This window comes from Mesorhizobium sp. M0437 (assembly GCF_040321335.1).
GTDB lineage: Bacteria > Pseudomonadota > Alphaproteobacteria > Rhizobiales > Rhizobiaceae > Mesorhizobium.
This window is the reverse complement of record NZ_JAMYRK010000005.1, coordinates 1-56203: the sequence shown is the minus strand read 5'-3', so window position 1 is coordinate 56203 and position 56203 is coordinate 1. Positions and strand designations below refer to the sequence as shown.

General features: G+C 63.7%; 55 protein-coding genes and 1 riboswitch (1 of these 56 cut by a window edge). Of the genes, 24 read left to right on the top strand and 31 right to left on the bottom strand.

Annotated features, from left to right (window positions below; all coding sequences use genetic code 11):
* The 3 genes from NKI72_RS04935 to serA all read left to right on the top strand — a co-directional run.
* Positions 1–89: the 3' end of an outer membrane protein gene (locus NKI72_RS04935; RefSeq protein ID WP_352613401.1), read on the top strand. 661 nt of this gene lie to the left of the window's left edge; 89 of the gene's 750 nt are visible here — the last part of the coding sequence; its start codon lies beyond the left edge, outside the window; its stop codon occupies positions 87–89.
* 182 nt (positions 90–271) lie between these two features.
* A complete protein-coding gene (locus NKI72_RS04930; RefSeq protein WP_352814910.1) occupies positions 272–1447 on the top strand; it encodes a phosphoserine transaminase in 1176 nt (391 codons plus the stop codon).
* 183 nt (positions 1448–1630) lie between these two features.
* Positions 1631–3229: a phosphoglycerate dehydrogenase gene (serA, locus tag NKI72_RS04925; RefSeq protein WP_352814911.1), complete on the top strand. Its 1599-nt coding sequence runs from the start codon at positions 1631–1633 to the stop codon at positions 3227–3229.
* Positions 3230–3288: 59 nt separating this feature from the next.
* Here the strand turns inward: serA and NKI72_RS04920 are convergent, their stop codons facing one another.
* Positions 3289–4191 (bottom strand): DMT family transporter, encoded by a 903-nt coding sequence (locus NKI72_RS04920; RefSeq protein ID WP_352454884.1) that lies wholly within the window; start codon positions 4189–4191, stop codon positions 3289–3291.
* Positions 4192–4512: 321 nt separating this feature from the next.
* Here NKI72_RS04920 and NKI72_RS04915 point away from each other — a divergent pair, with 321 nt between their 5' ends.
* The gene (locus tag NKI72_RS04915; protein WP_352831340.1) at positions 4513–5811 is read left to right on the top strand and encodes an adenylosuccinate synthase; all 1299 of its coding nucleotides are present in this window, start codon (positions 4513–4515) and stop codon (positions 5809–5811) included.
* Positions 5812–5884: 73 nt separating this feature from the next.
* Positions 5885–7570 (top strand): hypothetical protein, encoded by a 1686-nt coding sequence (locus NKI72_RS04910; protein WP_352849962.1) that lies wholly within the window; start codon positions 5885–5887, stop codon positions 7568–7570.
* Positions 7571–7603: 33 nt separating this feature from the next.
* Here NKI72_RS04910 and NKI72_RS04905 read toward each other — a convergent pair whose 3' ends face one another.
* The 4 genes from NKI72_RS04905 to NKI72_RS04890 form a co-directional block, all read right to left on the bottom strand.
* The gene (locus NKI72_RS04905; RefSeq protein WP_352450813.1) at positions 7604–7903 is read right to left on the bottom strand and encodes a CcdB family protein; all 300 of its coding nucleotides are present in this window, start codon (positions 7901–7903) and stop codon (positions 7604–7606) included.
* Positions 7903–8145 (bottom strand): type II toxin-antitoxin system CcdA family antitoxin, encoded by a 243-nt coding sequence (locus tag NKI72_RS04900; protein WP_254816484.1) that lies wholly within the window; start codon positions 8143–8145, stop codon positions 7903–7905. The genes NKI72_RS04905 and NKI72_RS04900 overlap by 1 nt, the downstream gene beginning before the upstream one ends.
* A gap of 76 nt (positions 8146–8221) precedes the next feature.
* Positions 8222–10042 (bottom strand): ABC-F family ATP-binding cassette domain-containing protein, encoded by a 1821-nt coding sequence (locus NKI72_RS04895; RefSeq protein WP_352831344.1) that lies wholly within the window; start codon positions 10040–10042, stop codon positions 8222–8224.
* 15 nt (positions 10043–10057) lie between these two features.
* On the bottom strand, positions 10058–10702 hold the full coding sequence (locus NKI72_RS04890; RefSeq protein WP_352831346.1) for a thiamine diphosphokinase: 645 nt from the start codon (positions 10700–10702) through the stop codon (positions 10058–10060).
* A 127-nt stretch (positions 10703–10829) separates the two neighbouring features.
* Positions 10830–10944, top strand: a riboswitch (TPP riboswitch).
* Positions 10945–10987: 43 nt separating this feature from the next.
* Between NKI72_RS04890 and thiB the strand changes: the two genes are divergently transcribed.
* The 4 genes from thiB (at position 10988) to NKI72_RS04870 (ending at position 16621) form a co-directional block, all read left to right on the top strand.
* Entirely contained in the window at positions 10988–12001 is a 1014-nt protein-coding gene (thiB, locus tag NKI72_RS04885) for a thiamine ABC transporter substrate binding subunit (RefSeq protein WP_352817678.1), read from the top strand.
* Positions 12002–12489: 488 nt separating this feature from the next.
* Positions 12490–14109, top strand: a complete 1620-nt coding sequence (gene thiP / locus NKI72_RS04880; protein WP_352831348.1) for a thiamine/thiamine pyrophosphate ABC transporter permease — start codon at positions 12490–12492, stop codon at positions 14107–14109.
* Positions 14106–14897 carry a thiamine ABC transporter ATP-binding protein gene (gene thiQ, locus NKI72_RS04875; RefSeq protein ID WP_352831350.1) on the top strand — a complete coding sequence of 264 codons (792 nt, stop codon included), beginning with the start codon at positions 14106–14108 and terminating at the stop codon, positions 14895–14897. The genes thiP and thiQ overlap by 4 nt, the downstream gene beginning before the upstream one ends.
* Positions 14898–15151: 254 nt before the next feature.
* Positions 15152–16621 carry a M48 family metalloprotease gene (locus tag NKI72_RS04870; RefSeq protein WP_352831352.1) on the top strand — a complete coding sequence of 490 codons (1470 nt, stop codon included), beginning with the start codon at positions 15152–15154 and terminating at the stop codon, positions 16619–16621.
* 13 nt (positions 16622–16634) lie between these two features.
* Here the strand turns inward: NKI72_RS04870 and NKI72_RS04865 are convergent, their stop codons facing one another.
* Positions 16635–17492: an RNA polymerase factor sigma-32 gene (locus NKI72_RS04865; RefSeq protein WP_254816490.1), complete on the bottom strand. Its 858-nt coding sequence runs from the start codon at positions 17490–17492 to the stop codon at positions 16635–16637.
* Positions 17493–17815: 323 nt separating this feature from the next.
* Between NKI72_RS04865 and NKI72_RS04860 the strand changes: the two genes are divergently transcribed.
* The 3 genes from NKI72_RS04860 to NKI72_RS04850 all read left to right on the top strand — a co-directional run bounded on the left by NKI72_RS04860 (position 17816) and on the right by NKI72_RS04850 (position 20159).
* The gene (locus NKI72_RS04860; protein ID WP_352454874.1) at positions 17816–18589 is read left to right on the top strand and encodes an amino acid ABC transporter substrate-binding protein; all 774 of its coding nucleotides are present in this window, start codon (positions 17816–17818) and stop codon (positions 18587–18589) included.
* Positions 18590–18711: 122 nt separating this feature from the next.
* On the top strand, positions 18712–19392 hold the full coding sequence (locus NKI72_RS04855; RefSeq protein ID WP_352471183.1) for an ABC transporter permease subunit: 681 nt from the start codon (positions 18712–18714) through the stop codon (positions 19390–19392).
* Positions 19389–20159 (top strand): amino acid ABC transporter ATP-binding protein, encoded by a 771-nt coding sequence (locus tag NKI72_RS04850; RefSeq protein WP_352452513.1) that lies wholly within the window; start codon positions 19389–19391, stop codon positions 20157–20159. The genes NKI72_RS04855 and NKI72_RS04850 overlap by 4 nt, the downstream gene beginning before the upstream one ends.
* A 77-nt stretch (positions 20160–20236) precedes the next feature.
* Here NKI72_RS04850 and NKI72_RS04845 read toward each other — a convergent pair whose 3' ends face one another.
* The 6 genes from NKI72_RS04845 to NKI72_RS04820 all read right to left on the bottom strand — a co-directional run bounded on the left by NKI72_RS04845 (position 20237) and on the right by NKI72_RS04820 (position 28226).
* Complete coding sequence (locus tag NKI72_RS04845) at positions 20237–20818, bottom strand: CarD family transcriptional regulator (RefSeq protein ID WP_006327799.1); 582 nt, start codon at positions 20816–20818, stop codon at positions 20237–20239.
* 368 nt (positions 20819–21186) lie between these two features.
* Positions 21187–21525 (bottom strand): ferredoxin FdxA, encoded by a 339-nt coding sequence (fdxA, locus tag NKI72_RS04840; RefSeq protein ID WP_352452512.1) that lies wholly within the window; start codon positions 21523–21525, stop codon positions 21187–21189.
* A 148-nt stretch (positions 21526–21673) separates the two neighbouring features.
* The gene (locus NKI72_RS04835; RefSeq protein ID WP_023680553.1) at positions 21674–22060 is read right to left on the bottom strand and encodes an RNA-binding S4 domain-containing protein; all 387 of its coding nucleotides are present in this window, start codon (positions 22058–22060) and stop codon (positions 21674–21676) included.
* A gap of 12 nt (positions 22061–22072) precedes the next feature.
* Complete coding sequence (locus tag NKI72_RS04830) at positions 22073–25480, bottom strand: helicase-related protein (RefSeq protein WP_352849961.1); 3408 nt, start codon at positions 25478–25480, stop codon at positions 22073–22075.
* A gap of 731 nt (positions 25481–26211) precedes the next feature.
* The gene (gene phbB, locus NKI72_RS04825; protein WP_352767641.1) at positions 26212–26937 is read right to left on the bottom strand and encodes an acetoacetyl-CoA reductase; all 726 of its coding nucleotides are present in this window, start codon (positions 26935–26937) and stop codon (positions 26212–26214) included.
* Positions 26938–27041: 104 nt separating this feature from the next.
* On the bottom strand, positions 27042–28226 hold the full coding sequence (locus tag NKI72_RS04820) for an acetyl-CoA C-acetyltransferase (protein ID WP_352452508.1): 1185 nt from the start codon (positions 28224–28226) through the stop codon (positions 27042–27044).
* A gap of 278 nt (positions 28227–28504) precedes the next feature.
* Between NKI72_RS04820 and phaR the strand changes: the two genes are divergently transcribed.
* Complete coding sequence (gene phaR / locus NKI72_RS04815) at positions 28505–29113, top strand: polyhydroxyalkanoate synthesis repressor PhaR (RefSeq protein WP_023678449.1); 609 nt, start codon at positions 28505–28507, stop codon at positions 29111–29113.
* 73 nt (positions 29114–29186) lie between these two features.
* Here phaR and NKI72_RS04810 read toward each other — a convergent pair whose 3' ends face one another.
* Positions 29187–30335, bottom strand: coding sequence for a citrate/2-methylcitrate synthase (locus tag NKI72_RS04810; protein ID WP_352849960.1), 1149 nt, complete (start codon positions 30333–30335; stop codon positions 29187–29189).
* Between the two features lie 92 nt (positions 30336–30427).
* Here NKI72_RS04810 and NKI72_RS04805 point away from each other — a divergent pair, with 92 nt between their 5' ends.
* The 7 genes from NKI72_RS04805 (at position 30428) to NKI72_RS04775 (ending at position 38586) form a co-directional block, all read left to right on the top strand.
* The gene (locus NKI72_RS04805) at positions 30428–31516 is read left to right on the top strand and encodes a citrate synthase/methylcitrate synthase (RefSeq protein ID WP_352831357.1); all 1089 of its coding nucleotides are present in this window, start codon (positions 30428–30430) and stop codon (positions 31514–31516) included.
* Between the two features lie 200 nt (positions 31517–31716).
* Positions 31717–32496, top strand: a complete 780-nt coding sequence (locus tag NKI72_RS04800; RefSeq protein WP_352831359.1) for a 3-hydroxybutyrate dehydrogenase — start codon at positions 31717–31719, stop codon at positions 32494–32496.
* Between the two features lie 29 nt (positions 32497–32525).
* Positions 32526–33635, top strand: coding sequence for a patatin-like phospholipase family protein (locus NKI72_RS04795; RefSeq protein WP_352817817.1), 1110 nt, complete (start codon positions 32526–32528; stop codon positions 33633–33635).
* 37 nt (positions 33636–33672) lie between these two features.
* Positions 33673–33816, top strand: a complete 144-nt coding sequence (locus NKI72_RS04790; protein ID WP_352452504.1) for a hypothetical protein — start codon at positions 33673–33675, stop codon at positions 33814–33816.
* Between the two features lie 122 nt (positions 33817–33938).
* The gene (locus NKI72_RS04785; protein WP_352817707.1) at positions 33939–35150 is read left to right on the top strand and encodes an efflux RND transporter periplasmic adaptor subunit; all 1212 of its coding nucleotides are present in this window, start codon (positions 33939–33941) and stop codon (positions 35148–35150) included.
* Between the two features lie 2 nt (positions 35151–35152).
* Positions 35153–38329, top strand: coding sequence for an efflux RND transporter permease subunit (locus tag NKI72_RS04780; protein WP_352831361.1), 3177 nt, complete (start codon positions 35153–35155; stop codon positions 38327–38329).
* 98 nt (positions 38330–38427) lie between these two features.
* The gene (locus tag NKI72_RS04775; protein ID WP_352849959.1) at positions 38428–38586 is read left to right on the top strand and encodes a DUF3309 family protein; all 159 of its coding nucleotides are present in this window, start codon (positions 38428–38430) and stop codon (positions 38584–38586) included.
* A gap of 66 nt (positions 38587–38652) precedes the next feature.
* On the opposite strand, the gene NKI72_RS04770 is transcribed toward NKI72_RS04775, so the two are convergent.
* The 5 genes from NKI72_RS04770 to NKI72_RS04750 form a co-directional block, all read right to left on the bottom strand.
* A complete protein-coding gene (locus tag NKI72_RS04770) occupies positions 38653–39564 on the bottom strand; it encodes an SDR family oxidoreductase (protein WP_352817712.1) in 912 nt (303 codons plus the stop codon).
* 54 nt (positions 39565–39618) lie between these two features.
* Positions 39619–40800 (bottom strand): MFS transporter, encoded by a 1182-nt coding sequence (locus NKI72_RS04765; RefSeq protein ID WP_352831363.1) that lies wholly within the window; start codon positions 40798–40800, stop codon positions 39619–39621.
* Positions 40801–40946: 146 nt separating this feature from the next.
* Positions 40947–41408: a cupin domain-containing protein gene (locus NKI72_RS04760; RefSeq protein ID WP_352831365.1), complete on the bottom strand. Its 462-nt coding sequence runs from the start codon at positions 41406–41408 to the stop codon at positions 40947–40949.
* A gap of 10 nt (positions 41409–41418) precedes the next feature.
* Positions 41419–41727 carry a DUF1244 domain-containing protein gene (locus NKI72_RS04755; RefSeq protein ID WP_292663476.1) on the bottom strand — a complete coding sequence of 103 codons (309 nt, stop codon included), beginning with the start codon at positions 41725–41727 and terminating at the stop codon, positions 41419–41421.
* 26 nt (positions 41728–41753) lie between these two features.
* The gene (locus NKI72_RS04750; protein ID WP_352831367.1) at positions 41754–42551 is read right to left on the bottom strand and encodes an N-formylglutamate amidohydrolase; all 798 of its coding nucleotides are present in this window, start codon (positions 42549–42551) and stop codon (positions 41754–41756) included.
* Between the two features lie 286 nt (positions 42552–42837).
* Here NKI72_RS04750 and NKI72_RS04745 point away from each other — a divergent pair, with 286 nt between their 5' ends.
* The 3 genes from NKI72_RS04745 to NKI72_RS04735 all read left to right on the top strand — a co-directional run bounded on the left by NKI72_RS04745 (position 42838) and on the right by NKI72_RS04735 (position 46007).
* Positions 42838–43284, top strand: coding sequence for a DUF1036 domain-containing protein (locus NKI72_RS04745; RefSeq protein ID WP_352489443.1), 447 nt, complete (start codon positions 42838–42840; stop codon positions 43282–43284).
* Positions 43281–44711, top strand: coding sequence for a pyruvate kinase (pyk, locus tag NKI72_RS04740; RefSeq protein WP_352849958.1), 1431 nt, complete (start codon positions 43281–43283; stop codon positions 44709–44711). Before NKI72_RS04745 ends, pyk begins: the two co-directional genes overlap by 4 nt.
* A gap of 213 nt (positions 44712–44924) precedes the next feature.
* Positions 44925–46007 (top strand): NAD(P)H-dependent flavin oxidoreductase, encoded by a 1083-nt coding sequence (locus NKI72_RS04735; RefSeq protein WP_352471169.1) that lies wholly within the window; start codon positions 44925–44927, stop codon positions 46005–46007.
* A gap of 71 nt (positions 46008–46078) precedes the next feature.
* On the opposite strand, the gene NKI72_RS04730 is transcribed toward NKI72_RS04735, so the two are convergent.
* Together NKI72_RS04730 and ykgO are read right to left on the bottom strand one after the other, a co-directional pair.
* A complete protein-coding gene (locus NKI72_RS04730; protein ID WP_352849957.1) occupies positions 46079–46678 on the bottom strand; it encodes a tetratricopeptide repeat protein in 600 nt (199 codons plus the stop codon).
* A gap of 94 nt (positions 46679–46772) precedes the next feature.
* Positions 46773–46898, bottom strand: coding sequence for a type B 50S ribosomal protein L36 (ykgO, locus tag NKI72_RS04725; protein ID WP_006327841.1), 126 nt, complete (start codon positions 46896–46898; stop codon positions 46773–46775).
* Positions 46899–47123: 225 nt separating this feature from the next.
* Here ykgO and NKI72_RS04720 point away from each other — a divergent pair, with 225 nt between their 5' ends.
* Positions 47124–47546 carry a lysozyme inhibitor LprI family protein gene (locus tag NKI72_RS04720; protein ID WP_352817722.1) on the top strand — a complete coding sequence of 141 codons (423 nt, stop codon included), beginning with the start codon at positions 47124–47126 and terminating at the stop codon, positions 47544–47546.
* Between the two features lie 92 nt (positions 47547–47638).
* On the opposite strand, the gene NKI72_RS04715 is transcribed toward NKI72_RS04720, so the two are convergent.
* The 11 genes from NKI72_RS04715 to NKI72_RS04665 all read right to left on the bottom strand — a co-directional run bounded on the left by NKI72_RS04715 (position 47639) and on the right by NKI72_RS04665 (position 56063).
* Positions 47639–48715, bottom strand: a complete 1077-nt coding sequence (locus NKI72_RS04715) for a 5-(carboxyamino)imidazole ribonucleotide synthase (protein ID WP_352831369.1) — start codon at positions 48713–48715, stop codon at positions 47639–47641.
* Positions 48712–49209: a 5-(carboxyamino)imidazole ribonucleotide mutase gene (purE, locus tag NKI72_RS04710; protein WP_023678468.1), complete on the bottom strand. Its 498-nt coding sequence runs from the start codon at positions 49207–49209 to the stop codon at positions 48712–48714. The genes NKI72_RS04715 and purE overlap by 4 nt, the downstream gene beginning before the upstream one ends.
* Positions 49210–49333: 124 nt before the next feature.
* The gene (locus tag NKI72_RS04705; protein WP_352831371.1) at positions 49334–50167 is read right to left on the bottom strand and encodes an anti-sigma factor family protein; all 834 of its coding nucleotides are present in this window, start codon (positions 50165–50167) and stop codon (positions 49334–49336) included.
* Positions 50164–50724 carry a sigma-70 family RNA polymerase sigma factor gene (locus tag NKI72_RS04700; protein ID WP_352817726.1) on the bottom strand — a complete coding sequence of 187 codons (561 nt, stop codon included), beginning with the start codon at positions 50722–50724 and terminating at the stop codon, positions 50164–50166. Before NKI72_RS04700 ends, NKI72_RS04705 begins: the two co-directional genes overlap by 4 nt.
* Positions 50725–50749: 25 nt before the next feature.
* Entirely contained in the window at positions 50750–51097 is a 348-nt protein-coding gene (locus tag NKI72_RS04695; RefSeq protein ID WP_352540268.1) for a cupredoxin domain-containing protein, read from the bottom strand.
* 11 nt (positions 51098–51108) lie between these two features.
* Positions 51109–52053, bottom strand: a complete 945-nt coding sequence (locus NKI72_RS04690; protein ID WP_352452518.1) for a metallophosphoesterase family protein — start codon at positions 52051–52053, stop codon at positions 51109–51111.
* A 168-nt stretch (positions 52054–52221) separates the two neighbouring features.
* The gene (locus NKI72_RS04685; RefSeq protein WP_352831373.1) at positions 52222–53427 is read right to left on the bottom strand and encodes an aminotransferase class V-fold PLP-dependent enzyme; all 1206 of its coding nucleotides are present in this window, start codon (positions 53425–53427) and stop codon (positions 52222–52224) included.
* A gap of 23 nt (positions 53428–53450) precedes the next feature.
* Complete coding sequence (locus NKI72_RS04680; protein ID WP_352817731.1) at positions 53451–53912, bottom strand: RidA family protein; 462 nt, start codon at positions 53910–53912, stop codon at positions 53451–53453.
* A 34-nt stretch (positions 53913–53946) separates the two neighbouring features.
* Complete coding sequence (locus tag NKI72_RS04675; protein ID WP_352831375.1) at positions 53947–54741, bottom strand: amino acid ABC transporter ATP-binding protein; 795 nt, start codon at positions 54739–54741, stop codon at positions 53947–53949.
* Positions 54742–54745: 4 nt separating this feature from the next.
* A complete protein-coding gene (locus NKI72_RS04670; RefSeq protein ID WP_352831376.1) occupies positions 54746–55396 on the bottom strand; it encodes an amino acid ABC transporter permease in 651 nt (216 codons plus the stop codon).
* 1 nt (position 55397) lies between these two features.
* The gene (locus NKI72_RS04665; RefSeq protein ID WP_023678477.1) at positions 55398–56063 is read right to left on the bottom strand and encodes an amino acid ABC transporter permease; all 666 of its coding nucleotides are present in this window, start codon (positions 56061–56063) and stop codon (positions 55398–55400) included.
* Positions 56064–56203 lie beyond the last annotated feature (140 nt).

Genomic DNA, 56203 nt, shown 5'->3' with positions numbered 1-56203 from the left:
TGACTGCCGAGAGTCTGACTTCTTTTCCGATCCGCAAAGGGATCAACAATCATCAAGTCAAAGTCGGACTACGCTACGATCTCTGGTAGGCTCGATCGAAGCCGAGGCGTTGACAATGGCGGGTCGCAGGCCCGCCGTTTGCGTTTCGCCCCCGGCAATATCCTGACAGCGACAAAAACTTTCCCCTTGACGCCGAAAGTCTGAACGCATATCGCCATCCGTGGGCCACCCCTCCCCAACGAGGGGCCACTATCTGGAAGGATAGACCACGATGACCACGCATGCGAAGCCCGGATTCCGTCCGGCAAATCCCAATTTTTCCTCAGGTCCCTGTGCAAAACGCCCCGGCTGGTCGGTCGAGGCGCTCAAAAATGCCGCGCTCGGGCGCTCGCACCGCGCCAAGATCGGCAAGACCAAGCTCGAACAAGCGATCGAGCTGACCCGGGAAATCCTCCAGGTTCCGGCGGATTACCGCATCGGCATCGTGCCGGCCTCGGATACCGGCGCGGTCGAAATGGCGCTGTGGTCGCTGCTCGGCGAACGCGGCGTCGACATGGTCGCCTGGGAGAGCTTCGGCTCCGGCTGGGTCACCGATGTGGTCAAGCAGCTGAGGCTCGCCGATGTTCGCAGGTTAGAGGCGGACTACGGCGCACTGCCGGACCTGACCAGAATCGACTTCGACCGCGACGTGGTCTTCACCTGGAACGGCACGACGTCGGGTGTGCGCGTGCCGAACGGCGATTTCATCCCGGCCACCCGCAAGGGCCTGACCATCTGCGACGCGACTTCGGCGGCCTTTGCGCAACAGCTCGATTTCAGGAAGCTCGACGTCGTCACCTTCTCCTGGCAGAAGGTGCTGGGCGGTGAGGGCGCGCACGGAATGCTGATCCTCAGCCCGCGCGCCGTCGAACGCCTGGAAAGCTACAAGCCGGCCTGGCCGTTGCCGAAAATCTTCCGCCTCACCTCGGGCGGCAAGCTGATCGAAGGCATCTTCAAGGGCGAGACTATCAACACGCCGTCGATGCTGTGCGTCGAGGACTATCTCGACGCGCTGCGTTGGGCGAAGTCGATCGGCGGCCTCGACGCGCTGGTCACCAGAGCGGATGCCAATGCCGCTGTTCTCGATCGCTTTGTCAGAAAATCTTCCTGGCTCGGCCATCTTGCCGTAGACCCGGCGACGCGTTCGAACACGTCGGTCTGCCTTTCCTTCACCGACCGGCAAGTCGCTGCACTCGACGCCGATGGACAGGCTGCGTTCGCCAAGGCAATTGTCTCGGCGCTCGACAAGGAAGGCGTCGCCTACGACATTGGTGCCTACCGCGATGCACCGCCCGGCCTGCGCATCTGGTGCGGCGCGACAGTCGAGACCTCCGATCTCGAAGCGTTGCTGCCCTGGCTCGACTGGGCCTTTGCGGCGCAAAAGGCGTCGCTCAAAGCGGCGGCCTGACTCCCTCCCCCTCGAGGGGAGGGTGGCCCGAAGGGCCGGGTGGGGTCGCCTCCACCCGTTCAACGATCCGCCATCCAGAAAGAAAAAGATTTGGCCGCATCCGGCCGCAACGACCCCACCCCGGCGCTTCGCGCCGACCCTCCCCTCAAGGGGGAGGGACGCCAATCGCAAAGGACCAAGCCAATGCCCCGCGTTCTCGTCTCAGACAAACTTTCCACCACCGCCGTGCAGATCTTCAGGGATCGCGGCATCGAGGTCGACTATTTGCCGGATCTCGGCAAGGACAAGGAAAAACTGCTCGAAGTGATCGGCCAGTATGATGGGCTGGCCATCCGCTCGGCGACAAAGGTCACGGAGAAGCTGATCAATGCTGCGACCAGGCTGAAGGTCGTGGGCCGCGCCGGCATCGGCGTCGACAATGTCGACATACCGGCGGCGAGCCGCAAGGGCATCATCGTGATGAACACGCCCTTCGGCAATTCGATCACCACCGCCGAGCATGCCGTCGCCATGATCTTCGCGCTGGCCCGCCAGATACCGGAGGCCAACGCCTCGACGCATGCCGGCAAATGGGAAAAGAACCGCTTCATGGGTGTCGAGATCACCGGCAAGACGCTGGGCATCATCGGCTGCGGCAATATCGGTTCGATCGTCGCTACGCGCGGCGTCGGCCTGAAGATGCATGTCATCGCCTTCGATCCATTCCTGTCGGACAGCCGCGCCGAGGAGCTCGGCGTCGAAAAGGTCGAGCTCGACGAGCTGTTCGCCCGCGCCGACTTCATCACGCTGCATACGCCGCTGACGGACAAGACGCGCAACATCATCGACGCCGCGGCGATCGCCAAGATGAAGACCGGCGTGCGTATCATCAACTGCGCCCGTGGCGGGCTGATCGTCGAGGCCGACCTGATCGCGGCGCTGAAGAGCGGCAAGGTGGCCGGCGCCGGCATCGACGTGTTCGAGGTCGAACCGGCGGAGAGCAACGCACTGTTCGGCATGGAGAACGTGGTGGCAACGCCGCATCTGGGGGCCTCGACGATGGAGGCGCAGGAGAATGTCGCGCTGCAGGTCGCCGAGCAGATGTCGGACTATCTGATCAAGGGCGCCGTTTCCAATGCCATCAACATGCCATCGATCACCGCCGAGGAAGCGCCGCGGCTGAAACCTTTCGTCAAGCTCGCTGAAGTGCTCGGCGCCTTTGTTGGCCAGGTCACCGAGGATCCGATCAAGGAGGTCGAGATCCTGTTCGACGGCTCGACCGCGACGATGAACACGCGGGCGCTGATCAGCGCCACTCTTGCCGGGCTGATCCGGCCGCAGGTCGCCGACGTCAACATGGTGTCGGCGCCGATCATGGTGAAGGAGCGCGGCATCATCGTCGCCGAGGTCAAGCGCGACAAGTCGGGCGTGTTCGACGGCTATATCAAGCTGACGGTCAAGACCGAGCACAGGACGCGCTCGATCGCCGGCACGTGTTTTTCGGACGGCAAGCCGCGCTTCATCCAGATCAAGGGCATCAATCTCGACGCCGAGGTTGGCCAGCACATGCTCTACACGACCAATGCCGACGCGCCCGGCATCATCGGTCTGCTCGGCACGGTGTGCGGCGAGAACGGCGTCAACATCGCCAATTTCCAGCTCGGCCGCAACCGGCCGGGCGGTGATGCCATCGCATTGCTCTATCTCGATGCGCCATTCCCGGAAAACGTGTTGGCGCAGGTGCGCTCGCACAAGTCGATCGACTCTGCCAAGCGGCTGCATTTCGATGTTGGGATAGCCTGAAATTCGGTCGCCCCGTGTGCAGCAGCACGCGGGGCGGTGGAACGTCGCGGCAAGCGACTTCATTCAGCAGCGGATGCCGCCATCTTCCGTCCGCTGTATTCGGCGAGGCTGATGCCACCGAGCACCAGCGCGAGAGCCAGCGCCTGATAGAGCTGGAATGTCTCGCCGACAATCAGCACCGATAGCAGCGTGCCGAAGATCGGCACCAGATTGATGAACAGGCCGGCGCGGTTGGCGCCGATCAGCTCATTGCCCCTGATATAGAAGATCTGCGAGATGACCGAAGCACCGATGGCGGTATAGAACGCGACCGCCCAGCCGCGGGCATCGGGGACGATGACTTTGCCGGCGGCAATCTCCCACAGGAAGAAAGGCAGCGATGTGACGAGTGCGGCAACCGACAGCGCCAGCATCAGGCTCTGCCAGCGGATGACCGGCTTCAGCCGCAACCCCACCGAATAGAAGGAGTAGCAAAGCACGGCGACCAGCATGATCGCGTCGCCAAAGTTGAGATCCAGCTTGAGAAGCTGGCGCAGGTCGCCATGGCTCGCCGTCACCGCGACGCCAATGATGGTCAGCACGACGCCAGCGATCTGCACCCGGTTCACCCGCAGGCGAAACAGCACGAAATTGGCGATGATGATCACGATGGGTATCGCCGCCTGCTCGATCGAGACGTTGATCGCCGTGGTGTAGTTGAGCGCCGTGTAGAAGATCGCATTGAAAAAGGCGAAGCCGCAAGCGCCGAGCCCGCCAAGCAGCAACCAATGCCTGCGCACCACCGGCCAGTCTTGGCGTAGCGTTCCCCAGCCGATCGGCAGCAGAATCAGAACCGCCAGCAGCCAACGCAGGAAGACCAGCGTCATCGGCGAGATATGACCGACCGCCAGCTTTCCCGCCACAGAGTTGCCGCCCCACAGCAAGGTGGTGAACAGCAGGAACAGATAGGCGGCTCGATGCATCGTGAACTCCCGGCCAGGCAGAGGGAATTTGACGGTCGGTGTGGGCCTATTGCGACCGCCAGCCCAAGTAAATGATGTCAAAGGCGAAAATTGTTGTGCCTCGGAGCGTTTTGGGCGGCAAAGAGTGGTCGCGCTCGCCGGGTCTTGACGCTATAGAACGACGTGCGTGCAATTGGACGCTACAAAGTACGCGTCGGAAGGCTTTAATCCTCGCGTCGTGCTTTCCGAAAATCGATTCCGATTTTGGGGGCCGATGCGATAGAGGCCTGTCGTTTCGAACTGTTTCAAGCTGCTCGTGCGGCGTCTCAAGGGAAAAGAAATATGGCCAATGTGGTGGTCGTCGGCTCGCAATGGGGCGATGAGGGCAAAGGCAAGATCGTAGACTGGCTGTCGGAGCGCGCCGATGTTGTCGTGCGCTTCCAGGGCGGCCACAATGCCGGCCATACGCTGGTCGTCGACGGCAAGGTCTACAAGCTGTCGCTGCTGCCGTCCGGCGTGGTGCGGCAAGGCAAGCTGTCCATCATCGGCAATGGCGTCGTCTTCGATCCGCACGCTTTCGTCGCGGAGGTTGCGAAATTGAAGGCGCAGGGCGTCGAGGTGACGCCAGACCGCCTGAAAATAGCCGAAAACACCGCGCTTATCCTGTCCTTGCACCGGGAGCTGGATGGATTTCGCGAGGACGCCGCTTCCAATTCCGGAACGAAGATCGGCACGACCCGTCGCGGCATCGGTCCCGCCTATGAAGACAAGGTGGGCCGGCGCGCGGTCAGGGTGATGGATTTGGCGGATTTGGAAACGCTGCCCTTGAAGGTCGACAGGCTGCTGACGCACCACAATGCGCTGCGGCGCGGGCTCGGCCATGCCGAGGTCACGCACGAGGCGATCATGAGCGAGCTGATCTCGGTGGCCGACGAGATCCTGCCCTATATGGACCGCGTCTGGAAAATCCTCGACGACAAGCGCCGCGCCGGCGAGCGCATCCTGTTCGAGGGCGCGCAAGGGACGTTGCTCGACATCGACCACGGCACCTATCCGTTCGTCACCTCGTCCAATACGGTTGCCGGCCAGGCCGCCGCCGGGTCGGGTGTCGGGCCGGGCGCCATCGGTTATGTACTCGGCATCACCAAGGCCTATACGACGCGCGTCGGCGAAGGCCCGTTTCCAACCGAACAGAAGAACGAGATCGGCGAGTTCCTGGGCACGCGCGGCCATGAATTCGGCGTCGTCACCGGCCGCAAGCGCCGCTGCGGCTGGTTCGATGCCGTGCTGGTCCGCCAGGCCGTCGCCGTCAACGGCATCAAGGGCATTGCGCTGACCAAGCTCGATGTGCTCGATGGGCTGGACGAGATCAAGGTCTGTACCGGCTACCGACTCGACGGCGAGGCGATCGATTACCTGCCGGCCAGCCAGGGTGCGCAGGCCCGCGTCGAACCGGTCTACGAGACGCTGGAGGGGTGGAAAGGCACCACTGCCGGCGCGCGCAGCTGGAACGACCTGCCGGCCAAGGCGGTGAAGTACGTCCGCTACATCGAGGAGCTGATCGGCGCGCCGGTCGCACTCCTTTCCACCAGCCCTGAGCGGGACGACACGATACTTGTGACCGATCCGTTTCAAGACTAGTTTCTCAGCCTTTCCGGGCATTGCGGCTGATTTGCGGGGGCCGGCCCAGAAACAAATGCAGGTCGACTGACGTATGGTAGATTTTGTTCCTATTCTGAAAAAGGCGCTCGATAAACTCGGTGAGCCGTCGGCGGAAGTGCGCGCCAGGGTCTATGACAGGGCCCGTTCGTCAATCGCGAAACAACTCGCAGAGAAGGCCACGATGACGCCTTCCGATGTCGACCGGCAGATGCGTGCACTGGAAGACGCCATCGCCAAAGTCGAGCGGGACTATGCCAAGCCTGCGCCGCCACCCGACCCGCTGGCGGAACTGGAGGACATCTTCTCCTCCATCGACCGCAACAAGAACCAGTCCAGCCATATCCGACAGCCGGCAAAGACGGAGCCGGCATGGCAGCCGGCCAAGACCGAGCCGGCAAAGACGGAGCCAGCAAAGACTGGGCCGGCCTGGCAGCCCACGCCCGCTAAGGCGGCGCCGAACTGGCAAAAGCCGCAGCCCGTCGCTCTTTCTCAGGAGCGCGCTGGTCCGCCGCCGTCCGATATGGAACTTCCGACGGCTGACGGCCAAGACGGCGTTTTTCCGGGCGACGACTTTTCCAACGACGGCGGCCCCGCGGAGGACAGGTTCCAGCGGCTCTATCCTGCGGAGCGCAGGCGCAGCTATGGCGGTGTGATCGCCGCCGCCATTGCCTTGCTCGTCATTGCCGGTGGTGGCTATGGCATCTGGCTGAACAAGGATGCGTTCGGCAGCATGCTCGGCCTCGACTCGACCACAGCCGTCGCCACCGAACCGCTGGTAAAACCAGCCCCGGCCAAGCCGGTGGCCGATGCGGCCGTACCGGCCGCCGCGCCTCCGCCGGATGCCGGCGAGGGCGCGAAGTTCACGCAGCGCCTGACGCCCGAGGGGCACGAAGTCGATCCCGGCCCCGCGGCCGGGCAGGCGGGCATCGGCGAAGGCGAATCCGTCGCCGCACTGACCACGCCGCCATCGGCCGCACAAGCGCCGACCACCCCGGCACCGGCCGCGCCGGCTCCGGCCGCACCCGCCGACACGCAAGCCACGGCCAATGCTCCAGCAGTCGATGGGTCCGCTGCACCAACTCCCGCAACGCCGCCCGCCAACGGGGCAGCAGCGCCTGCAGCGGCCGCCCCGCCGCCAGCACCGGCAGCGGCACCAACGGCAGTTCCGCCGCAAGCCACGTTGGCCGTCGGCCAGAAGGCGATCTTCTACGAGGAGCGCACCAGCACCGCTCAAGGCTCGGCCGAGCCCGGCAACATCGTCTGGTCGCTGGTGCAGGAATCGCCCGGCGGCGACCTGCCGCCCGAGCCGGCGATCCGCGCCGAGGCGACCATTCCAGGCAAGGATATCCAGTTGCGCATGACGATCCGTCGCAACACCGACCAGACGCTGCCGGCCAGCCATATTATCGAGATGATCTTCCTGACGCCTGACGGCTTCGAGGGCGGCGGCGTCGACAACATCCTGCGTGTCGCCATGAAGGGCTCCGAGCAGGATGCCGGAAGCCCGCTGATCGGCATCCCGGCCAAGATCGCCGACGGTTTCTTCCTGGTTGCGCTCAACGATACCAAGGCGGATGAAGACGCCAATCTGACCTTGCTCAGAGGTCAGGACTGGATCGACGTGCCGGTCGTCTACAAGACCGGGCGGCGGGCGCTGCTCACCATGGAAAAGGGCATTCCAGGCGAGAAGGTGTTCGACGAGGCGCTTAAGGCCTGGCAGACTAAGACGGCGGGGTGAAGACGGTCCGCCACCCCGAAGCTCCCCAGCAGTTCAGAAGCCCTGGAACAGCATATCGAGCGCGGCCACGATCTCGTCGTGATGCCTCGTCAGATTCAGTCGGCTCTCGCCCAGTTCCGTCGCCGCAACCGTGGCGATCAAATGGGTGGCCATGACCAATTTCCGACCATTGATCTCGAAAATCGGATGGAGCTTTCGCATTGGTGATGGCGCCATCGCAGCCGGCAGAAGCGGGACGACCACCCGGGTCTTGAAATGGTCTAGCAGATCGGCCTGGACGTCGAGGAGATAGCCGCCTTCGATGCTACCCGCGAAGACGTCGTAGCGCGCCATCAGAATTGCCGATGTTCTGCCAGCGGAATACCGTGTTTTTCGACATATTCGTTCCAGGCATCTATCGTCGCGCGGTTCTCAAGCTTCCACAGCCGCGTCTTTTCGGCGGCCACGGCCTCGGCGATGCCGGCTTCAGCGGCGCGCGAGACATTCACATCGAGCCCCTTGGCTTCCTTCATGAGCTTTGAGTCGATCGACAGATTTGCCGGCTGGCGAACCGCATTCACAGCTATCTTGCGCATGATCACCTCCGCAGTATGCGCATAATATATGCGCATTCCTCTCTAGTCGCAATGACAAGATGCTTGAACTCGTGAATTACCCCTCCATCTCCTCGCGCAGCATTTCCAGTTCCAGCCATTCCTCCTCGAGCGCTGCCAGTGTGACGCGCTCCTTGTCGAGCGCGGCAATCGTCTTCTGGAACGAGGCCGGATCGCGCTCGTAATAGGCCGGATCGGCGATGTTGTTCTCCAGCCGCGAGATCGAGGCCGACACCGCCTCGATCTTCTTGGGCAGCGATTCCAGCGCGAATTTCTGCTTGAACGACAGTTTCTTGGCCGGGCCCTTCGGTGCGGCCGCTTCGTTCCTGCTTGCCGCCGTCGCGTCGCCCGTCTCGGCCTTTGGTCGCGCCTTGCGGTCGTCCAGTCTGGTGCCGCCGCGCTGCGCCAGCATGTCGGAATAGCCGCCGGCATATTCGATCCAGCGGCCGTCACCATCCGGCGCGATGATGCTGGTCACGGTGCGGTCGAGGAAATCGCGATCGTGGCTGACCAGGATCACCGTGCCGGCAAAGCCGGCGACCAATTCCTGCAGCAGCTCCAGCGTCTCCATGTCGAGGTCGTTGGTCGGCTCGTCGAGCACAAGCAGGTTTGCCGGCCGCGCCAAAACGCGGGCGAGGATCAGCCGCGCCCGCTCGCCGCCCGAAAGCTCGCGCACCGGCGTGCGCGCCTGTTCCGGCTTGAACAGGAAGTCTTTCATGTAAGAGACGACGTGGCGCTGCTCGCCATTGATGACGAGGTTCTCGCCGCGCCCGTCGGTGAGATACTGCGCCAATGTCTCCTGCGGGTCGACGGCTTCGCGCTTCTGGTCGAGCGTGGCGATCTCCAGATTTGTGCCGAGCCGCACCGTGCCCGCGTCCGGCTTCAATTCGCCGGTCAGCATCTTCAACAGCGTCGTCTTGCCGGCGCCGTTCGGCCCGACCAGACCGACGCGATCGCCGCGCTGGATTCGGGTCGAGAATCCCTTGACCACGGTCAGATCGCCAAAGGTCTTCTCGATGTTCTTGGCTTCGATCACCAGCTTGCCGGATTCGGCGGCGTCGCTGGCTGTCATCGTCGCCGCACCCTCGGCGCCGCGATGACCACGAAAGCGCTGGCGCATGGTCTGCAACTCACCGAGCCGGCGCATGTTGCGCTTGCGCCGCGCTGTCACGCCATAGCGCAGCCAGTGCTCCTCGCGCACGATCTGGCGACCGAGCTTGTGCTGCTCGCGCTCTTCCTCCTCCAGCACCGTGTCGCGCCATTCCTCGAAATAGCCAAAGCCCTTGTCGAGACGGCGGGTCTGGCCGCGGTCGAGCCAGATTGTGGCGCGTGACACGCGCTCGAGAAAACGGCGGTCATGCGAGATGACGACCAGTGCCGAGGAGGTGCGGGCAAGCTCCTCCTCCAGCCATTCGATGACCGAAAGGTCAAGATGATTGGTCGGCTCATCGAGGAGGAGAATGTCGGGCTCCGGCGCCATGACGCGGGCGAGGGCGGCGCGCCGCGCCTCGCCGCCGGAAAGGTCGTTCGGCCGTTCCTCGCCGGTCAGGCCGAGATGCTCCATCAGATAGGTGGCGCGGTAGGGATCGTCGGCGGGCCCGAGCCCCGCCTCGACATAGGCGCGGACGGTCGCAAAACCGTCCATGTCGGGCATTTGCGGCAAGTAGCGCACGGTTGCCGAGGGCTGGCGGAAGACTTCGCCATCCTGCGGTTCGATCAGCCCGGCGGCGATCTTGAGGAGCGTCGACTTACCAGAGCCGTTGCGGCCGACCAGGGCGATCTTGTCGCCAGCCGAGGCCGTCAGGGCGGCACCGTCGAGCAACGGCGTGCCGCCAAAGGTCAGCTTTATCCCGTCGAGATTGAGAAGCGGCGGCGCCATATCAGCTTTCTGGGCTCAGCTTTCCGGAAGAGGGTAGGGATGCGCGAGCAGCAGCGCCCGGCCGCTGGCCAGCGCGATTTCCAGCCGGCCCCTGACCTCGTTGGAAATGGTCAGCGACGAGCCGAACGCAACCTCGACATGGTCGAGCGGCCATTTGGCGCCGGTGACTGTCAGGCCGGCGAGATCGGAGAAGCCGAGCACCGAAAACAGCGTGCCGTCGGCATAGTCGAAGCCAGTCTTTCCAGGCAGCAAAGGAATGCCTTCCTGTGCGCCGCTGGTCAAAAGCACTTCCGTTCCGCCTTCCGCCAGCCGGACGCTCAGCGCCAGATGCAGGAAGATGTGGTCGGTACGTTTGCCGCCGAAGGCGCCTGCGAGCACAAGGCTTGTCGCACCGCGTTCGAGCGCGGCGGCGATAGCGAGTTCACCGTCGGTCTTGTCTTTTTCGGCAGGAAATACCTGCCGTGGCACGGCGGCCAGATCCTCCGGCAACTCGGCAGGCACGGAATCGAAATCGCCGACCCAGAGTTCCGGCCTCAGGCCCAGCATGCGGGCATGACCGATGCCGGCGTCGGCGGCGATGACGCGCGAGCCTTCGACCTGGCGGTCGAGCAGCGGTGTGCGGATGAGATCGCCGCCAAGCAGGATGGTGAATGTGCTCATATCTCGTGGCCCTTACCAGCCCTGCCCCGGAAACGGAAGATGAAACGGCAGACGAAACGGAAGGCTGGGCTTTGGATGCCCGGCAAACTTCCGCTTGCGCAGCACTTCGGCCGGGCCTATGTGTCGCAACGCTCTAACGGGGTGCCGGACGCGATTTTCGCGGACCGGCTGAGAGGCAAGACTGCCAACCCGCTGAACCTGATCCGGTTTGTACCGGCGGAGGGATTAGACGTTTCGGACAGCCCGACGCCTCAATTCCTTTCAACGCGAACGAAGGAGGCGCCGATGCGCAGTTTTTTCCACTCTCTTGTCTCAATTGTCCTGCTTGCGGCATCCGCGGTCGCCCTGCCGGGGCAGGCATCGGCACAGGATAGACTGACGGTCTATACCTATGAAAGCTTCACCGCCGATTGGGGTCCGGGACCGGCGGTGAAGAAGGCCTTCGAGGTCGAATGCAGCTGCGTCGTCGAATTCGTCTCGGTCGCCGACGGCGTGGCGCTGCTCAACCGTGTGAAGCTGGAAGGCGCCGCGACCAAGGCCGATATCGTACTTGGCCTCGATACCAACTTAACCGCCGACGCCAAGGCAACCGGCCTGTTTTCGCCGCACGGCGCCGTCTCGGGCGTCAATGTACCGGGCGGCTGGAGCGACGATATTTTCGTGCCGTTCGACTATGGCTATTTCGCCGTCGTCTACGACACCGAAAAACTGAAGAGCCCGCCGAAGAGCCTCAGGGAATTGGTCGAGGGCGATGCCGGAGAGAAGATCGTCATCCAGGATCCGCGCACCTCGACGCCGGGCCTTGGCCTGCTGCTGTGGGTCAAGTCGGTCTATGGCGACAAGGCGCCGGAAGCCTGGGCCAAACTCAAGGCGAAGGTGCTGACGGTAACGCCGGGCTGGAGCGAGGCCTACGGCCTGTTCACCAAGGGCGAGGCGCCGATGGTGCTGTCCTACACGACCTCGCCGGCCTACCACATGGTCGCCGAAAACACCGAGCGCTACCAGGCGGCGTCCTTCGAGGAGGGCGAATATCTGCAGATCGAGGTTGCGGGGATCACCACCAAGGGCGCGAAGAACCCGCTGGCGGAAAAGTTCATTGCCTTCATGACCGGACCGAAATTCCAGGATGTCATTCCCGAAACCAACTGGATGTTCCCGGCCGGCAAAACCGACAAGCCGCTCAACCCGGCGTTCGACAAGCTGGTCAAGCCGACCAAGACCTTGCTGTTCAGCCCGGAAGACGTCGCGGCCAACCGCAAGGCCTGGGTCGATGAGTGGCTTGCGGCGATGAGCAGGTAGGGCTCAAGCCTCGTCGGATGTTTGCGCCAAGCCACCCCCCTCCGGCCTGCCGGCCATCTCCCCCTCAAGGGCACGGCTATCGCAGATGGAACGCCGAGGCTTTCGCTCTACGACGTACCCCCACCCCTAACCCCTCCCCACAAGGGGGAGGGAGACTTCCGTTGGCACTGACCTCGGCAAATTGTCTGCCTTTCGGCGCCAAAAGGGGAAGTAAGGGCATGCGGCAGCGTTCCCTCCCCCTTGTGGGGAGGGTTAGGGTGGGGGTCCAACTTCGTAAGAATCCAAATGCGATAGCCCTGCCCTCAAGGGGGAGATCGGCAGCTTTGTCGCCTCTCCTCGTCCTGCCACTTGTGAGATTGGCGAAGGCGGCTGAGTGCGCAATCTCCCCCCTTGAGGGGGAGATGGCCGGCAGGCCAGAGAGGGGTGGGCTCGGCCTTTGCCAGGTATTTCCTTCGATCTACGCCTGTCGTAGTGTCGGGTAGCGCGACATGCCTACGCGTCATCCGGCCGATCCCCGCGTCACTGCCGGCATCGTCGCGCTCGCCGCCATCGCGCTGCTGATCGGCGGTGCATTCGCCGGGCTCGTCGTCGAAGCCACACGCGACCTGTCCGGCGCCGCCTCCGCTTTCGATTCCTATCTCTTGCGCGTCGTCCGTTTCACGCTCTGGCAGGGTCTGCTGTCGACCCTGCTCTCCGTTGCACCGGCGCTGTTCGTCGCGCGCGCCCTGTCGCGGCATCCGCGTTTTTTCGGGCGAGGCTTCATCCTCCAGCTTTTCGCCGTGCCACTGGCGCTGCCGGCCATTGTTGCCGCACTCGGTGTCTTGGCGCTCTATGGCCGCGCCGGCTATTTTGCCGGCACGCTGGGCGCGCTAGGCGGCCAGAGCTGGCCCGGCATCTATGGCCTGTCGGGCATACTCGTTGCGCATGTCTTCTTCAACCTGCCGCTGGCGACGCGGCTGTTCCTGGAGGCGTTGCAGACCGTGCCGGCTAACCAATGGCGGCTGGCGAGCCAGCTTGGCATGGGTGCTGCGCCGGCCTTCCGGCTGATCGAATGGCCGCCGCTGCGTGCGGCCTTGCCGGGCGTTGCCGGGCTCGTTTTCATGCTGTGCATCACCTCCTTCACCATCGTGCTTACGCTCGGCGGCGGGCCGCGCGCGACGACGCTCGAGGTTGCCATCTACCAGGCGCTGCGTTTCGACTTCGACCCGGCGCGGGCTGTGACGCTGACCCTGCTGCAGATTGCCCTGACCTTCGTCGTCGTGCTGGCACTGACGCGGCTTGGCGCCAATATGACCGGCGACGCCAATCTGCCGGTGGCGCCGCGCCGGTATTTTTCAGCCGGTGCGGCCGAGACCGTGCTGAACGCGCTGGCGATCGGGCTCGCACTGCTGTTTGTCGCCGGGCCGATGGCGGCCACGCTGGCAGCCGGGCTTGGCGCCGATCTCGGCCGCCTGGCCGGCGAGAGCGCGGTGCGGCAAGCGACGGCGACCAGTGCCGTGCTCTCCCTCCTGTCGGCGCTGCTCTCTGTGGCGTTGTCGCTGTCGCTGGTGATGGCGCGCCGGGCGCTGGCGCTCACCCGGCGGAGCGGCAGGAGGACGCTGCTCGAACACCTGGCCGACACCGGTGCGGGGTTCGTCCTGGTGGTGCCGCCCATCGTCATCGGTGCCGGCTGGTTCTTGCTCCTGCGCACCGTCGGCGATGTCTTTGCGATCGCCCCTGTCATCGTCGTTGCGGTCAATGCGGTGATGGCGATGCCGTTCGCCATCCGCGCCATCCGCCCTGCCTATGACGCGGCGAGCGAACGCCACGAACGGCTCTGCGCACAGCTTGGCATCTCGGGCTGGAACCGGTTGCGGCTGGTCGATTGGCCGTCGCTGCGGCGGCCGCTCGCCACCGGCTTCGCGTTCGCCATGGCGCTGTCGCTCGGCGATCTCGGCGTCATTGCGCTGTTCGGCAGCGATTCCGTGCAGACCTTGCCCTATCTGTTGCTGGCGCGCATGGGCAGTTACCGCACCGAGGATGCCGCCGGCCTGGCGCTGCTGCTCGGCCTTGTCTGCCTGGCGCTGGTGTTGGCCGCGGACTGGCTGGGAAGGAGGGAGAAATCATGATGCCGATAAGCCCGGAACGGTCCATTTCGGTGGAAAAAGGCGCGGCCGTGCGGCTCGATAATGTCTCGTTCAGCTATGGTGAAACGCCGCTTATATTCGATGTCGATTTCCCGGTGTCGGAAATCACCGCCATCATGGGGCCGAGCGGTTCGGGAAAGTCGACGCTGCTCAATCTGGTGGCCGGTTTCGAGACGCCGCGGTCGGGCCGCGTGCTGATCGGCGGCGCCGACGTCAGCACTGCGCCGCCATCAGCGCGGCCGGTATCGATGGTGTTCCAGGAAAACAACCTGTTTGCCCATCTGTCGGTCGAGCAGAATGTCGGGCTCGGCCGCTCGCCTTCGCTCAGGCTGAGCGAGGCTGACCGCGCCGCAATCGCCGCAGCGCTGAGGCGCGTCGGTCTTGCCGGCAAGGAAAGCCGGCTGCCGCGCGAACTCTCCGGCGGCGAGCGGCAGCGCGTCGCGCTCGCCCGGGTCCTGGTGCGCGACCGGCCGGTGCTGTTGCTCGACGAGCCGTTCGCTTCGCTCGGACCGGCACTGCGCGATGACATGCTCGATCTGGTAGCCGACGTTCATTCGGAGCAGCGCATGACGGTACTATTCGTCACGCACCAGCCGGACGATGCGCGCCGTATCGGCCAAAACATGGTTTTCCTGGATGGTGGCACGGTTGCCGCGACCGGCACCGCCGCCGATTTTTTCGTCGGGGCTGGACCGGAGGCATTCCGACGCTATATCGGCTCGGGTCCGTTTGCGGCTGGATCACGAGATGTTGCCCGGAAGCGGACATAATTTATGGTCAAACCGGCGGAAGGCGAAGCGGCGCTTGCTTGCCATGGTCGAGGTAGTGTGGCTAGGTCCGCCAGGAGCTGGTCCGGCCTAGAGCGTGATTTGCCGTTGCTGTCTCGTATCCGTCGGACGCACGAAGGACGCCATAGCACTTGACTTTGCGCGTGATGCTTTTCGGAAATCGCGCCCGATTTTCGCGGTCACGTGCCAGGACTTGAAAGGAAGCCGATCTGCCGACCGGCATCGACAATCGGAGGGTGAAACCGCTGGCGCGCTTTCTGGCGCTGGCCGGTCTTGCCGTGGCGCTGGCAAGCTGCCAGATGTTCACGCCTCCCGACGTGCAGGAATCGGGCTTCCAGCCCTCCGACAAGCCGATCACGGTCGACAATGTCGCCGCCAACAGCAAGCTCGCCCAACTGGCGAAGGCGCAGCACCCGCGCATCCTCGCCACCTATGGCGGCGAGTATTCCGACCCCAAGCTCGAGCGCATGGTGGCCAAGGTCGTCGGCAGACTGACCGTGGTGTCGGCCAACCCAACCCAGACCTACCGCATCACCATCCTCAACTCGCCCAACGTCAATGCCTTCGCGCTGCCGGGCGGCTATCTCTACATCACCCGCGGCCTGCTTGCGTTGGCCAACGATTCCGCCGAGCTTGCCGCCGTCATCGCGCATGAGATGGGCCACGTTACCGCCAACCACGGCCTGCAGCGCCAGCAGCTGGAAGCCGAAGAGGGGTTGGCGACCAAGGTCGTTTCGGACGTGCTCGGCGACAACCCGACGGCCAAGGCGGCGCTGATCCGCGGCAAGCTGAGGCTGGCCCAGTTCTCGCGCAATCAGGAGCTGGAGGCGGACGCCATCGGCATCAAGTCGATCGGCGAAGCCGGTTTCGATCCCTACGCCGCCGGCCGCTTCCTGCAGTCGATGTCGGCCTATACCGATTTCCGCTCGATCAGCGGCGCCACCGACGCCAGCCTCGACTTCCTGGCGACGCACCCCAACACGCCGCAGCGAATCGATCTCGCGCAGCGCCACGCCCGCCAGTTCGGCGCGCCCGGTGTCGGGTCGCGCGACCGCGATTCATTTCTTGCCGGCGTAGACGGGCTGCTTTACGGCGACACGCCGGAGGAAGGCTACGTGCGCGGCGAAACCTTCCTGCACCCTGGCCTCGGCGTGTCGTTCTCGGTGCCCAACGGTTTCGTCATCGACAATTCGGCGGCGGCGGTGACGGCGACCGGCCCGGGCGACATGGCGATCCGCTTCGACGGCGTTTCGATCGACAAGAACCGCTCGCTGACCGACTACATCCGCAGCGGTTGGGTTGCCGGCCTCGACGACAGCAGCGTGCGCCAGGAGACGATCAACGGCAACGAAGCGGCAACCGCGCATGCCGGCGCCGATGGCTGGCAATTCGACATTGCGGTGATCCGCGCCGGCGGCCAGGTCTACCGCTTGCTGACTGCTGCACCGTCGGCCAGCACCTCGCTGAGCACGGTGGCGCGCTCGGTCAGCGGCTCGTTCCGCATCCTGAGTGCTGCCGAGAAGGCGGCGTTGAAGCCGCTGCGTATCCGCATCGTCACGGTGCAGCCCGGCCAGACAATGGGCTCCCTGGCCGCGCAGATGGTCGGCGTCGACCGCAAGCTGGATTTGTTCAGGGTGCTCAACGCGCTGTCGCCGGGTGCCGCGGTTTCGGCCGGCGACAAGGTCAAGATCGTCACCGACAAATAGCAGGCGACGCGATTCAGGCTGCGAGAAATTCCGGATTCTGCTTTACCAGCGCCGCCTTGAGCTTTTCCATGGCGCGCGCCTCGATCTGCCGGACACGTTCCTTGGAGATGCCGAGCGTCTCGCCGAGCGCTTCGAGCGTCGCGCCCTCGTCGCTCAGCCGGCGTTCCTCGATAATCCTGAGCTCGCGCGCATTGAGAGCGCCGAGTGCCGTCTTCAGCCACACCGAGCGGCGTTCGACGTCGATCGTATCGCCGACGACCTCATCGGGCAGCGGGTCATCCGAAACCAGGAACTCCATCCGCTCGGTTGCGCCCGCATCGTCGGCTAGCGGTGTGTTGAGCGAGCTGTCCGGCGCCGAAAGGCGGGAATCCATCATCGCCACATCGGCCTCCGATACCCCGAGAGCCGCCGACACTTCGCGGTAGAGCGTGGCATTCGACGTCTGCTCGGCGCCGTTTGCCAGGCGGGCGCGCAGACGCCGCAGGTTGAAGAACAGCGCCTTTTGCGCCGAGCTGGTGCCGCCGCGCACGATCGACCAGTTGCGCAGGATATAGTCCTGCATCGAGGCGCGAATCCACCAAGTCGCGTAGGTCGAGAACCGCACCTCGCGCTCGGGCTCGAAACGGGCCGCGGCCTCCAGCAGCCCGACATGGCCTTCCTGGATCAGGTCGCCCAGCGGAAGGCCGTAGTGGCGAAACCGCGACGCCATGGAAATGACCAGCCGCATATGCGCGACGGTGATGCGGTGCAGCGCGTGCTGGTCATTGTTTTCCTTCCAGCGCAGCGCCAGGAGATGCTCTTCGTCACGTTCCAGATAAGGGGCTTTCATCGCCGCGCGAACCATGGTCCGTCCTGCACTGTCTTCCATCATGCCGCGCTCCTGCTCCAGGCGTTGCGGTGCGATCGAATCGTGAGTTGGCGCCGATGGTTGAAATGGCGGCGCCGCGCCCTACAACAGCGAAGAACGTGCCATGCGGGGGAATGTTCCCCCGGACTGTCATGTCGATTGCGCTGTTCCAGGCGATTCGCCGCCGGCCTTGACTCAGCCGGATGGCGCCGGGAGATGCTGGTTGAGAATTGGATTTCAAGGGCGGGAGATTTTTGAAATTCAGTTTCTTATTCTGGCATCGCGCATCTGTCATTTTCCGGCACTCGCAATGACGCCGGATACGGCCAAGGACGGATCACAGAAAAATGAAATGGCTCAAATCGCTCATCATCGCCGGAACGCTGCAGGTTCTGGCCATCGCCGCCGGTCACGCCGGCGCCAATCTCGACCAGATCAAGCAGTCCGGCGTCTTCAAGGTCGGCACAGAAGGAACCTATGCGCCCTTCACCTATCATGATGCTTCCGGCGCGCTGGTCGGCTTCGACGTCGAGATCGCGCGGGCCATCGCCGAGCGCCTCGGCGTCAAAGCCCAGTTCCTCGAAGGCAAATGGGACGGGCTGATCGCCGGTCTCGATGCCAACCGCTACGATGCCGTCATCAACGAGGTCGGCATCACCGAGGCGCGCAAGGCCAAATATGACTTTTCGGATCCCTACATCGCCTCCAAGGCGGTGCTGATCGTGCGCGGCGACAACACCGATATCAAGAGCTTCGCCGATCTCAAGGGCAAGAAGGCGGCGCAATCGCTGACTTCGAACTTCGGCAAGCTGGCTGAAACCAACGGCGCCGAACTCGTCGGCACCGACGGCTTCGACCAGTCGATCCAGTTGCTTCTTACGGGCCGCGCCGACGCCACCATCAACGACAGCCTGTCCTTCCTCGACTTCAAGAAGCACAAGCCCGACGCCAATGTGAAGATTGCCGCCCAGGAAGAAAACGCCGACTATTCCGGCGTCATCGTGCGCAAGGGCGATCCGGAACTGGTGGCCGCCATCAATAAGGCGCTGGCCGACATCAAGGCCGACGGCACCTACAAGAAAATCGCCGACACCTATTTCGGCCAGGACGTTTCGAAGTAAAACGGCTTTCTCGTGTGGGCCGAACGCCGGCCCGCGTCGTTCATATCGCGGCGAGCTGTCTTTTGACGGCCCGCCGCTTTCGCGTGATATGAGCGACGGCAATCTGGCAAGGAGGAGCCTTCGTGCCGCACTGGCTGCAATTGATGCTGGAATCCCTGCCTACGCTGCTATGGGCTGCACTGATCTTCACCGTGCCGCTGACGCTGCTGTCGTTTGCATTCGGTCTTGTCCTAGGCTTGGTTGTGGCGCTTGTCCGGCTGTTCGGTCCCAAACCGCTGGTCGCCGTGGTCCGCTTCTACGTCTGGATATTCCGCGGCACGCCGCTTCTCGTGCAACTGTTCCTTATCTTCTACGGCCTGCCATCGGTCGGCATCCTGCTCGACGCCTTTCCGGCAGCACTGATCGGCTTCACCTTGAACATCGGTGCTTATTCGTCGGAAATCATCCGCGCCGTCATCGGTTCGGTGCCGAAGGGTCAGTGGGAAGCGGCCTATTCGATCGGCATGACCTGGGCCCAGGCAATGCGGCGCACCATTCTTCCACAGGCGGGGCGCGTCGCCGTGCCGCCGCTGTCCAACACCTTCATCTCGCTGGTCAAGGACACTTCGCTCGCCGCCGCCATCACCGTGCCGGAGATGTTCCAGGCAGCGCAGCGCATCGTCGCCACCACCTATGAGCCGCTGATCCTCTATGTCGAGGCAGCGGCCCTCTATCTGATCATGAGCTCCGTGCTGTCGGCCTTGCAGGCGCGGCTGGAAACGCGGCTCAACCGTTATGGCGGCTTCCTGGAGGCGCGCGCATGATCGGCCTCACCAACATCGAAAAGCGTTTCGGCGACAATTTGGTGCTGAAGGGCGTCACCGTCACGATCGAGGAAGGCAGCGTTACGGCGCTTGTCGGGCCGTCGGGCGGAGGGAAGAGCACGCTTTTGCGCTGCATCAACCTGCTCGAGCTGCCGACTTCAGGCACGGTACGGATCGGCGACGATGCACTCGAATTCCATCCCGGCGGCAGGGTCTCGACCAGGGATATCCAGCGGCTGCGGCTGCAGACCGGCATGGTGTTCCAGAATTTCCAGCTGTTTCCGCATCGTACTGCGATCGAGAACATCATGGAGGGGCTGGTGACGGTGCTGAAATGGCCCAAGGAGAGGGCGCGCGAACGGGCGCTGGCCCTGCTCGAAAAAGTCGGCATGGCGCACAAGGCCGATGCCTGGCCGGCGACCCTGTCGGGCGGCCAGCAGCAGCGCGTGGCGATTGCCCGGGCGCTGGCGCCTTCGCCGAAGGTCCTGCTCTGCGATGAGCCGACCTCGGCACTCGATCCGGAACTGGCGCAGGAGGTGGTTGACGTGCTCGGCAAGCTCGCCAGCGAGGGCACGACCATGGTGATGGCGACGCATGACCTGCGGCTCGCCTCCAAGATCGCGCGGGAAGTGGTGTTCCTCGATGCCGGCAACATCGTCGAACAAGGCCCGGCCGCGGTGCTGTTCAGCAACCCGGAACGCCAGCGGACCAAGCGGTTCATCGCCACGCTGAAGCACGAGGCGGAAAGGGAGGGCGGCGAAGGTTAGATATGCGCGTCGCCGGTCAGCTAAGACAAAAAACCCGGCGCGAGGCCGGGTTTTCCATGTTTCCTGGGCGAAAAGGCTCAGGCAGCTTCTTCCTGCTCGGCTTCCTCGTTGTCGGCCTTGGCGCCGCGCTTCGGGCCCTTGTTGAGGTTCACCTCGATGAGGCGGACCGCTTCGGTCTCCGACATGCGGTTGACGGCCGCGATCTCGCGGGCCATGCGGTCGAGGGCCGCCTCGTAGAGCTGGCGCTCGGAATAGGACTGCTCCGGCTGGTTATCGGCGCGGTAAAGGTCGCGCACCACTTCCGAGATCGAGATCAGATCGCCGGAGTTGATCTTGGCATCATATTCCTGGGCACGGCGTGACCACATGGTGCGCTTGACGCGGGCGCGGCCCTGCACGACCTTCAGCGCGCGCTCGACATAATCCTCTTCCGACAGCTTGCGCATGCCGATCGAGGTCGCCTTGGCGACCGGCACCTTGAGGCGCATCTTGTCCTTCTGGAAGTCGATGACGAACAGCTCCAGCTTGTGGCCCGCGACTTCCTGCTCGTCGATCGAGACGATCTGGCCGACACCATGCGCCGGATAAACGATGTACTCGCCGGTCTTGAAACCGTGGCGCGCTGCGGTGGACTTCTTCTGCGGGGTGATCGTTGCCATTACGCCCTGAACTCCTTGTTGTGGTACCGGCATCGTGCCGGCCCGAACTCGTGCGACCGGGGTGACCGGTCCTCAGCCACACAACGATGAACTCACCGGAAAGGCCAGGACCGGCAAATCGCAACATTGCGACCGCCTGCCCCAGATCGCTCTGGTCCGGATTGAGAAATTCACCTTTCAGTGATTTGGGGCGTTTGCGCCATAAATCGACGTTGTGTCACCGGCATGTTTGGTTGATATAACACAAAAAGTCGGAAGAATCAAGGTTTTGCTGCACGCGCGAAGGCCACGCGCCGTCGCCGCCTGTCAAGGCGGTTAATGTATCACGGCTGTTACGCGGCGTCAGGCCGCCGCAGCCGGCAGGCTCGTCAGTCGCCTTCGCCGGGCTCGGGGGAGAAATATTTCTCGAACTTGCCAGTTTCGCCATCGAAATTCTTAGCGTCGGCCGGCGGCTCCTTCTTGGCGGTGATGTTGGGCCATTTGTCGGCATATTCGGTGTTGATCTGCAGCCATTTGTCGAGGCCCGACTCGGTGTCGGGCTTGATCGCGTCGGCCGGGCATTCCGGTTCGCAGACACCGCAATCGATGCACTCGTCCGGGTGGATGACGAGCATGTTCTCACCTTCGTAGAAGCAGTCGACCGGACAGACCTCGATGCAGTCCATGTATTTGCATTTTATGCAATTGTCGGTCACGACGTAGGTCATTGGTCGGCTCCGGGACGTCCCATTTTGTTGGGCTTTTTTGGTGAGGTAACGCCTTTGTCCGCCGGTGGCAAGGGCGGCCCCTGCCAGCGGTGCCGCGGTTTCCGGAATGGAATTCCGGAAGGCCGGCAAAGCGGGCGTTCGACCTTGCTCAATCGTCGCCGAGCAGGTGGTCGGTCTGGCGGCGTTCCTTCTTCGTCGGGCGACCGCTGCCGGCCTCGCGCAACGGCGGCACCGCATCCGGAAGCGCCTCGCCCTTGGGCGCGGGGGGCGGCGACATGTCCTCGTAGAGCAGGCGGGCCTCTTCGGCCGGGCCACGCCGTACGCCGGTGCCAAGGACTTTCCAGACGAAGATCCGCCGCTCCAGCGTGATGGTCAAAACGTCGCCCGGCCGGACCGTATCGGAGGCCTGCGCTGCTTTGTCGCGATTGATGCGGACGCGTCCGGCGACGACCAGCTTGGCTGCCAGCGTGCGCGATTTTACCGCGCGCGAGAAGAACAGCCACTTGTCGATGCGCTGGCGGGCATCAGTGACCATTGGACGAGCAGCTTACTTCTTCAGCTGGTCGCGCAACGCGGCGAGCTTGGCGAAGGGCGAGTCCGGATCGAAGCGGACCGGGCGTTCCTCACGCGGCTTTGGCTGGAACGCCGGCTTTGCGCCTTGGGCGCCGCCTTTGCCGTCCTGCCGGCCAGCCTTCCAGTCGGGCCGGTTTTCGCGCCGGTCCGGGCGTTCACCTTGCGGCTTGCCGGCGCGCTGATCTGCCGCGTCGCCTTGCGGCCTGGGCTTGAACTTGCTGCGATCGAAGCGTGGCTTGCCGGCGCCGTCGCGCTGGTCGTGGCGCCCCTGACGGGCGGGCCGGTCGCCCGGCGTCGCTTGCCCGCCGGCATCTGTCGGCGCATCGCTGCGGCTGTCCGGCGCAGCTTGACCACTGCGCGCGCGATTGTCCCGATGATTGTCCCGGGGGCGGTTGTCATGCTGGCGATGACGCGGGCGCTGGTCGAAACGACCCTGCCGCCACAACAGGATGGGTTTTGGCTCCTCGGCTTCTGGAGCAGCTTCGCCGGCGATGGCTCCTGCCGTCGCTGCAGGTTCGGCCGGCGATGCTTCCGTAGTGTCGGAAACCGGCGGCTCTGCCGGTGCCGCAGCCTCAGTTTCCGCCCCAAGTTCCGCCCTTGGCTCGGCCGCTGGTTCCGCAGGCGCTTCAGCAGTCGCCTCCGCGGCGGGCCGGGTCTCTTGCGTGACTTCTGCCGCAGCTTCAGGGGCTGGAGCTTCCGCGACAGGCTCTGCCGTCGCTTCGGTCACAGCTTCGGCCGCCGCCTCCGCAACAGGAGCCGCATCCGACACAGGTTCCGAAGCCTCCGCCGGCGGCTCTGCCGCGGCAGATGCTTCCGCCATCCTCGCCTGCTCGACGCGCGCAGTCTCTTCCGCCGCCTGCTTTGCAGCGGCAGCTTCACGCGCGGCATTGTCCTGTGCTTCGATCCGCGCCTTGACCTCGGCCGCCGGTTTGGCATCGGCGCGATAGCCGAGTCCCTTCAGGATTTCTTCCATGTCGTCGGCGGTGGCGCCGAGAATCGACATCATCGGCGGCGTCACCATGAAGGACTGGCCGTCATAGGCGCCGTCGGGGCGAGGGCCGAGGCCCGGCTTCCAGTTGGTCGCCGGCCGGATCAGGTCGGCCAGCCGTTCGAGAATATCGACGCGTACAGCACGCCGGCCAAGATTGCGGTAGCCGGCAAGCTTGTAGAAGGTCTTGTCGAAGGTCGGATCGATGACCACCGAGGTGCGGCCGGAGGCCAGTGCGTGAACGACATCGCCGAAGCCGGGCTTGTCCTTGCCGTCGTTTCTCAGCGCCCACAGCAGCGTTATCAGCCCGGCCGGCGCCGGTTTGATCAGCGCCGGCACGAAGACATGGTAGGCGCCGAAGCGCACTCCGAGACGGCGAAGCGCCGCGCGGCCTTCCTGGTCGAGCGACTTCATCTCGTCGGCGATGTCGCGACGGTTGATGAGGCCGAAATGCTCGACAAGCTGGAAAGCGATGCCGCGGCCGATGCCGGTGATCTGCTCGGCATTCTTGAGATCGACCAGCGGCTTCAGCAGGGATTCGATCTGGAAGTTGACGAAGCGCTCGGCGCGCGCCGCAACCTTGTCGCGGGCCGGGCCGGTGAGTTGCTCGTCGGCCAGCAGAACCAGACGCGGCTTCAAAGCGTCTTCGCCGGCGACCAGCGTGCCGATCGGCGCGCCGATCCAGCGCAGCGTGCCATCCGAACCCAGCGCGATGTCGCCATTGGCCGAGGCGCCGAAGCGCTCGGCCCGCGCCTCGAACTCGGCGGCAAGCGCCTTCTGCGCCGCCGCCCGCACCGCTTTGGCGTCTTCGCCGCCGGCGCTCTGGTCGGCGGTGAAGCGGAAACCTTGCAACTCGCCGACGTGATGGCCTTCGACGAGGACGGTTCCGGTTGGGCTGATTTCGGCTTCAGGCATCGTGTTTTCTCTAAGGCGCCGCATGAGGACGGAAGTCCTGCGGTCTACAAAACGTTTCGTCAACCGCTCATGCAGCGCATCCGACAATCTGTCTTCGATTTCGCGCGTCTTTTCCTGCCAGTGTGCCCGATCGGCCAGCCAGCCGGGCCGGTTGGAAACGAAGGTCCATGTGCGGATCTGGGCAATCCTGTGCGACAGCGTGTCGATGTCGCCTTCGGTTGTGTCGGCACGGCGCACCTGCTCGGCCATGTAGTTCTCGTCGACATGGCCATGCCTGGCAAGGTCCATGTAAATGGAGGCAATCAAGTCGGCGTGCTGGGCCGGCGCGATCTTCCTGTAGTCGGGCAGCGCGCAGGCTTCCCACAGCAGCGCCACGCGCTTGGCATCGGTGGTGAGTGCCCGGACGTCCTCGTCGCGCGACAGATGCTCGAGCGCCTGCGCGTCCACGGCCGGCAGCGCGCGCGTCAGGCCTTCGACCGGAGCGTTGGTCTCAATCGAGCGCTTCAGCGCATCAAGGTTGGCGAAATCGAAATGCGCGGTGCGCCACTGCAGTACTTTCACCGGGTCGAAATCATGCGCCTCGATTTTGTTGACCAGTTCATCATCCAGCGGATCGACCTGGCCGGTGACGCCGAAGGTGCCGTCGCGCAGATGCCGGCCGGCGCGGCCGGCAATCTGGCCGAGCTCGGCCGCCGTCAGGTTGCGGTACTGGTAGCCGTCGAATTTGCGGTTCTGGGCGAAGGCGACGTGGTCGAGGTCGAGGTTGAGGCCCATGCCGATGGCGTCGGTGGCGACGAGGTAGTCGACGTCGCCCGACTGGAACAGCGCCACCTGGGCGTTGCGGGTGCGCGGGCTGAGTGCGCCGAGCACGACGGCGGCACCGCCCTGCTGGCGGCGGATCAGCTCGGCGATGGCATAGACCTCGTCGGCCGAGAAGGCGACGATCGCCGTGCGCCGCGGCAGGCGGGTCAGCTTCTTCGAACCGACATAGGCAAGATGCGAGAGGCGTGGTCGCGTCACCACCGACACGCCCCGCAGCAGGCGCTGCAGAATGCCGTGCATGGTGGCCGCGCCCAGCAGCAGAGTCTCCTGGCGGCCGCGCAGATGCAGGATGCGATCGGTGAAGATGTGGCCGCGTTCGAGATCGCCGGCGAGCTGGACCTCGTCGATGGCAACGAAGGCGGCGTCGGTCTCGCGCGGCATCGCTTCCACGGTGCAGACCGAGTATTTCGCGCCCGCCGGCTGGATCTTTTCCTCGCCGGTGATGAGCGCCACCTTATGGGCGCCGACCTTCTCGCAGACGCGCGTATAGACCTCGCGGGCAAGCAGCCTGAGCGGCAGGCCGATGACGCCGCTTTCATGCGCCACCATGCGTTCGATGGCGAGGTGGGTCTTGCCGGTGTTGGTCGGGCCGAGCACGGCCGTCACGTCTCGACCCGACAGGATCAGCGGTTCAGTGTGTTTCGGATGGATGTTCATCGGCCTGGAAATAAGGCTCTCTGCCTCGCATTGTCGGGAGCGCGCCCATATTGGCCGCGTATGACAGGCGACACATAGGGATTTCGGGCGCGAAGCGAAAGCGGAATATGCCGAGGGCAGGCCGATAGGTTGGTTCGAAGCCAGAAAATCTGTTCCCGATTAACAGTTGGAACGAGTCTGGAACGAATCAGCGACGAATCACTGACTCGCGCTGATTCAGGGTTTGTTCACGGCTACATCTGGGTTTTCTGTCGGCGTACCTCACCACATGCTGAATCACGGAAACTGGCCCGATTTATGCAGGCGGCATCCAAGCGAGCACTGCGGTTAACCTTTGCCGGCGAATGGTCGTGGCCGGCCAATCTGCTTCGCACAACGTTATGAAATTATTGATCTTTCCTAACGCGCTTTAATCATTTCGAGGGTGTTTTCAGCTCTCGCCGTTAACGTTCCGCTCAAAGCCGGAACGAATCGGCGACGAATCAGAGATAGCCGAAGTTTCTTGGTTTGTTCACCGCAACATGTTGTGTTGTGGACAGCTTTTCCACCGAGAATCCACAGGCTGCCGGGCGGCTTTTGCACAAGCTGCGAGTTTGCCGTTAACCTTTGCGTGCCGGATTGGGGCAGCGTGCTGCATCGAGATCTTGCAACGGGAAGACCGCTATAGAAACGGGCCGTTTTGCAGGCCCGTTCGTCCAAGCGCGGATCTGTCTCAACGTAAAGACAAACGATCAGGCGACGTACTGGCCGCCATTGGCTGATATGGTCGAGCCGGTGATGAAACCGGCATCGTCGGAAGCGAGGAAGACGACGCAGCGCGCGATCTCCTCCGGCTCGCCGAGACGACCGACCGGGATGTGCGGGATGACGCGCTCGTTGAGGACCTTCTCGTCCATTGCCTTGACCATCTCGGTGGCGATGTAGCCGGGGCAAATGACGTTGACGGTGATGCCGGCGCGCGCGCCTTCCTGGGCCAGTGCCTTGGTGAAGCCGATATCGCCGGCCTTCGAGGCCGAATAATTGACCTGGCCGACCTGGCCTTTCTGGCCGTTGATCGAGGAGATGGTGATGATGCGACCGAACTTGCGGTCGCGCATGCCGCCCCACAATGGATGCGTCATGTTGAAGACGCCGGAAAGGTTGGTGTCGAGGACCTCTTTCCATTGCTCGCGGGTCATCTTGTGGAACATCGCGTCGCGAGTGATGCCGGCATTGTTGACCAGCACCGAGACGGGACCGAGATCGGCTTCGATCTGTTTGATGCCGGCGGCGCAGGCCTCGTAGTCGGCGACCGACCATTTATAGACCGGGATGCCGGTCGCGGCCTTGAACTTTGCCGCCGCTTCTTCATTGCCGGCGTAGTTTGCGGCGACCGAATAGCCGGCGCTTTTCAAGGCGACCGATATCGCCGCGCCGATGCCGCGCGACCCGCCTGTGACGATTGCAACCTTTGTCATATGTCCTCCCGGGAAATGCAGATGACTGAGCGTTGAAGCGGTGGGGTTTGCCCCCTATTCCCTACTCGCTTTGCGCCAGCATCCTATTCGTATCGCTTATCTCATCACAATGCTTCCACGCACATGGCAACACCCATGCCGCCGCCGATGCACAGCGTGGCAAGGCCTTTCTTGGCACTTCTGCGGCGCATCTCGTAGACCAGCGTGTTGAAGATGCGGGCGCCCGAGGCGCCGACCGGATGGCCGATGGCGATGGCGCCGCCATTGACGTTGACGATGGCCGGATCCCAGCCCATGTCCTTGTTGACGGCGCAGGCCTGCGCGGCAAAGGCCTCGTTGGCTTCGACCAGATCGAGGTCGCCAACCGACCAGCCGGCCTTGGCCAGCGCCTTGCGCGAGGAGGGGATCGGTCCCGTCCCCATGATCTGCGGGTCGACACCGGCGGTCGCCCAGGAAACGATACGCACCAGCGGTGTGATGCCGCGCCTTGCGGCTTCCGCTTCGGTCATCAGCACCACGGCGGCGGCGCCGTCGTTGATGCCGGAAGCATTGGCAGCCGTCACCGTGCCTTCCTTGTCGAAGGCGGGCTTGAGCTTGGTCATGGCATCGATTGTCGCGCCGTGGCGGATGTATTCATCCTGGTCGACTACGGTGTCGCCCTTCCTGCCCTTGACTGTAAAGGCAACGATCTCGTCCTTGAATTTCCCGGCTTTCTGCGCGGCCTCGGCCTTGTTCTGGGAAGCCAGTGCGAACTGGTCCTGGTCGTCGCGGGTGATCTGAAACTGGCGGGCGACGTTCTCAGCGGTGTTGCCCATATGATAGCCGTAGAAGGCATCGGTCAGGCCGTCCTTGATCATGGTGTCGATCAGCTTGAAGTCGCCCATCTTGACGCCACCGCGCAGATGTTGCGCATGCGGAGCCATCGACATCGATTCCTGGCCGCCGGCAACGATGATTTTTGCATCGCCCTGGGCGATCTGCTGCATGCCGAGCGCGATAGCGCGCAAGCCCGAGCCGCAGAGCTGGTTCAGGCCCCAGGAGGTCGCCTCCTGCGGTACGCCGGCAGCCATTGCCGCCTGCCGCGCCGGGTTCTGCCCTTGAGCCGCGGTCAGAATCTGGCCGAGAATGACCTCGTCCACCTCCTTGCCGTCGACGCCGGCACGGACCAGCGCTTCCCTGACGGCGACGGCACCCAATTCATGGGCTGGGGTGTTGGCGAAGGCGCCGTTGAAGGAGCCGACGGGCGTGCGCGCTGCACTGGCGACAACGATGGCGTTGGAAGCGGACATGTTCTTCTCCAGGCTTTCGGGGAATGATTTCGGGTGCCGTCGGGGACTTTTCTTGCCCTTTCCACAACCCGAGTCAAACCCGAAATGGGCATGGCGTCCCACTCCCGCAAGTATGCCGCCCGTCGCTGCAACGGCGGCCCGTCCGTGCTGCGCAGCATAAAATGTTCCCGCACTGCACAAACTGCTTGGATTCATGACGCTTTTGCGCATATCCTTTAAAAAGGCGCAATCGTTACCGGCGGCTTACTTAAGCTGCCCGGTGTCCGGGGAGGATGCAGATGGCCGCAAAAGACGAACCTATTGTTATCAAGAAATATGCCAATCGCCGTCTCTACAATACGGGCACCAGCACCTATGTGACGCTCGAGGATCTCGCTGAAATGGTCAAAAGAGGCGAGGACTTTACTGTCCAGGACGCCAAGACCGGTGACGACATCACGCATCCGGTACTGACCCAGATCATCTTCGAGCTGGAGAACAAGGACGGGCAGAACATGCTGCCGATCCCGTTCCTGCGTCAGCTCATCGCCTATTACGGCGACCAGATGCAGATGATCGTGCCGAGCTTTCTCGAACAGTCGATGCTGGCCTTCTCGAAGGAGCAGGAGCGCTTTCGCGAGCAGATGAAAGATGCGCTCGGCAAGTCGCCGATGGACATGATGAAGATCGCTACGCCGATCAAGGTGCTGGAGGAGCAGACGCGGCGCAACATGGAAATGTTCCAGAACGCCATGCGGCTGTTCACGCCGTTCCCGCCCGCGGGCTCGGCGCCGGCAGCAGCGCCGGCCGAACCGGCCAGGAAGGAAACGCCGGAAAAACCCGACGACCTTCAGGAGCTGAAGGAGCAGATCGCCGCGATGCAGCGCAAGCTCGACACGATGTCCTGACTGCCGGCTGGCGAAGTGCAGCGTCGGACCTTCCTTCAGGTGCTGCTGAGACTTCGCAAGCAGCGCGGCTAGACTAGAGCTGCTCCGGCAGCGGTCCCTGGTAGCGGGCGCGTGGCCGGATCAGGCCGTTGCTCGTCACCTGCTCCACGGCATGCGCGGCCCAGCCGACGCTGCGGCCGAGCGCGAACAGGCGGAACGGCGTATCGGACGGCAAACGGAGACCGCGCGTCAGCGCGGCCAAAGCGAAATCGACGTTCGGGCGCATGCCCGTTGCCGCAAAGGCCGCATCGCAAAGCCGTAACAGCCCATCATCGACATCTATCGCGGCCAGCAACGGTTCCGCACGCGGATCGCCGTCGGGATAAAGCGGATGGCCAAATCCGGGCAGCGGCCTGTCGTGACCGAGCCAGCGTCCGACAGCCGCGTCCGGCCCCAATCTCTGCGCATCTTCCGCCAGCATCATGACCGCCTCCGCGGCGCCGCCATGACGCGGCCCGGAGAGCGTGGCGAGGCCGGCAAGCAGGCAGGCCGAAACAGGTGCGCCGGTGGACGCGGCGACCCGTGCGGCGAAGGTCGATGCGTTCAATTCGTGATCGGCCAACAGTACCAGTGAGCGGCGGATCAAGTCTGCGCCGGCCGCATCGAGCGACCATCCCCGCGCCAGCCTTTCGTGCACGGCACCAGTTCCGGGAATCGCGCCGAGCGCCTGGGCCAAAGCGGCGATGGCGCCGGCCGCATCGTGGTTGAGCGAAGCCGATCTTCGGCCGAGCGAAGGCCGGCCGTTGGCCGCCAACGCGGCCAATTCCGCGAAGGCAGCCGGCCGGCCAGTTGCGCCGTTGCCATGGCGGCTCGCCGAGACGAACGACACCGGTGCGTCAGATGCCCAAAGCAGGTTTGCCGTCTGCTCCAGCGTGGCAGCCTCGCAGAGAGCAACCGCATCCTGGCCGCGATAGACAAGGCGGCCATGCAAAACGGTCGAGATCGTGGTGGCGATCGCCGGCTCACCCCAGGCAATTGCACTTTCGGCGATTGCCTGCGGATTTCGGCCACGAGCCCGGCGACTCGCCAGCGCCGCGATGTCGTCGGCGCGATACTGGCTGCGGCGTGGATCCGCCCGGTCCGGCCGCACGCCGATGCGCCCGCGGCTGACATAGGCATAGAGGGTCTGGGCTCGCACCTTGAGACGCTTCAGGGCTTCGTCCCGCGTCAGCCACTCCGTCATGTCAGCCTTGTCATGTTGATTCCATTGATCAAGATTGATGGTCCAGTCACCAACCCTTATCTACCACCCGGAAAGGGTCAAGGAGAAAACCGATGGCGAATGGGCTCGATGATGTTGTGGCGGCGGAAACGGTGCTCTCCGATGTCGACGGTCTTGGTGGCCGCCTGACCATCCGGGGCCATTCGTTGCCCGAACTGGCAGGTCGCTGGAAATACGCCGAGGTGGTTCATCTGCTGTTCGACGGCTTTTTCGACGATCTTCCCGACGGCAGGGAGCTGGCGAACGCGATCGGTCGGGCGCGCAGCGAAGTGTTCGAGCAGATCAAACCCTTGCTGCCGTTTCTCACATCCGTCGATATCTACAGCGCGATGCGCGCCGGTATTGCCCTGCTGCCGGATGGTGACAAATTGTCGGACGCGCTGCGGCTGGTTGCGGCACCTGCCGTGCTGACGCCGGCCTTGCTGCGCTTGCAGCGCGGCGAACGCCCGATTGCGCCCGATAGCAAGGCCGATCATGCCGCCGACATGCTGCGGATGCTGACCGGCATTGCGGCCTCGCCTAAATTGGCGAAGGCGCTCGATGCCTATTTCGTGACGGTTTGCGACCATGGCCTCAACGCATCGACCTTCGCCGCGCGCGTGGTCTCTTCAACGCAGGCCGGGCTTACTTCGGCGGTGCTGGCCGGGCTCGGAGCGCTCAAGGGGCCGCTGCATGGCGGCGCGCCAGGTCCGGTGATCGAGATGCTGGATGCGATCGAGGCGCATGGCGACGCCGCCGGCTGGCTGCGTAGCCAGATCGCGCGTGGCCGCCGCATCATGGGCTTCGGGCATCGCATCTATCGCGTGCGCGATCCGCGTGCCGACGTGCTGAAAGCGGTGGTGCGCCAGCTCGGCGCCAGGGGCGAAAGCGGCCACCGGCTGGCCTTTGCCGAAAGCGTGGAGCAGGCGGCGCTCGAAGTGCTCCGCATCGCCAAGCCGTCGCGCTCGCTCCAGACCAATGTCGAGTTCTTCACAGCGCTCCTGCTGGAAGCGGCGGGCTTTCCGAAAGAGGCGTTCACCAACGTCTTTGCTGCCGGGCGCGTCGCCGGCTGGATTGCCCATGCGCGCGAGCAGCAGACGAGCGGACGGCTGATCCGGCCGCAGTCGCGCTATATCGGGCCGGTGCCGGACCTCGTCGCCTGAGGATTTTTCCCTCGCATACTTGCGAAAACCGGTCGCAACAGCCGGTGCCGAACACCTCTCTCGTCGGGACGAGAGAGGTCTACATGACAAAAATTTCATGTCATTGCTCCACACATCCGCTGTTCTTGGGTGACAGAGAGCCTATATGTTGCAGTGCAGCATGGTTCACGGGAGCCCGCCTCGAAAGGAATAAAGCCGCCTTGACCGCCAGAAAAACCGCCATCGTCACCGGTTCCACCTCGGGCATCGGCCTGGCCATTGCCCACGCGCTCGCGGCCGAAGGCTGCAACGTCGTCGTCAATTCCTTTTCCGACACCGCCGACGATCACGCCATCGCCGACGCGATCGCGAAGCACCACGTGGTGAAGACCGTCTACGTCAAGGCCGACATGTCGAAGCCGGCCGAGTGCCGGGCTTTGGTGGCGAAGGCAGCCGAGGCATTCGGCTCGGTCGACATCCTGGTCAACAACGCCGGCATCCAGCATGTCGCGCCGGTCGAAAGCTTCCCGATCGAGAAATGGGATGCGATCATCGCCATCAACCTGTCATCGGCCTTCCACACCATCGCAGCCGCCATCCCGTTGATGAAACAGGCCGGTGGCGGCCGGATCGTCAACGTCGCCTCGGCCCACGGCCTTGTCGCTTCGCCGTTCAAGTCGGCCTATGTCTCGGCCAAGCATGGCATTATGGGCTTGACCAAGACTGTCGCCCTGGAGCTGGCGCGCGACAAGATCACCTGTAATGCCATTTGTCCGGGCTATGTGCTGACGCCGCTGGTCGAGGCGCAGATCCCCGACCAGATGAAGGCCAACAAGATGGACCGCGAGACGGTGGTCCGTGAGGTCATGCTCGACAGGCAGCCTACCAAGGAGTTCGTCACCGTCGAGCAGGTTGCGGCGGCCGCGGTGTTCCTATGCTCGGATGCGGCGGCGCAGATCAACGGCACGCACATCTCTGTCGACGGCGGCTGGACCGCTTAGTGAGGCTTCCAGCGGTCAAGGGCCACGCCATGCCGAAAAACGGCAAGGCGGAAGAGCCAAAGAAGATCAATGTCGCGCTGCAAGGCGGCGGCTCGCACGGGGCGTTTTCCTGGGGCGTGCTCGATCGGCTGCTCGAGGACGGGCGCCTCGACATAACGGCGGTTTCGGGCACCAGCGCCGGCGCCATGAATGCCGTGGCGCTGGCCGACGGCTTTGTCCGCGGCGGTGTCGAGGGCGCGCGGCGGAAGCTCGACGATTTCTGGCGTGCGGTGGCGGCAAAGGGCCGCTTCAGCCCGGTACAGCGCATGCCCTGGGACGTCGCCTGGGGCAATTGGTCGATCGAGAACACGCCCGGCTATTTCCTGTTCGATACGATGTCTCGGGTATTTTCGCCCTATGTCGCCAATCCGCTCGCCATCAATCCGCTGCGCGACGTGGTCGAACGTGAGATCGATTTCGACAATGTGCGCGCCTGCAAGTCGATGGAACTGTTCATTTCCGCTACCAATGTCGAGACCGGCCAGTTGCGGGTCTTCTCGGACGGCGAGATCGACCTCGACACAGTGATGGCGTCGGCCTGCTTGCCGCAATTGTTCCGTGCCGTCGAGATCAAGGGCGTGCCCTATTGGGATGGCGGTTATGGCGGCAACCCGGCACTGTTCCCGTTCTTCAAGACGGCGGCCACCGAGGACGTGCTTTTGGTGCAGATCAATCCGGTGGTCCGCGAGGGAACGCCGAAGAGCGCCAATGAGATCCAGAACCGCATCGACGAGATCACCTTCAACGCCGGGCTGTTGCGCGAATTCCGCTCGATCGCCTTCGTCAAGGAACTGATCGCCGCCGGCCGATTGCCGCACGGCGAATATCGCGACATCCGCATGCACCGCATCGATGCCGACGAAGCGTTCAAGGATCTGTCGGCATCGTCCAAGGTCAATGCCGAATGGGCGTTCCTTGCCTATCTGCGCGACCTCGGCCGCACCGCAGCCAGTGATTGGCTGGAAGAAAATTATGACGCCGTCGGCAAGCGGCCGACGATCGATCTGTCCGGCGAACTCGACGACGGCTTGAAGCCTTTGCGCGGGCCGGCGCCGGGTCGGCGGGTCAAGGAGTTTCTTGCGGCGCGCAAGCAGCCCTAGGCCGCCCGCCGTCCGGCCTAGCTGCTTCGCAAAGCAGATGGCATTCGCAATCTGTCCAATCATCCTGACACTTGCTGCCATGCCGCTGTTTTGGCAATCAACAGCCGATGCTGCGGCCGCATCTTTGCGGACAAAGCAACAATCCATCAACTTTTCTGACTATATTGCGATGCAACTTTGAGGTAGAAGCGCGCTTCGCCGATCACGGCAATTTGAATACGGCCTCGCGCGCACCCATATCGGCGACGCGCCCCAAGTAGAAGATGCGGCCTGGCCGAACCCCGCGCACTGGAAAAAATGACGATGCCGAAATTCAGGTTTCACAAGCTTGCAGCCATTGTTGTGCTCATCGGGTTCGCCGGCTGGATGGCGACAGGCGAGTTCTCGTCCGTCGGCAGCGCGTCCGCCGACAACAAGCCCAAGGCAGGAGAGGTCGAGCAGCCCAAGGCAGCCGACGCAGGCAAGCCCCAAACTGGTAAACAGGGGGCTGCCAAGCCGGGGACCGCCGAGGCGGAACAGCCCAAGGCGCCGTTGCGCACGGTCGCGGTCATAGCCCCGCCGCGGCGCACCTATGCACGCGCTATCCGCATTTCCGGACTGACCGAAGCCGACAAGCGCGCCGTCCTGGCGACACGCGTCGCCGGCGTCATCGACAAGCTGCCGGTCAAGCAGGGCCAGCACGTCAAGACCGGCGACCTGATCCTGATGCTTGCCGCCGAGGAAAAAATCTCGGCGGTCGACAATGCCAAGCAGCTTGTCGTGCAACGTGAGGCAGAGCTGGCTGCGGCCCTGGGGCTGATGAAAACCGGCAATCTGCCCAAGTTGCAGCTCGACACAGCCCGCTCCAACCTGACGCTGGCCAAGTCGCTACTGGACGCAGCGCAAGCCGAACTCGACCGCAACGAGGTGAAGGCGCCCTTCGACGGCGTTATCGACCGGGTACCGGTGGAGCTTGGCAGTTCCGTGATGCAGGGCGGCGAGGTGGCGACCATTCTGAAGCTCGATCCGGTGATCGCCCGCGGCGAAGTCAGCGAACGCGATCTCGGCTATCTGAAGATCGGCGACAAGGCCGATGTGCGTCTGGTCAGCGGCCAGAATGTCGAGGGCACGGTGCGCTACATCAGCCGCGATGCATCTTCGGCAACCCGTACCTTCCGCGTCGAAGTCGCCATCCCCAACGCCGATGGTTCCGTACCGGCCGGCATGACGGCAGAAATTGCGCTCAGCGCCCAGCCGACCGACGCCGTCATGCTGCCGCGCTCGGTGGTGACGCTCGGCGACAAGGGCGATCTCGGCATTCGCGCCGTCGACAAGGACGACAAGGTCGTGTTCTTCCCGATCGACCTGGTCGACGACACGCCGACCGGCCTGGTGCTCGGCGGCATTCCGGCCGACGCCCGCATCATCGTCGCCGGCCAGGAACTGGTGAAGGAAGGCGAAGTGGTCAAGCCGGTCGAAGCCGACCAGGCGACCATCCAAAAGCTGTTGGGCGAAGCGACGACCGGGACGCAGTAATCATGGACATCGTCAAACTTGCAATCAGCAATGCCCGGCTGACCATTTCGGTCCTGGTCTTTCTCATCCTTGCTGGTGCGGTCGCTTACCAGTCGACGCCGAAGGAAGCGGAACCCGACGTTCCGATTCCGATGATGTATGTCAGTCTGATCTACCAGGGCATCTCGCCGGAAGACTCCGAGCGCCTCCTGCTGCGGCCGATGGAAGCCAAGCTGAAGAGCCTGAAAGGCCTCAAGGAGATGCGCTCGGCCGCCTTCCAGGGCGGCGGTTATGTGCTCGTTGAATTCCAGCCACAGACGGATCTCGCCACGGCGCTGCAGGACACGCGCAGCAAGGTGCAGGACGGCAAGGCCGACCTGCCGCAAGCGGCTGAGGAGCCCGTGGTCTCCGAGGTCAACATCTCCGAGTTCCCCGTCCTGGTCGTGACGCTGTCGGGCGAGGTGCCTGAGCGTGTGCTGACGGCGGCGGCGCGCGAGCTGCGCGACCGCATCGAGGAAGTGCCTGGCGTGCTCGAGGGCTCGCTGCAGGGTGCGCGCGACGACCTCGTCGAAGTGGTCATCGATCCGATGAAGCTGTCTTCCTACGGGCTGCAGCTCGACCAGTTGATCGGTGCGGTCGGCGCTTCCAACAGTCTTGTCGCCGCCGGCAACATCGAAGGATCCGAGGGCAAATACGCGGTCAAGGTGCCCTCGCTTATCGAGACACCAGAGGATGTGGCGGCGCTTCCGGTCGTCGCCGGCCCCAATGCGGTGGTGCAGGCCAAGGACATTGCCACCATCCGCTCCACATTCAAGGACGCCGAGACGGTCACCCGCCTCGACGGCAAGCCGGCGATCGCCATCGAGGTGAAGAAGCGCATCGGCTCCAACCTGATCGATACGATTGGCAAGGTCAGGGAGGTGTCCGACGCCTTCATCAAGACGATGCCGGAGGGCATGCACGTCACCTACACGCAAGACAAGTCGGTCTTCGTGAACCAGTTGCTCGGCGACCTGCAGAACCACGTGATGATCGCCGTCATCCTGGTGTTCATCGTCATTCTCTACGCGCTGTCTGGCCGTGCCTCGCTGCTGATCGGATTGGCCATCCCATCATCCTTCCTGATCGGCATCCTGTTGCTGGCAATGATGGGCTACACGATCAACATGATCGTGCTGTTCAGCCTCATCCTGGCGGTCGGCATGCTGGTCGACGACGCCATCATCGTCACCGAATTCGCCGAGCGACGCATGAGCGAGGGCATGCCGAAGGAGCAAGCGTTCGCGCTTGCCGCCAAGCGCATGGCCGGCCCGGTCATCGCGGCGACGATGACGCGCATTGCCGCCTTCTCGCCGCTGTTGTTCTGGCCGGGCATTATCGGCGACTTCATGAAGTACATGCCGATCACGCTGATCGTGACGCTCTCGGCCTCGATGCTCTATGCGCTGGTCTTCGCGCCGACGCTGGGCGCGATATTTGCCAAGGCGCCGGCCCATCACCCCGACGACAATCGCGACGGCTGGTACATGGCCGTGGTCAAGCAGGCGGTGCATTATCCCATCACCGTGCTTGTCCTCACTGTGGCGCTGTTGTTCGGCGTCGGCTACGCCTATTCGAAATTCGGCGCCGGCGTCGAATTCTTCCCGAATGTCGAGCCTGACTACGGCCTGCTCTACGTCCACGCCCGCGGCAATCTTTCGCTTGCCGAAATGGACTCGGCCACCAAGACCGCGGAAAATCGCCTGCTCGGTTGGCCGGGCGTGAAGTCTGTCTATACCCGCGTCGGCAAGACGCAGGGCGGCGGCCAGGATGTTCCGGAAGACGTGGTTGGCGTGATCCAGTACGAATTCGTCGACTGGCGCGAGCGTAAATCGGCGAACTCAATCCTGGACGAACTGCGCGGCGTTATGGCCGGCATTCCCGGTGTTGACGTCGAGGTTCGCGTGCCGGAAGCCGGCCCGCCTACCGGCAAGCCGATCCAGATCAGGCTTTCGGCCGTCGATCCGAAGGGCCTTGACGACAAGGCCCGCGCCGTCGCCGCGCGCATAGCCAAGGTGCCCGGCGTCATCGATATTTCCGACGGCCTGGCGCCGCCCGGCGTCGACTGGGCGCTCGAGGTCGATCGCGCCAAGGCGGCGCAGTACGGCATCAGCCCAACCGCGGTCGGGACGGTCGTGCAATTGGTGACCAACGGGCTGAAGCTCAGCGAGTACCGGCCCGCCGGCGCCGACGATGCAGTCGACATCAGGCTGCGCCTGCCCGAGGATCGGCGCACGCTGTCGACGCTCGACGAACTCAGGGTGCAGACCGCGCAAGGCTCGGTGCCGATCTCGAACTTCGTCGTGCGCAAGCCGGAGCCGACGGTCGGTATCCTCAACCGCATCGACGGTGCGCGAACGGTCGTCGTCCAGGCCAACGTCGCCGCCGGCGCCCAGGTGGCTGCCGTCCAGCAGGAGGTCACCAAAGCTGTCGCCGACATGAACCTCGGCAGCGGCATTCGCTGGAAGCTTGCCGGTTCGAATGAGGACAGCGCGGAGGCTGGTGCCTTCCTCAGCAAAGCCTTCGGTGCGGCGATCTTCCTGATCTTCATCGTGCTTCTGGCGCAGTTCAACAAGTTCACCAGCGTCTGGCTGGTGCTGTCCTGCGTGGTCATGGCGACGATCGGCGTGTTCCTCGGGCTGCTGCTGACGGGAGAGGCATTCGGCATCGTCATGTCGGGCATCGGTGTCATCGCGCTGGCCGGGGTGGTGGTGAACAACAACATCGTGCTGATCGACACCTATGACCGGTTGCGCGAAGAGGGCTGGGACAAATACGAGGCCGTTCTGCAGACCTGCCGCGAGCGTGCCCGCCCGGTGGTGCTGACGGCGGTGTCGGCGATCCTCGGCGTGCTGCCGATCGCCTTCGGCCTCGGCCTCGAAATCTTTCATCACGAGACGACGATCAACGCGCCGTCGACGCAATGGTGGATTTCGCTGTCCTCGGCGATCGTCTTCGGGCTGTCCTTCGCCACCGTGCTGACGCTGGTGGTGACGCCGTCGATGCTGATGGTGTTCACTCGCGCCAAGGTCAAACCCGGTGCGCGTCGGGGCTGGTTCAGCCGCCTGTTCGGGCGTCGCAAGGCCGAAACCCCGTCGAAAGGCCTGGACGCCGATCTGGGCGCCGAACCGGCGATCGCCTTCCCGAAGGCCGCCGAATAGAGTCCGGATCGCGGTCCTGATCAAGCAAGGCCGCCCGGGAACAATGGGCGGCCTTCTGCATTGTTCCGTCATTGCAACCTCAAAGCGAGGATTTTCTGATGACGATCAGCACCATTCTCATCATTATCCTTATTCTTATTCTGATCGGCGCGGTTCGGGCGTGGCCGCATTCGCGGTCCTGGGGTTACGGACCATCAGGCATCGTCGGCGTCATCCTGATCGTTGTCCTGGTGCTGCTGTTGATGGGCCGGATCTGAGCGCAACCTTCCTCCCCGACCAGCGGCGGATGACCGTGAGGCCATCCGCCTTTTTTTGGTTTGTTGTCAGGCAACTTTTTGCGTCGTTTTGATCGTGGCGATGCCGATATCCTCGAGCGCTTTCGACACTGCATTTTCCAGCGGCGTGTGCGGGATCGTACCGATAACGCTTTCCAGCCTGCCTGAAACCAGCCGGTGCGGCTCGAAGCGGAGATAGGACATCGAAACGATCTCGCGCCACATCGCCACGAACGGGCCGCCGGCACGCAGCACCCACCACGGCATCGACGTCAGTTTCAGCGAGCGCCCGAGCGCCTTCTCCGCGGCCGCCTTGATCTGCAGGTCGGTCACCGCATGGCCGGGAAAGTTCAGCGCCTCGTAGAAGCCGAGTTTGTCGAGATTGTCAGCCAGCCCGACGAAGGCCTTGGCCAGGTCGGGCAGATAGGCCCATTCATGCACGAGATCGACCGGCCCTGGGGCGGTATAGACGCCCTTGGTCATCTTGGCGGCAACAACCAGATCGAACCACGATCCGCTGCCGGTGCCGCCGAAGAAATCACCAGCGCGCAGCAGGATCGTGCGCACCAGACCTGCATCAGCCTCGCGGCGAAACAGATCTTCCATGGCGACGCGGATACGGCCCTTTTCCGTCGTCGGGCGAAACGGCGTGTCTTCGGCGATCACCGCCGGCATCTGCGAGCCGTAATAGTAGACGGTGCCCGGGAAGAGATGCAGCGCGCCGTTCGCCCGGCAGGCAGCCATCACATTCTCGGCCATCGGCAGGCATTTGCTCCAGTCGGTGTAGAGCGGGTTGAGGCCGTTGAAAATGATATCGACGCCTTCGGTCGCGCGGATCAGCGCAGCACGGTCGAGCGCGTCGCCGGCGATCGCCGTGGCGCCTTTGAGCTCGGCCGGCACCTTGCCGCTGCGGGTGATGGCACGGACATCGTAGCCGGCATCGATGAAGGCCTTGGCCACCGTGCGGCCGAGGCGGCCATTGGCGGCGGATTTCCTCTACGAAGAGTTCAAGCGCTATTCAGCCGGTGCAGGCTCGGCAGCGAATTCGGCACGGTGAGCGAGGCCGGCCATCACCAGCACGACGACCAGCAGCCCGGACAGAGCGACGAAGATCGGGCCGAAGCTCGAGTGCTCGGCGATGAAGCCGATCGCCGACGGCGCCACCAGAATGCCTGAGTAACCCATTGTGGTGACGACGCTCATGCCGGTGCCGGACGCCATGCCCTCCTGGTTGCCGCCGGCCGAAAAGATGATCGGCACCATGTTGGCAATGCCGAGGCCGCAAAAGGCAAAGGCGGCAATGGCCAGCCAAGGCGAGGGAGCCAGCCCGGCCACCAGCATGCCGGCAGCAGCGGCAAGGGCCGAGGCGCGCAACGTCGTAACGGCACCGAAACGGTTGCGGACGCCATCGCCGAGGAAGCGCATGACGGCCATGACACCGGAAAAGGCGGCATAGGCCAGGCCTGCGACGGCAAGATCGGCGCCGAGTTCCTGCCGGAGATACAGCGCTGCCCAGTCGAGTACCGCGCCTTCGGAGATCATCGTCAGCAGCGCCATAAGTCCGACCAGATAGACCAGCGGGTTTGCCGGCGGCGCGAATTTGTGGTGCTCGGCGACCGGGTGCTTGTCCTCGGCGATCAGGTAGCGGATCGCAACGGCGATTACGGCAAAGGCAAGAGCCGTCACCACTGTCGCATGGGCGAGGTGACCGTAGTTCTGGATGGCGAAACCGCCCAAAGCGCCGCCAGCGAAACCGCCAAGGCTCCAGAAGCCGTGCGAGGACGACATGATGGCACGGGACAGCCGCCGTTCGACTGCCACTGCATTGGCATTCATGGCGACGTCCATGCCGCCGATCGAACCGCCGAAGATGAACATGGCGATGGCTGCAAGGGGCACGTTGGGGGCCAGAGCCACAACCAAAAGGCCGAAGCTGCCGGCAAGTCCGAACCAGCGCAGCACCGTGCGCGAGCCATGCTTCGAGATCAGATGGCCGCACCAGGTCATGGCAGTGACGGCGCCGGCACCGAACAACAGAATCAGCAAGCCGAGCGTGAACCTCGAAATGTCGAGTCGCGTCAGGAACACCGGGATCTGCGGCGCCCAACTGCCGGTCAAGAAGCCGTTGGCAAGGAAGATGCCGGCCACTGCCCAGCGTCCACGAATCGCGATCTGCGTGATTTTCTGCGCGTCCATTGGGTAGAATCCGGTCCGGAAATGGCGTTGCGCGGCAAATTAGATCGATTCAATTCACAGTCAAGCGCTCTTCGCCGAAAGTGCTTGGACCAGACGCTACGTCCTCTCGCGTCGGCCAACCATCTCGGCGGTCCACTCCGAAATCCCTACGGCTCGAGATAAGACGCGCCATCCTTGTGCACAAACCGGCCGTCAGCGTTGGTGCTCATCATGTCGATGTCGGAGCAGGTGGCGACGTCGTCGGGCCAGCGCGAACCGACTTCGAGATAGATCGCCATCCCGCCCGATTTATTGATCATGTGATGGCCGTTGCCTGATCCTTTCGGAAAGGCCGCGCAATCACCGGCGCGCAGCACCGTCTCGCCGGCATCTTCGACGAGCGTCAGCTCGCCTTCAAGCACGTAGACGAATTCGTCTTCGTGCGAATGCCAGTGGCGCTGGCTCGACCAGTTGCCCGGCGGCAGGCGCATGAGATTGATGCCGAAGTCGGTGAGCCCGCCTGCGTTGCCTAGCCGCTGGCGCACGCGTTCGGCACAGGGTGCATCGAACGGCGGTGGATAGGATGAGCCCTTGCGTCCGGGCACGTCGGCAACGTCAATCTTAGGCACGGCGTCCTCCCTAGTGATCCCTAGGGCGCCTTGCCTCGAACTCGGCCTTCTTGGCGTCGGAGGCTTCGACCTGGTTCAGTGCCTGCCACTCGGCATAGGGCATGCCGTAGATGATCTCGCGCGACTGTTCCTTGCTGAGTTCGACACCTTCGGCTTGCGCCGCATCGCGGTACCAGTTGGACAGGCAGTTGCGGCAGAAGCCGGCGAGGTTCATCAGGTCGATGTTCTGTACGTCGGAACGCTCGCGCAGATGCGCGACCAGCCGGCGGAAGGCAGCGGCTTCGAAATCGCGCTTTTGTTCGTCGCTGAGTTCGGTCATGTCATGTTGGCCTCCCTTGGGCCTCATCATACCGGCCCGGTGCGAGAGCCGAATATTTTCACCGCATGTATATCGGCACGTCGATCTATCGCGTCAACGACCGGCGCCAGCCGTTCGGCCCAGGCGAGGGCACCCTTGCGGTCGGCGATCAGGTCCTGGCGGACCTCGAGCAGCGCATGGGCAAAGCCGTTGACGATGGCGTGCCTGAACATGGTATCGCCGCGCAGTGCGCCGTCATAGGGTTCGTTGTCGCCGACGATGAGGCTCTTGTCCTCGGCGAGTATGTCGATCAGCGGCCGCGCAACGCGGTCGTCCAGGTCCCACAATATGCCGGCGTGCCACGGCCGCACGAATCCCTGCATGGTCGGTGTGAAGGAATGCACCGAAAAGATGAAGGGTGCCTGCGCGGATGCTCGCGCCACAGAGGCGATCATGGCGCTGACGGCATCATGATAGGGGCGGTAAAAGCGGTCCAGCCGTCTTTCGCGCTCCTCCGGGGCAATGGGATAATTTCCCGGGATGATGGTGCCGTCATAGAGCTGACGAATCAGCGTTGGATCGTCTTCGCCGCGATTGGGGTCGATCAGCAGTCGCGAAAAATTGGCAAGCACGGCCGGAACGCCGAGCAGACTTGCGAGTTCGCGGGTTACAGTCTCGACGCCGATGTCGTAGGCGATGTGGCGGTCGAACTCCGCCGCCGGCAGGCCGAGACTGCCATACTCCTCCGGCAGGTCGCGGCGGGCGTGATCGGCCAGAAGCACCATGCCGCGCTTGCGATCGCCTTCGACGATATCGAAAGGCGCGAAAACTGTGGATCGGGTCATTGGCGGGAAAGGTCTGTTCGCTGGCTTTCGGGGAGGGTGGTATCGTCATTCCACGAAGAGAACGCTTGCGCAATGCCGTTGTTTGGCCACGGTTTCTGCCAAAAAACTGAGCAGGGGCGACCGCAAGCGCGCCAGAGCCTTCTAAATCGATTGGAATTGGACAGATCGGCGCGTTGACATGCGTACGGACTTTTCCGAAAAGGGGCGTTGAGAGATGCAAATGTGGTTCTTGAGGGGTTTCAGGATGGGTTTCGCCGGCAGGCTGCGTGTGCGCCACGCCTTGGCCATGCCGCTCCTGGTACCGGCCATGGCTCTTTTCGCGGTGATTTCGGCCTCGCCGGCACGGGCCGATTTCCGGGTCTGCAACGCCACGCAGAACCTGGTCGGTGTCGGCATCGGCTATCGCGCCAAGGCCGGCTGGATCACCGAAGGCTGGTGGCACATCGAAGGATCGAGCTGCAAGACGCTGATCGAGGGACCGTTGTCATCAAGGTTTTACTATCTTTATGCAGAAGACGCCGAGCGCGGCGGACGCTGGGATGGCCCGATCAACATGTGCGTGGCCGAAAAAGAGTTCAAGATCGCCGGCGTTACCGATTGCGTCGCCCGGGGCTTTCAGCGCGCCGGATTCCAGGAATATGACACGGGCGAGCAGGCAAGCTGGATGGTCCAGCTGACTGACGAGCCCGCAACGGATGGCGCTCCAGCCGCCCCGGGAACAAACAGTCAATGAGACGCAGCCGCAAGGTCAAGATCCTCGCCACCATCGGTCCGGCCTCCTCGTCCGAGGAGATGCTGAAGAAGCTGTTCGAAGCCGGCGCCGACGTGTTCCGCATTAATATGAGCCACACCGACCATGAATTGATGCGGACGCTTGTCGGCCGCATTCGTGCCGTCGAGGAGGCGGTCGGCCGGCCGATCGGCGTTCTCGCCGACCTGCAAGGGCCAAAGCTGCGCGTCGGCAAGTTCGCCAACGGCAAAGAGGTGCTGACCGTCGGTCAGACCTTCACGCTCGACGACAATCCCGAGCCCGGCAATTCGACGAGGGTCTACCTGCCGCATCCCGAAATCCTGCGTTCGGTCGAGGCTGGTCATCGCCTGCTGATCGACGACGGCAAGCTCGAGCTCAAGGCGGTCAGCAGCAACGGCAAGGCGATCGTCTGCACCGTCGTCGCCGGCACCCCCATTTCCGACAAGAAGGGCGTCAGCCTGCCCGACACCGACCTGCCGGTCGGCGCGCTGACGGAAAAGGACCGCCGGGATCTCGACGCGGTTCTGGCGACCGGCGTCGACTGGGTGGCGCTGTCCTTCGTGCAGCGGCCCGAGGACCTGGCCGAAGCGCGCAAGATCGCACGCGGCCGGGCGCTGATCATGGCCAAGATCGAAAAGCCGCAGGCCGTCGCCCGGCTGGCCGAGATCATCGAGCTTTCGGATGCGCTGATGGTCGCCCGCGGCGATCTCGGCGTCGAGATGCCTCTCGAAGCCGTGCCTGGCATTCAGAAGCAGATCACCCGCGCCGCGCGCCGTGCCGGCAAGCCGGTGGTGGTCGCCACGCAGATGCTGGAATCGATGATCACCGCGCCGGTGCCGACGCGGGCCGAGGTGTCGGACGTGTCGATCGCCGTGTTTGAAGGCGCCGACGCGATCATGCTTTCGGCGGAGTCCGCCGCCGGCGCCTATCCGGTCGAGGCGGTGGCGATGATGAACCGGATCGCCACCAAGGTCGAAACCGACCCGACCTATGCCGGCATTATCAACGCGCAACGCTCGGAACCGGAAGCGACCGGAGCCGACGCGATCTCGCTCGCCGCCCGCGAAATAGCCGAGACGTTGAAGCTGTCGGCGATCATCACCTATACCGCGTCCGGCACGACCGGCTTGCGCGCCGCGCGCGAGCGGCCGCAAGTGCCGATCGTGGCGCTGTCGCCGATCCTCAACACGGCGCGGCGGCTGTCGCTGTTGTGGGGCACGCATTGTGTCGTTTCCCCCGACGCCAGCGACCTCGACGACATGGTCGACCGCGCCTGCCGCATCGCCTTCGATGAAGGTTTCGGCAAGCCGGGCGACCGCGTCATCATCACGGCCGGCGTGCCGTTGAGGACGCCGGGCTCGACCAACATGCTGCGCATCGCCTATGTCGGATCGGAAGTCGGCCGCTAATGTCGGCCGCGGCTGCCGGATAGGCCGGCTGCATGGCGCGTCGTAAACGCGGCGGCCCGGTGCATTGACGGCAGTTGGGCTGCGATCAACGCCGAACTCCGCCAGCTTGCATCAGCCTGTGGCCGGCCGTGAAGCGGTTCGAAGGCCCTATCCGATCTTGAGCTGGAAGTCAGTTAAGGTAATCTCTCCTGGGAGAAAGAGGAGGGTGATCCAATGTGGATGCGCACTGATCTTCTGGAACTCCTCGGCATTGAGCACCCGATAATCCAGGCGCCGATGAGCGGCATCACCACGCCGGAACTGGCGGCGACAGTCAGCAATGCCGGGGCGCTTGGCTCGCTCGGATGCGGCATTCTGCCTGCGGCGGCTATCCGCGAGCAGCTCACGGCGACACAGCACGCCACCAATCGTCCGATCAACGTCAACTTCTTTGCGCACCCGGCGCCGATACACGATGATGCGGCAGCCCAAAGTATGCGAGACCGCCTTCGCGGCTCCTATGAGGAGGTCGGCCTCGGACCGGTGCCCGAGCCGGGCGAGCCCTTCCCCACCTTCGATCGTGAGCGTCTCGAAATTGTGCTCGAGCTGCGCCCCAAGGTGGTCAGCTTCCACTTCGGTCTACCCGACACCGCAATTGTGCAGCAGTTGAAGGCGGCCGGCTGTACTGTCTTGTGTTCGGCCACCACCGTCTCGGAAGCGCGCCAGCTTGAGGCAGGAGGGGTGGACGCCATTATCGCCCAGGGATACGAGGCGGGTGGGCATCGCGGCACATTCACTGGCGACCCTGCTATCGGCACAGCCGGCACTATGGCACTCGTACCGCAGATTGTTGATGCCGTGCGGGTGCCTGTAATTGCCGCCGGCGGTATCTTCGACGGTCGCGGCATTGCTGCCAGCTTTGCACTTGGTGCATCTGGTGTGCAGATCGGCACGGCTTTCCTGGCCTGTCCTGAAGCCAATGTGCAGCCAGTCTATCGCGTAGCATTGCGCTCGGCCAACGACGAGAGCACGTCGGTGACTCGCTGCTTCACTGGCCGCCCAGCGCGCGTGGTGCGCAACCGGTTTGTGATGGAAATGGCTGGTGAGGAAGATGCAGCGTTGGCGTTTCCGCTGCAGGCGAGTCTGGTCATGCCGCTTTCGATGGCAAAGGATGAAAGCAAGCGGGCTGACTTCTTGCCCACTTGGGCCGGGCAGGGCGTTGCGAAGCTGCGGGAGATGCCGGCCGCCGCCCTTGTGGAGAAACTCGTCACAGAAGCAAACGGCATAGATCGGGCCTATAGGGGAGTAGGGGAGTAGGGCGCATGTGTTCCACAGTGCAATCTGCACCTCTCACATACTACCCTATTCCCCCTACTCCCTTACTGGTCTCAAATGCCTTCGCCGGCAAGCTCCTCGGAAAGTGCGGCGACCTGGTCCTGGGCGCTGCGCATCATTGGGTAGATGCCGAGCACGCGCTGCCAGGCCTCAAGTGCCGACTGCTTGTGGCCGGTTTCGGCCATGATCTGAGCCAGGCCCGAAAGCGCGCCGAAATGGCGTGGTTCGAGCTGCAGGGTGCGGTCGATGTCCGCCATCGACTTCCCGTAGTTCTTCATCATGAAATGAACAGTGGCGCGCCGGTTCCAGCCTTCCGCATAGGTCGGCTGCAAAGTCACAACCTGATCGAGGAAATCGAGTGCAACATCGAATTTCTGGTTTTCGATCGCCTTCTGCGACCATTGCATCATCAGGTCGATAGAGGCGCTGCCCGACTGGGACCACTCGCTGCCGATCCGTCCGGCGATGCGCTCGGCCGCCTTTTCATTGCGTTCGCGCTTGAGATCGGCAAACAGCTGATCGAGCCGCGCCTGTTTCGTCTTGACGACCGGAGGTGCTGACGGCGGAGTTGTGGTCGGATCTTCAGCCCACGCCGGCAGCGAGACAGCGCCGGAAACGAGGAAGGCCGTGAAAAATGCAAAAAGAATCCGCATCGCGGGAATCTAGCCCCCGACGCCGGATCGTCAAACTGAATTTAGCGTGAGAGTCGTATCATGCGAACGGAGGCGCGCAGCCTCCGTCGAAAACTCAACCCTGGCGCGCCTTGTAGCGCGGCGCGGTCTTGTTGATGATGTAGACGCGGCCCTTGCGACGAACCAGCTGGTTGTCGCGGTGACGCGCCTTCAACGCCTTGAGCGAATTCTTGATTTTCATGGTCTTGCCCGTCGGTCTGGGCCCGGTCACGGGCCGAATTATTAAGGCGCGCCCACAGACGCGCCTTTGAACTGTGCGTGGCTCATAGACGAGGAGCGTTGCCCGTGTCAACCGCAAGCGCGTTGCCTAAACGATACGGACCGTTTCGTATCATCAAATATCCGTCACTGGCGTTGCGCAGGCTTGAGACGGCTGGAATGATGCGGTTGCGAATTGGAGATCGTCATGCGCCGAATTCTTGTGTCCGCCTGTCTTGTCGTCCTCGCGGCAGGTTCTGTTGCCTATGCGCAGGAATGCGACCGCAACGACGACAGCCAGCAGATGATGAACATCTGCGCCGACGCGGACTACAAATCCGCCGACGCCAAGCTCAACAAGGCCTACCAGGAAATCATCGGCGGAACTGACGCAAAAGCCAGGAAGCTGTTGCAGACGGCGCAGCGCGCCTGGATCGCTTTTCGCGACGCGGAATGCAGCTATTCGGCCGCGGACAGCGAAGGCGGCTCGATCTATCCGATGCTGATATCGGAATGCCTGACGCGGCTGACCGACGATCGCACCAAGCAGCTCACCGCCGATTCGACCTGCGCGGAAGGCGATGTTAGCTGCGCCAGCCCCGACGAGGACGAGAGCGGCGAAATCCAGTAAGCGTAGGTTCTAACTTTGTGTTTGAGCATGATCTTTTCCGAAATCCGGATTCCACTTTTCGCTAGCGCGGACCTTCGGTTCGGGATCATGCTCTAGCTGCGGCGGCTCACGCGCGTAAAATGGCCCATCTTGCGGCCGGGCCGCGCCTCGGCCTTGCCATAGAGGTGCAGCATCAGATCGGGCTCGGCGAGTAGCTCAGGAACGCGCCTGACATCGTCGCCGATCAGGTTTTCCATCACGCAGTCGAACTGCCGGGCGGGATTTCCCAGCGGCAGGCCGGCGACGGCGCGGATGTGCTGCTCGAATTGCGAGATGGTGCAGGCGGCCTCCGTCCAGTGGCCGGAATTGTGGACGCGCGGCGCTATCTCGTTGGCCAACAGCGAACCGTCGGCAAGGACAAAGAATTCGACGCCGATGACGCCGACATAGTCGAGCGCTGCAAGGATCTCTGCCGCCGCCGTTTGAGCCGCAGCCGCCGTCTCGGATTTTACTCCGGCCGGCAGCGTCGAGCTGTGAAGAATACCGTTGCGATGGACATTCCACGCTGGATCGTAGGCGGCGAGCGAGCCGTCGCTGCCGCGCGCGGCGATCACCGAAATCTCGCGCTCGAAGGTGACGAAGGATTCCAGGATCAACGGCACGTTGCCCATCGCCTCGCAAGTGCCGGCAAAGCCGCCTGTTTCCATGTTGCGGAAGACACGCTGGCCCTTGCCGTCATAGCCCATGCGGCGCGTCTTCAATATGCCGCTGCCGTTGAACTGTTTCAGCGCAGCCGTCAGTTCCTCGTCATTGTCGACGGGGCTGAAATCCGCGGTCGGTATGCCGGTGCCGTTGAGGAATTTCTTTTCCGCCAGCCGGTCCTGCGCCACTTCCAGTGCGCGTGCCGGCGGATAGACCGGCACCGTAGAGGCAAGTGCCGCGGCGGCCGCGACCGGTACGTTCTCGAATTCATAAGTAACGACGGCACTGGCCGCAGCCAGCTCGCTAAGCGCGGCCGCGTCGTCATAGGCGGCGACGATCTGCCGGTTGGCGACCTGTGCCGCCGGGCAATCCGGCTGCGGCTCCAGCACGACGATGCGGTAGCCGAGGCGGGCCGCGGCCATCGCCAGCATGCGGCCAAGCTGGCCGCCGCCGATGATGCCGATGCTCGATCCCGCCGGCAGGCTCACGGCGCGTCCGTGGGCTCGGCGGCCACCTTGGCGGTCTGCGCGGCGCGCCAGCTATCCAGCCGGGCGGCGAGCTTTTCGTCGCTCAGCGCCAGCACCGCGGCGGCCAGAAGGGCAGCGTTGGCGGCGCCGGCCTTGCCGATGGCCAAAGTGCCGACCGGAATGCCGGCCGGCATCTGCACGATTGATAGCAGCGAGTCCTGGCCCGACAGCGTCTTTGATTCCACCGGCACGCCGAACACCGGCAGCGGCGTCATCGCCGCCGTCATGCCGGGCAGATGCGCCGCACCGCCGGCACCGGCGATGATCACCTTGTAGCCGGCCGCCTTGGCGCCCTTGGCGAAGTCATAGAGCCGGTCGGGCGTGCGGTGGGCCGAGACGATCAGCCGCTTGTGCGGAATTCCAAGCGCCTCCAGCGTTTCGGCGGCGTGGCGCATCGTCGCCCAGTCGGACTGGCTGCCCATGATGATGGCGACGTCGGCGCGGTGATCGTCCAAGCTTCTGCTCTCCGGCGGCAAAAGCGCGCATTAGCTGAAATCGAGGGGAGCCGCAAGGATGGCCGGAAACGGCAAAGCCGCTTGTGCCGTCTCCGTGGCTACGCACATGGACAGGGTCGGTCTGTCATCGGGCGGCCGCTGCTCGGAAGCGGTTGACGAAGTCGTCAAGTTCAGGCCGTTCGGTATCGGAAATCGCCCAGTAGGAAAAGGCGCTGTCGCTCCAGTGGACCAGCGAGAAGCCACCAGCAGAAAGATCGACCGGTCCGGCTGTCGAGCCGGTTTCCTCGGGCGCGGCGACGAGAGTGATCAGGTGCTCGCGGTGCCTGTAGACCAGTGCCGGCACTGGCTGGTCGGCGATCACCTCGACCCGGCCGCCGAGCAACGCGAAGCCGTCACTGGCAAGGTCAGGTGCCGGCGGCGACAGGCCGACCCTGCCATCCAGCCAGGGTTTGACCGTGTGCCGGTCCGACGAGACGACGTCCACGGGGCTGGCTGCCAGCAGGCTGCGGCGATGGCCGCTGGCGACCGCGGCGGCAAAGCTGTCGGGCGCCCTGCTCAGCATCATCCATTGCGTCGCACCGCTGGCCAGCACGGCGGTAACGATGATCGACGCCGCCAGCGCGCGCCAGTCGAACGCGCCAAATCGGTGCACCGCTCTGTGTGCCGGCGGCACTCGAGCGACGGGCGCCGGCGCCGGCAGCACTTTCTCCGTACCGGCTGTCCCGATTGCAGCGATGCGAGCCTTGAAATCCTCACGGACATCGAGCCTCGGCAGCCCGCTGACGACCGTCTGCAGCGCAGCGATGCGGGCATGCTCGGCGGCGAGCGCCGGATCGGCCGCGATGCGTCGCTCGACAGCCAATGCTGCTGCTGCGTCGAGCTCGCCATCGACCAAGGCATGGATCATCAGCTCCACGCCCGCCGGGTCATCGGGCAGTCCATCGTTGTGCGCGCTCATGGCGCCCTCCCAAGTTGGGATATCAGCAGACCGCGCGCCCTCGCCAGTCGCGACATCACCGTGCCTAGCGGCACGCCAAGCAGCGTCGCGATCTCGCGATAGCTGAGGCCGTTGATGTCGCGCAGCACCACAGTCTCGCGAAATTGGTGCGGCAGCGCGGCGATCGCCGCCTCGAGTGCGGCCGTGTCGGCCTTGGCGATCAGGCTTGCCTCAGGACTATCCGTATCCGGCAGGCCGGCGCCATATGCAGCCGTCATGTCATCGAGGTCGCTCAGGTCGCCGACGGCGACGATACTGCGCGGCCGGTTGCGCGCCAGCCAGGAGTAAGAGGCGTTGCGCACGATCGCCAGCAGCCAGGCGCGCGCATTGCCGCCGGCATAGCCGGCGATGCCCGCATGCGCCTTCAAACAGGCCTCCTGCACCACATCCTCCGCGTCGGCGGCGTTGCCGGTCAGCCAGCGGGCAAGCGCAAGCGCATCCGCGAGATGGGGCAGAACCACCTCGCGAAAGCGCTCGGTCGCGGCCTCTTGGTTCAACACCGTCGCATCGCCCGGCATCCCGGGCAGAACCTTCCGAAAATCCTCACGGAGCGACGGTGATCCTGCCCTGCATGTGCGGGTGAAGCCCGCAGAAATAGGCATAGTCGCCCACTTTGGTGAAGGTGAAGGCATATGTGTCACCGGTGTCAAGCGCCTTGGAGCGAAACGAGGCATCGTTGGCGACCACCAGATGCGGGATGTCGTCGTCATTCTCGAAGGTCACGGTAGTGCCCTGCTTTACCGTCAGCACCGCCGGCGTGAAGGCAAAGTTCTCGATCTTGACCATTGGCTGGCCTGCTGCGTTCAGTGGCATGGCAACCATTATCAGGATCGCCGCCAAACCGAACGTGACAGGGGATACGACCAAGACGCGGGATGGGAAGCGGATCATCGCATTTCCCCTCAGGCCAGCGTGCTGTCGATGATGGCGAGGTCCTGCCCGCCTTGCTTGACTGTCACGCTGCTTGTGCCGAGCAGGCTGCGCAACTGGCCGGCAGGTACCGTCATCGGCCCGGGTGAGGCTGCGGTGCCCGGCGCCGGTTGCGGGAAAGCGGTCGAGCGCGCGGTATGAAAGGTAACGTTGCCTTCGACCTTCTGCATGATCTGGTGGATATGGCCGTTGAGTACGGTGACAGAGCCGAAGCGCTTGAGCAGCGCCAAGGCCTGCGCCGCGTCGTCGGTGCCCCAGCCCCATTCGGGATAAACAGCCCATAGCGGGATATGGGCAAAGACGACGATTGGCGTCGAGGCGGTGACCGCCTTCAGATCATCGGCCAACCATGCCAACTGGTCGGCGCCGAGATTGCCCAGCCCGCCAGCCTTCAGGTTGACGACGTTGACCAGCCCGATGAAATGGACGCCGTTCTGGTCGAACGAATACCAGCCAGCGCCCTTGGTGCCCTTGCCGTAGCGGTCGAGATAGGCCTGGCCATTGCCGTCATCGATCAGGTCGTGCTCACCGGGCACATAATGCACGTCGAAGCCTGCGCCGCCGATGATCTGGGCAGCGTTGTCGAACTGCGCGGCTTTCGACAAATGGGTGATGTCGCCGGTGTGGATCATGAAAGCGGGCTTTTGCGGCAACGCCTGGATCTTGCCGATGGCCTCCTTCAGCGTGTCGATGGCGTGCGGGTTGGCAGCCTTGTCGAAGCCGATGTGGCTGTCGGAGATCTGGAGGAAAGTGAAGCCGGTGGCCAAGGCCTCGGCGGCTTGCGACGCACCGAGCAGGCTGAGCGAGACCGGCACGCCGGCCGAAATTGTCCACAGCACTCCCGTGCCGGCCCAGATCATGCATTCCAGTGCATGACGGCGGCTGATGCCGTCAGCTTCATTGTCGTGGTGGTGGATCATACCGGTCTCCTGCACGCCGGAAATGGCGTCTGTTTGGGAGACCAATGGGCGGGGTGGTTTATTCCGCCCGAAGACTAAAAGTTCATTCACACTGCCGTGATGGCGCACTGGCCCGATGCGAAGCCGGTGCTGGAAGGCACTGGCTCGACCACGCTCTGGCGATGTCTAGTCCGGCCAGCGCAGCGCTCCGGCGGACTGCTTGCGAGCGGGTTTCATCGCATCGGTGGGCCGATCGGCAGCAATCAATACCGCCCGCAGGCGTTCGGCAACGATCTCCGCCTCGCCGGGATGGAGATTGCACGGATCAAGGAAGAAGTGACCGCGCTCGACCTCGTGGTTGCGCACGATCACGGGCGGCGAACCCGCCGCAAGCGCCGAGGCGAGGCCGGCGGCGGTGAAGCGGCTTTCCGGCGCAACAAACACCTGCAGGCGGTCGAGAGGATTTCCGGTCGGATCTGGAATGATACGTGCCTCGATGCCAGGCAGGTCCTGCAATGCGGTTTGCCACAGATGCAGTGCGGCTTCTTCCCGCTGGCGAATGCCGGCATGGTCGCGCCGCTCCCAGGCTTCCAGGGCCGCCATGGTGCCGGCAATGCTCTCCTTGCCGACCTTCATGGCGCGCGCAACGCCGCGGTTCTGGAGATAGGCGGCCCGTACCAGATCCTTGCGGCCGGCAACGATGCCGCTTGTCGGCCCTGAGAGAAATTTGTGCCCGCTGTAGACAACAATGTCGGCGCCGCGCGCCAGAAAGCCATGCAAATCGTATTCCGAGGCGGCGTCGACGATCACCGGCACGCCCTTGGCGTGGCAAATCTCGCAGAACTCCTCAAGCGAGAGCATGCCGTATTGCACGGTGTGGTGCGCAACGACGTAGAGGGCTGCCGCCGTCCGGTCCCGGATCGCCTCGGCAACATGATAATCCTGGGTGACGCTGACCGTGCCGGCAGGCACTGCCTTGGCTCCGGCAAGCCGGATCGACTGGTCGATCGGCGCGCCGTAATTGACGATGTGACCAAGCTGAACGATGACCTCCGATTTGAGGCCCTCGGTGTCGTCCGGCAGCCGCTCGATCGCAAGAAGGCTGGTCCCGGTCATCGCGCCGGCAATTGCCATTGTTATGCCGCTGGCGCAGCATGCGGTGATGAAGCCGGCCTCGCCGCCGGTAAGGCGTGCAATCACCCTACTTGCGGCGCGCTGCAGATCGTCCATCTCGACCCATTGCGAGGCCATTTCCGACATTGCGGCAATCGCTTCTGGCACGATGATCGAAGCACCGAGTGCCGTCATCGTGCCGGAGACATTGATGATTGGGCGAAGGCCAAGTCGTTCGCGGATTGTCGTGTTGGAACGGTCAGCGGCATAGGTCGTCATCTCTGTAGATCCTGTTTAAGATTTCAGGCGGCGATCTCGACGACCGCCTCGATTTCAACTGTGATGTTGCCCGGCAGCGAGCCGACACCGATCGCGGAACGGGCATGTCCGCCAAGCGTATCAAAGACGGCCGCGAAAAGATCGGAACAGCCGTTCACCACCTTGGGGTGCTCGCTGAATGTCGGCGTCGCATTGACAAAGCCAAGCAGCTTGACGACGCGCACGATGCGGCCGAGGTCGCCGGCCGCCGCATGCATGACGGCGAGCAGGTTCAGGCCGGTCAGACGCGCATGCCCGTAGGCCTCTTCAACGCTGACATCCTCGCCGACCTTGCCGGTGCAGAGCGCGCCATCGGCGCGCAACGGCCCCTGGCCGGAGAGGAAGATCAGCCGTCCGCTCTCGGCATAGGTGACGAAGTTGGCGATGGGCTTCGGCGGCTCGGGCAGTGTCAGGCCCAATTCCGCGAGCCGGGTGTAAGGCGTCATAAAAGCTCCTTGCGACAGCTTTCGCCGTCCGATGTCAAAAATGCGAGGCGCGAAACCGCGCCAGAAAACTGCGAAGGCGTTCATTGTCGAACCCCGCCGCCAGAATCTCGGCGGGTGGTCCGACGGCACTGACGCCGCCATCCGCCATGAAAACGATGCGGCTCGATGCGTCGCGCGCAAAAGCCATTTCATGTGTGACCATCAGCATCGTCATGCCGTCTTCGGCGAGGCTGCGCACGACCTCGAGCACCTCGCCAACCAGTTCGGGGTCGAGCGCCGAGGTTATCTCGTCGAGAAGCAATATCTTCGGCTCCATCGCCACGGCGCGGGCGATGCCGACGCGCTGCTGCTGGCCGCCGGAAAGCTCGGCCGGCAGACTGTCGGCTTTGTGGGCGAGGCCTACGCGGCTGAGCCAGTGCTCGGCAATGGTGCGGGCCTCGGCATTGCTCTTGCCGCGCACCTTGCGCAGGCCAAGCATGATGTTGCCGGCCGCAGTCAAATGCGGAAACAGATTGAAGCTCTGGAACACCATTCCGGTCTCGGCTCGCATCGCCGCCAGGTCGCGCTCGCTGCGTCGCTGGCGTGTTCCCGTCTCGCGATAGCCGACTTCTTTGCCGTCGATACGGATCGAGCCGCTGTCGTAGCTCTCCAGGAAGTTGACGCAGCGCAGTAGCGTGGTCTTGCCGCTGCCGGAGGGGCCGATGATAGTCACGACCTCGCCGCGTGTCACTTGCAGGCTGACGGAGCGCAGGACCTCGACGGATCCAAAGGCTTTGGAAACCTCGGTGACATCGAGAAGTGCCGGATTCTGCTGCGAGGCATTGGACATCGTGCTATTCCCGGATGAAGGAGAAACGCCGCTCCAGGCGCCGGCTGGCCAAGGAGAGGGCGTAGTTGACGGCGAAGTAGACGAGCGCACCGAGAATGTAGAGCGGCATCGCCTCATAGGTGCGGCCGATGACCTGGTTGATAGCCTGCATGAGGTCGGTGATGCCGAGCAGCGAGACCAGCGCGCTACCCTTTACCGCGTCGGTGACGCCATTGATCCAGGGTGGCAGGAAACGCCTGAACGCCTGCGGAAAAATGACGTAGGCCAGCCGCTGGCGAAAGGTCAGTCCGATCGCCAGCGCCGCCTCGGACTGACCCTTGGGAATCGAGCCGACAGCGCCCCTGAGATACTCGACCACTTGTGCGGTCTTGAAGAGGGTGAGGGCGAACACGGCCGCCCAAAAGGATTCCAGATGCAGCCCCACCGCGGGCAGGCCGTAATAGACGAAGAAGATCAGCACCAGGATCGGAATGCCGCGGATGGTGTCGCTGAAGATGCGCACTGCCCAGCGCAGCGGAGAAGGACCATAGACAAGGCCGACACCCATCAGCACGCCGGCGATGAGCGATAACACCACGACCAGCAGCGACACCCACAAGGTTACGGCAAAGCCTTCGGCGAGGAACGGCAAGGCGTAGATGATCTGGCTCAGCATGTCAGCGCGCCGCCTTGAACCGGCGCTCGACGAGCCGCAGCGCGAAAAGCAGCGTGTAGCCGGTCAACAGGTACATTGCCGTCACCACCAGATAGACTTCGACAATGCGGAACGTGTTGAAGTTGATCCACTGGGCGCCATAGGTGAGTTCGGGTACCGAGATGACCGACGCCACGGACGTATCCTTGAAGAGCGATATGAATGTGTTGGAAAGCGCCGGCAGGGTTATGCGCAGCATCGTCGGCAGGCGCACATCGAGCAGCCTTTGCCATGGTGTCAGGCCGATTGCCTTGCCGGCGTCGAGCTGACCGCGCGGCACCGCCTCGAGCCCCGAGCGAAACACCTCGACCAGGTAGGCGCCGCTGTAGAGCGACAGCGTGGCAATGAATGAGGTTTGCGCGCTGTAGGCAATGTCGACCACCGTCGGCAAGCCGTAGAAGACCAGATAGACGAGCAGGATCAGCGGCACGTTGCGGATGAACTCGACATACCCCGCGATGATGGTCCGCACCGCACGTCCGGCCGACACGTACCAGACCGCCAGAACGAGCCCGATGACGATGCCGATCGCGATCGAGATGACGGCCAGTTCGAGGCTTAGCAGCAGTCCGCCCCAGAGCTTGTCGAAATGCCGCCAGATAAGGTTGAAGTTGAGAGTATAACCCATGCGTCCTCGTCATGGAGGGCTGTGATGAGAGAAGGGGGCCCGGCCGTGTCGGTGCGCCCCCGAGGAGGAGAAGACAGCGGTACACGGTGGAGGGCGCGGGGGGCGCGGTAGCATAACAACAAGTACACGCAGGCGGGGGG

Coding starts and splice junctions, on each gene's coding strand:
- NKI72_RS04930 (WP_352814910.1), top strand. CDS start 272: ATGACCACGCATGCGAAGCCCGGATTCCGTCCGGCAAATCCCAATTTT.
- serA (WP_352814911.1), top strand. CDS start 1,631: ATGCCCCGCGTTCTCGTCTCAGACAAACTTTCCACCACCGCCGTGCAG.
- NKI72_RS04920 (WP_352454884.1), bottom strand. CDS start 4,191: ATGCATCGAGCCGCCTATCTGTTCCTGCTGTTCACCACCTTGCTGTGG.
- NKI72_RS04915 (WP_352831340.1), top strand. CDS start 4,513: ATGGCCAATGTGGTGGTCGTCGGCTCGCAATGGGGCGATGAGGGCAAA.
- NKI72_RS04910 (WP_352849962.1), top strand. CDS start 5,885: ATGGTAGATTTTGTTCCTATTCTGAAAAAGGCGCTCGATAAACTCGGT.
- NKI72_RS04905 (WP_352450813.1), bottom strand. CDS start 7,903: ATGGCGCGCTACGACGTCTTCGCGGGTAGCATCGAAGGCGGCTATCTC.
- NKI72_RS04900 (WP_254816484.1), bottom strand. CDS start 8,145: ATGCGCAAGATAGCTGTGAATGCGGTTCGCCAGCCGGCAAATCTGTCG.
- NKI72_RS04895 (WP_352831344.1), bottom strand. CDS start 10,042: ATGGCGCCGCCGCTTCTCAATCTCGACGGGATAAAGCTGACCTTTGGC.
- NKI72_RS04890 (WP_352831346.1), bottom strand. CDS start 10,702: ATGAGCACATTCACCATCCTGCTTGGCGGCGATCTCATCCGCACACCG.
- thiB (WP_352817678.1), top strand. CDS start 10,988: ATGCGCAGTTTTTTCCACTCTCTTGTCTCAATTGTCCTGCTTGCGGCA.
- thiP (WP_352831348.1), top strand. CDS start 12,490: ATGCCTACGCGTCATCCGGCCGATCCCCGCGTCACTGCCGGCATCGTC.
- thiQ (WP_352831350.1), top strand. CDS start 14,106: ATGATGCCGATAAGCCCGGAACGGTCCATTTCGGTGGAAAAAGGCGCG.
- NKI72_RS04865 (WP_254816490.1), bottom strand. CDS start 17,492: ATGATGGAAGACAGTGCAGGACGGACCATGGTTCGCGCGGCGATGAAA.
- NKI72_RS04860 (WP_352454874.1), top strand. CDS start 17,816: ATGAAATGGCTCAAATCGCTCATCATCGCCGGAACGCTGCAGGTTCTG.
- NKI72_RS04850 (WP_352452513.1), top strand. CDS start 19,389: ATGATCGGCCTCACCAACATCGAAAAGCGTTTCGGCGACAATTTGGTG.
- NKI72_RS04845 (WP_006327799.1), bottom strand. CDS start 20,818: ATGGCAACGATCACCCCGCAGAAGAAGTCCACCGCAGCGCGCCACGGT.
- fdxA (WP_352452512.1), bottom strand. CDS start 21,525: ATGACCTACGTCGTGACCGACAATTGCATAAAATGCAAATACATGGAC.
- NKI72_RS04835 (WP_023680553.1), bottom strand. CDS start 22,060: ATGGTCACTGATGCCCGCCAGCGCATCGACAAGTGGCTGTTCTTCTCG.
- NKI72_RS04830 (WP_352849961.1), bottom strand. CDS start 25,480: ATGAACATCCATCCGAAACACACTGAACCGCTGATCCTGTCGGGTCGA.
- phbB (WP_352767641.1), bottom strand. CDS start 26,937: ATGACAAAGGTTGCAATCGTCACAGGCGGGTCGCGCGGCATCGGCGCG.
- NKI72_RS04820 (WP_352452508.1), bottom strand. CDS start 28,226: ATGTCCGCTTCCAACGCCATCGTTGTCGCCAGTGCAGCGCGCACGCCC.
- phaR (WP_023678449.1), top strand. CDS start 28,505: ATGGCCGCAAAAGACGAACCTATTGTTATCAAGAAATATGCCAATCGC.
- NKI72_RS04810 (WP_352849960.1), bottom strand. CDS start 30,335: ATGACGGAGTGGCTGACGCGGGACGAAGCCCTGAAGCGTCTCAAGGTG.
- NKI72_RS04805 (WP_352831357.1), top strand. CDS start 30,428: ATGGCGAATGGGCTCGATGATGTTGTGGCGGCGGAAACGGTGCTCTCC.
- NKI72_RS04795 (WP_352817817.1), top strand. CDS start 32,526: ATGCCGAAAAACGGCAAGGCGGAAGAGCCAAAGAAGATCAATGTCGCG.
- NKI72_RS04790 (WP_352452504.1), top strand. CDS start 33,673: ATGGCATTCGCAATCTGTCCAATCATCCTGACACTTGCTGCCATGCCG.
- NKI72_RS04785 (WP_352817707.1), top strand. CDS start 33,939: ATGCCGAAATTCAGGTTTCACAAGCTTGCAGCCATTGTTGTGCTCATC.
- NKI72_RS04780 (WP_352831361.1), top strand. CDS start 35,153: ATGGACATCGTCAAACTTGCAATCAGCAATGCCCGGCTGACCATTTCG.
- NKI72_RS04775 (WP_352849959.1), top strand. CDS start 38,428: ATGACGATCAGCACCATTCTCATCATTATCCTTATTCTTATTCTGATC.
- NKI72_RS04765 (WP_352831363.1), bottom strand. CDS start 40,800: ATGGACGCGCAGAAAATCACGCAGATCGCGATTCGTGGACGCTGGGCA.
- NKI72_RS04755 (WP_292663476.1), bottom strand. CDS start 41,727: ATGACCGAACTCAGCGACGAACAAAAGCGCGATTTCGAAGCCGCTGCC.
- NKI72_RS04750 (WP_352831367.1), bottom strand. CDS start 42,551: ATGACCCGATCCACAGTTTTCGCGCCTTTCGATATCGTCGAAGGCGAT.
- NKI72_RS04745 (WP_352489443.1), top strand. CDS start 42,838: ATGCCGCTCCTGGTACCGGCCATGGCTCTTTTCGCGGTGATTTCGGCC.
- pyk (WP_352849958.1), top strand. CDS start 43,281: ATGAGACGCAGCCGCAAGGTCAAGATCCTCGCCACCATCGGTCCGGCC.
- NKI72_RS04735 (WP_352471169.1), top strand. CDS start 44,925: ATGTGGATGCGCACTGATCTTCTGGAACTCCTCGGCATTGAGCACCCG.
- NKI72_RS04730 (WP_352849957.1), bottom strand. CDS start 46,678: ATGCGGATTCTTTTTGCATTTTTCACGGCCTTCCTCGTTTCCGGCGCT.
- ykgO (WP_006327841.1), bottom strand. CDS start 46,898: ATGAAAATCAAGAATTCGCTCAAGGCGTTGAAGGCGCGTCACCGCGAC.
- NKI72_RS04720 (WP_352817722.1), top strand. CDS start 47,124: ATGCGCCGAATTCTTGTGTCCGCCTGTCTTGTCGTCCTCGCGGCAGGT.
- NKI72_RS04705 (WP_352831371.1), bottom strand. CDS start 50,167: ATGAGCGCGCACAACGATGGACTGCCCGATGACCCGGCGGGCGTGGAG.
- NKI72_RS04700 (WP_352817726.1), bottom strand. CDS start 50,724: ATGCCGGGCGATGCGACGGTGTTGAACCAAGAGGCCGCGACCGAGCGC.
- NKI72_RS04695 (WP_352540268.1), bottom strand. CDS start 51,097: ATGATCCGCTTCCCATCCCGCGTCTTGGTCGTATCCCCTGTCACGTTC.
- NKI72_RS04685 (WP_352831373.1), bottom strand. CDS start 53,427: ATGACGACCTATGCCGCTGACCGTTCCAACACGACAATCCGCGAACGA.
- NKI72_RS04680 (WP_352817731.1), bottom strand. CDS start 53,912: ATGACGCCTTACACCCGGCTCGCGGAATTGGGCCTGACACTGCCCGAG.
- NKI72_RS04675 (WP_352831375.1), bottom strand. CDS start 54,741: ATGTCCAATGCCTCGCAGCAGAATCCGGCACTTCTCGATGTCACCGAG.
- NKI72_RS04670 (WP_352831376.1), bottom strand. CDS start 55,396: ATGCTGAGCCAGATCATCTACGCCTTGCCGTTCCTCGCCGAAGGCTTT.
- NKI72_RS04665 (WP_023678477.1), bottom strand. CDS start 56,063: ATGGGTTATACTCTCAACTTCAACCTTATCTGGCGGCATTTCGACAAG.